This is a genomic window from Streptomyces sp. NPDC051452 (assembly GCF_044454765.1).
Taxonomy (GTDB): Bacteria; Actinomycetota; Actinomycetes; order Streptomycetales; family Streptomycetaceae; genus Streptomyces.
The window spans coordinates 57,672-114,350 of sequence record NZ_JBITEB010000009.1 but is presented as its reverse complement, the minus strand read 5'-3'; the positions used below and the strand labels follow the sequence as shown (position 1 = coordinate 114,350).

50 protein-coding genes are annotated in these 56,679 nt (G+C 70.2%); 19 read left to right on the top strand and 31 right to left on the bottom strand.

Translation table 11 applies throughout. From position 1 onward, the window contains the following. Positions 1-192 precede the first annotated feature (192 nt). Positions 193-513, top strand: coding sequence for an SMR family transporter (locus ACIBA9_RS21740; RefSeq protein WP_362156410.1), 321 nt, complete (start codon positions 193-195; stop codon positions 511-513). Positions 514-559: 46 nt separating this feature from the next. Next, entirely contained in the window at positions 560-988 is a 429-nt protein-coding gene (locus tag ACIBA9_RS21735) for a DMT family transporter (RefSeq protein ID WP_399365245.1), read from the top strand. 165 nt (positions 989-1,153) lie between these two features. On the opposite strand, the gene ACIBA9_RS21730 is transcribed toward ACIBA9_RS21735, so the two are convergent. The 5 genes from ACIBA9_RS21730 to ACIBA9_RS21710 form a co-directional block, all read right to left on the bottom strand. Beyond that, positions 1,154-2,740 (bottom strand): hypothetical protein, encoded by a 1,587-nt coding sequence (locus ACIBA9_RS21730; protein ID WP_399365243.1) that lies wholly within the window; start codon positions 2,738-2,740, stop codon positions 1,154-1,156. 83 nt (positions 2,741-2,823) lie between these two features. After that, positions 2,824-3,363, bottom strand: a complete 540-nt coding sequence (locus ACIBA9_RS21725; RefSeq protein WP_399365241.1) for a hypothetical protein — start codon at positions 3,361-3,363, stop codon at positions 2,824-2,826. A gap of 188 nt (positions 3,364-3,551) precedes the next feature. Then, entirely contained in the window at positions 3,552-3,845 is a 294-nt protein-coding gene (locus ACIBA9_RS21720; protein WP_399365239.1) for a hypothetical protein, read from the bottom strand. A 277-nt stretch (positions 3,846-4,122) separates the two neighbouring features. Next, positions 4,123-4,497, bottom strand: a complete 375-nt coding sequence (locus ACIBA9_RS21715; RefSeq protein WP_362156397.1) for a VOC family protein — start codon at positions 4,495-4,497, stop codon at positions 4,123-4,125. A gap of 663 nt (positions 4,498-5,160) precedes the next feature. Further along, positions 5,161-6,318, bottom strand: a complete 1,158-nt coding sequence (locus ACIBA9_RS21710; protein WP_399365237.1) for a nuclear transport factor 2 family protein — start codon at positions 6,316-6,318, stop codon at positions 5,161-5,163. 95 nt (positions 6,319-6,413) lie between these two features. Between ACIBA9_RS21710 and ACIBA9_RS21705 the strand changes: the two genes are divergently transcribed. Continuing rightward, positions 6,414-7,394 (top strand): LysR family transcriptional regulator, encoded by a 981-nt coding sequence (locus tag ACIBA9_RS21705; protein WP_399365235.1) that lies wholly within the window; start codon positions 6,414-6,416, stop codon positions 7,392-7,394. 386 nt (positions 7,395-7,780) lie between these two features. Here the strand turns inward: ACIBA9_RS21705 and ACIBA9_RS21700 are convergent, their stop codons facing one another. Further along, positions 7,781-8,371 carry a DsbA family protein gene (locus ACIBA9_RS21700; RefSeq protein WP_399365233.1) on the bottom strand — a complete coding sequence of 197 codons (591 nt, stop codon included), beginning with the start codon at positions 8,369-8,371 and terminating at the stop codon, positions 7,781-7,783. Positions 8,372-8,613: 242 nt separating this feature from the next. Further along, a complete protein-coding gene (locus ACIBA9_RS21695) occupies positions 8,614-8,976 on the bottom strand; it encodes a DUF2267 domain-containing protein (RefSeq protein WP_399365231.1) in 363 nt (120 codons plus the stop codon). Positions 8,977-9,236: 260 nt separating this feature from the next. Between ACIBA9_RS21695 and ACIBA9_RS21690 the strand changes: the two genes are divergently transcribed. From ACIBA9_RS21690 to ACIBA9_RS21675, 4 genes are all read left to right on the top strand, one after another. Beyond that, positions 9,237-9,398 (top strand): DUF2795 domain-containing protein, encoded by a 162-nt coding sequence (locus ACIBA9_RS21690; protein ID WP_399365229.1) that lies wholly within the window; start codon positions 9,237-9,239, stop codon positions 9,396-9,398. A gap of 311 nt (positions 9,399-9,709) precedes the next feature. Beyond that, positions 9,710-10,276 (top strand): hypothetical protein, encoded by a 567-nt coding sequence (locus ACIBA9_RS21685; RefSeq protein ID WP_399365227.1) that lies wholly within the window; start codon positions 9,710-9,712, stop codon positions 10,274-10,276. 111 nt (positions 10,277-10,387) lie between these two features. Further along, positions 10,388-11,047, top strand: coding sequence for a hypothetical protein (locus ACIBA9_RS21680; protein WP_399365225.1), 660 nt, complete (start codon positions 10,388-10,390; stop codon positions 11,045-11,047). 30 nt (positions 11,048-11,077) lie between these two features. Beyond that, the gene (locus ACIBA9_RS21675) at positions 11,078-11,425 is read left to right on the top strand and encodes a hypothetical protein (RefSeq protein WP_399365223.1); all 348 of its coding nucleotides are present in this window, start codon (positions 11,078-11,080) and stop codon (positions 11,423-11,425) included. A gap of 56 nt (positions 11,426-11,481) precedes the next feature. Here the strand turns inward: ACIBA9_RS21675 and ACIBA9_RS21670 are convergent, their stop codons facing one another. Together ACIBA9_RS21670 and ACIBA9_RS21665 are read right to left on the bottom strand one after the other, a co-directional pair. Beyond that, positions 11,482-11,646 (bottom strand): hypothetical protein, encoded by a 165-nt coding sequence (locus ACIBA9_RS21670; RefSeq protein WP_399365221.1) that lies wholly within the window; start codon positions 11,644-11,646, stop codon positions 11,482-11,484. A 96-nt stretch (positions 11,647-11,742) separates the two neighbouring features. After that, the gene (locus ACIBA9_RS21665) at positions 11,743-12,813 is read right to left on the bottom strand and encodes an NADH:flavin oxidoreductase/NADH oxidase (RefSeq protein WP_399365219.1); all 1,071 of its coding nucleotides are present in this window, start codon (positions 12,811-12,813) and stop codon (positions 11,743-11,745) included. 612 nt (positions 12,814-13,425) lie between these two features. On the opposite strand from ACIBA9_RS21665, the gene ACIBA9_RS21660 reads away from it, so the two are divergent. Next, positions 13,426-14,199, top strand: a complete 774-nt coding sequence (locus ACIBA9_RS21660) for a maleylpyruvate isomerase N-terminal domain-containing protein (RefSeq protein WP_399365581.1) — start codon at positions 13,426-13,428, stop codon at positions 14,197-14,199. Positions 14,200-14,380: 181 nt separating this feature from the next. Beyond that, complete coding sequence (locus ACIBA9_RS21655; RefSeq protein WP_399365217.1) at positions 14,381-15,649, top strand: MFS transporter; 1,269 nt, start codon at positions 14,381-14,383, stop codon at positions 15,647-15,649. A 95-nt stretch (positions 15,650-15,744) separates the two neighbouring features. On the opposite strand, the gene ACIBA9_RS21650 is transcribed toward ACIBA9_RS21655, so the two are convergent. The 3 genes from ACIBA9_RS21650 to ACIBA9_RS21640 all read right to left on the bottom strand — a co-directional run bounded on the left by ACIBA9_RS21650 (position 15,745) and on the right by ACIBA9_RS21640 (position 20,664). Next, positions 15,745-17,976, bottom strand: coding sequence for a GAF domain-containing SpoIIE family protein phosphatase (locus ACIBA9_RS21650; RefSeq protein ID WP_399365215.1), 2,232 nt, complete (start codon positions 17,974-17,976; stop codon positions 15,745-15,747). A 7-nt stretch (positions 17,977-17,983) separates the two neighbouring features. Continuing rightward, a complete protein-coding gene (locus tag ACIBA9_RS21645; RefSeq protein ID WP_399365213.1) occupies positions 17,984-20,095 on the bottom strand; it encodes an MFS transporter in 2,112 nt (703 codons plus the stop codon). A 398-nt stretch (positions 20,096-20,493) separates the two neighbouring features. Next, a complete protein-coding gene (locus ACIBA9_RS21640; RefSeq protein WP_362156372.1) occupies positions 20,494-20,664 on the bottom strand; it encodes a hydrophobic protein in 171 nt (56 codons plus the stop codon). Positions 20,665-20,802: 138 nt separating this feature from the next. Here ACIBA9_RS21640 and ACIBA9_RS21635 point away from each other — a divergent pair, with 138 nt between their 5' ends. Then, a complete protein-coding gene (locus ACIBA9_RS21635) occupies positions 20,803-20,976 on the top strand; it encodes a CsbD family protein (RefSeq protein WP_399365211.1) in 174 nt (57 codons plus the stop codon). A 116-nt stretch (positions 20,977-21,092) separates the two neighbouring features. Here ACIBA9_RS21635 and ACIBA9_RS21630 read toward each other — a convergent pair whose 3' ends face one another. After that, complete coding sequence (locus tag ACIBA9_RS21630; protein ID WP_399365209.1) at positions 21,093-22,979, bottom strand: arabinofuranosidase catalytic domain-containing protein; 1,887 nt, start codon at positions 22,977-22,979, stop codon at positions 21,093-21,095. Between the two features lie 230 nt (positions 22,980-23,209). Continuing rightward, on the bottom strand, positions 23,210-25,357 hold the full coding sequence (locus ACIBA9_RS21625) for a glycoside hydrolase family 6 protein (RefSeq protein WP_399365206.1): 2,148 nt from the start codon (positions 25,355-25,357) through the stop codon (positions 23,210-23,212). A gap of 740 nt (positions 25,358-26,097) precedes the next feature. Between ACIBA9_RS21625 and ACIBA9_RS21620 the strand changes: the two genes are divergently transcribed. Together ACIBA9_RS21620 and ACIBA9_RS21615 are read left to right on the top strand one after the other, a co-directional pair. Beyond that, a complete protein-coding gene (locus ACIBA9_RS21620) occupies positions 26,098-27,915 on the top strand; it encodes a cellulase family glycosylhydrolase (protein WP_399365204.1) in 1,818 nt (605 codons plus the stop codon). Between the two features lie 219 nt (positions 27,916-28,134). Then, the gene (locus tag ACIBA9_RS21615) at positions 28,135-28,443 is read left to right on the top strand and encodes a hypothetical protein (protein WP_399365202.1); all 309 of its coding nucleotides are present in this window, start codon (positions 28,135-28,137) and stop codon (positions 28,441-28,443) included. A gap of 178 nt (positions 28,444-28,621) precedes the next feature. Here the strand turns inward: ACIBA9_RS21615 and ACIBA9_RS21610 are convergent, their stop codons facing one another. The 4 genes from ACIBA9_RS21610 to ACIBA9_RS21595 form a co-directional block, all read right to left on the bottom strand. Next, positions 28,622-29,854, bottom strand: coding sequence for an MFS transporter (locus ACIBA9_RS21610; protein WP_399365200.1), 1,233 nt, complete (start codon positions 29,852-29,854; stop codon positions 28,622-28,624). Positions 29,855-30,188: 334 nt separating this feature from the next. Further along, positions 30,189-31,160 carry an SDR family NAD(P)-dependent oxidoreductase gene (locus ACIBA9_RS21605; protein ID WP_399365198.1) on the bottom strand — a complete coding sequence of 324 codons (972 nt, stop codon included), beginning with the start codon at positions 31,158-31,160 and terminating at the stop codon, positions 30,189-30,191. 151 nt (positions 31,161-31,311) lie between these two features. Next, positions 31,312-32,262, bottom strand: coding sequence for an NADP-dependent oxidoreductase (locus ACIBA9_RS21600; protein ID WP_399365196.1), 951 nt, complete (start codon positions 32,260-32,262; stop codon positions 31,312-31,314). Between the two features lie 245 nt (positions 32,263-32,507). After that, positions 32,508-32,843: an STAS domain-containing protein gene (locus tag ACIBA9_RS21595; RefSeq protein WP_399365194.1), complete on the bottom strand. Its 336-nt coding sequence runs from the start codon at positions 32,841-32,843 to the stop codon at positions 32,508-32,510. A gap of 262 nt (positions 32,844-33,105) precedes the next feature. On the opposite strand from ACIBA9_RS21595, the gene ACIBA9_RS21590 reads away from it, so the two are divergent. From ACIBA9_RS21590 to ACIBA9_RS21580, 3 genes are read left to right on the top strand one after another with little or no spacing between them, the layout of a single operon-like run. Then, positions 33,106-34,767 (top strand): PP2C family protein-serine/threonine phosphatase, encoded by a 1,662-nt coding sequence (locus tag ACIBA9_RS21590; protein ID WP_399365192.1) that lies wholly within the window; start codon positions 33,106-33,108, stop codon positions 34,765-34,767. Beyond that, entirely contained in the window at positions 34,764-35,852 is a 1,089-nt protein-coding gene (locus tag ACIBA9_RS21585) for a B12-binding domain-containing protein (RefSeq protein WP_399365190.1), read from the top strand. Before ACIBA9_RS21590 ends, ACIBA9_RS21585 begins: the two co-directional genes overlap by 4 nt. Next, positions 35,849-36,208, top strand: coding sequence for an STAS domain-containing protein (locus ACIBA9_RS21580; RefSeq protein ID WP_399365188.1), 360 nt, complete (start codon positions 35,849-35,851; stop codon positions 36,206-36,208). The genes ACIBA9_RS21585 and ACIBA9_RS21580 overlap by 4 nt, the downstream gene beginning before the upstream one ends. Here ACIBA9_RS21580 and ACIBA9_RS21575 read toward each other — a convergent pair. From ACIBA9_RS21575 to ACIBA9_RS21550, 6 genes are all read right to left on the bottom strand, one after another. Continuing rightward, the gene (locus ACIBA9_RS21575) at positions 36,205-37,017 is read right to left on the bottom strand and encodes an SDR family NAD(P)-dependent oxidoreductase (RefSeq protein ID WP_399365186.1); all 813 of its coding nucleotides are present in this window, start codon (positions 37,015-37,017) and stop codon (positions 36,205-36,207) included. The two genes, ACIBA9_RS21580 and ACIBA9_RS21575, sit on opposite strands and share 4 nt — an antisense overlap. Positions 37,018-37,125: 108 nt before the next feature. Further along, the gene (locus ACIBA9_RS21570; protein ID WP_399365184.1) at positions 37,126-37,500 is read right to left on the bottom strand and encodes a hypothetical protein; all 375 of its coding nucleotides are present in this window, start codon (positions 37,498-37,500) and stop codon (positions 37,126-37,128) included. After that, positions 37,497-39,227 (bottom strand): cytochrome c oxidase subunit I, encoded by a 1,731-nt coding sequence (gene ctaD, locus ACIBA9_RS21565; protein ID WP_399365182.1) that lies wholly within the window; start codon positions 39,225-39,227, stop codon positions 37,497-37,499. The genes ACIBA9_RS21570 and ctaD overlap by 4 nt, the downstream gene beginning before the upstream one ends. Before the next feature lie 183 nt (positions 39,228-39,410). Beyond that, on the bottom strand, positions 39,411-39,950 hold the full coding sequence (locus tag ACIBA9_RS21560) for a DinB family protein (RefSeq protein ID WP_399365180.1): 540 nt from the start codon (positions 39,948-39,950) through the stop codon (positions 39,411-39,413). 417 nt (positions 39,951-40,367) lie between these two features. Then, positions 40,368-41,606 (bottom strand): cytochrome P450, encoded by a 1,239-nt coding sequence (locus tag ACIBA9_RS21555; protein WP_399365178.1) that lies wholly within the window; start codon positions 41,604-41,606, stop codon positions 40,368-40,370. Between the two features lie 346 nt (positions 41,607-41,952). Continuing rightward, positions 41,953-42,672, bottom strand: a complete 720-nt coding sequence (locus tag ACIBA9_RS21550; RefSeq protein ID WP_362156330.1) for a ScbR family autoregulator-binding transcription factor — start codon at positions 42,670-42,672, stop codon at positions 41,953-41,955. Positions 42,673-43,065: 393 nt separating this feature from the next. Here ACIBA9_RS21550 and ACIBA9_RS21545 point away from each other — a divergent pair, with 393 nt between their 5' ends. After that, positions 43,066-45,027: an acyl-CoA dehydrogenase gene (locus ACIBA9_RS21545; protein ID WP_399365176.1), complete on the top strand. Its 1,962-nt coding sequence runs from the start codon at positions 43,066-43,068 to the stop codon at positions 45,025-45,027. Between the two features lie 226 nt (positions 45,028-45,253). Beyond that, the gene (locus ACIBA9_RS21540) at positions 45,254-45,622 is read left to right on the top strand and encodes a hypothetical protein (RefSeq protein WP_399365174.1); all 369 of its coding nucleotides are present in this window, start codon (positions 45,254-45,256) and stop codon (positions 45,620-45,622) included. A 138-nt stretch (positions 45,623-45,760) separates the two neighbouring features. Here ACIBA9_RS21540 and ACIBA9_RS21535 read toward each other — a convergent pair whose 3' ends face one another. The 7 genes from ACIBA9_RS21535 to ACIBA9_RS21505 all read right to left on the bottom strand — a co-directional run bounded on the left by ACIBA9_RS21535 (position 45,761) and on the right by ACIBA9_RS21505 (position 53,511). After that, positions 45,761-46,270, bottom strand: a complete 510-nt coding sequence (locus tag ACIBA9_RS21535) for an SRPBCC family protein (protein ID WP_399365172.1) — start codon at positions 46,268-46,270, stop codon at positions 45,761-45,763. An 86-nt stretch (positions 46,271-46,356) separates the two neighbouring features. Beyond that, complete coding sequence (locus tag ACIBA9_RS21530; RefSeq protein ID WP_399365170.1) at positions 46,357-47,451, bottom strand: fatty acid desaturase family protein; 1,095 nt, start codon at positions 47,449-47,451, stop codon at positions 46,357-46,359. 263 nt (positions 47,452-47,714) lie between these two features. Continuing rightward, positions 47,715-48,722: an ABC transporter permease gene (locus ACIBA9_RS21525; protein ID WP_399365579.1), complete on the bottom strand. Its 1,008-nt coding sequence runs from the start codon at positions 48,720-48,722 to the stop codon at positions 47,715-47,717. Positions 48,723-48,745: 23 nt separating this feature from the next. Then, complete coding sequence (locus ACIBA9_RS21520) at positions 48,746-49,708, bottom strand: ABC transporter permease (protein WP_399365168.1); 963 nt, start codon at positions 49,706-49,708, stop codon at positions 48,746-48,748. Then, positions 49,701-51,218, bottom strand: coding sequence for a sugar ABC transporter ATP-binding protein (locus ACIBA9_RS21515; RefSeq protein WP_399365166.1), 1,518 nt, complete (start codon positions 51,216-51,218; stop codon positions 49,701-49,703). Before ACIBA9_RS21515 ends, ACIBA9_RS21520 begins: the two co-directional genes overlap by 8 nt. A gap of 1 nt (position 51,219) precedes the next feature. Beyond that, positions 51,220-52,314, bottom strand: coding sequence for an ABC transporter substrate-binding protein (locus tag ACIBA9_RS21510; RefSeq protein ID WP_399365577.1), 1,095 nt, complete (start codon positions 52,312-52,314; stop codon positions 51,220-51,222). Between the two features lie 183 nt (positions 52,315-52,497). Beyond that, on the bottom strand, positions 52,498-53,511 hold the full coding sequence (locus ACIBA9_RS21505) for a LacI family DNA-binding transcriptional regulator (RefSeq protein WP_399365164.1): 1,014 nt from the start codon (positions 53,509-53,511) through the stop codon (positions 52,498-52,500). A 158-nt stretch (positions 53,512-53,669) separates the two neighbouring features. Here ACIBA9_RS21505 and ACIBA9_RS21500 point away from each other — a divergent pair, with 158 nt between their 5' ends. Together ACIBA9_RS21500 and ACIBA9_RS21495 are read left to right on the top strand one after the other, a co-directional pair. After that, complete coding sequence (locus ACIBA9_RS21500) at positions 53,670-56,306, top strand: PA14 domain-containing protein (RefSeq protein ID WP_399365162.1); 2,637 nt, start codon at positions 53,670-53,672, stop codon at positions 56,304-56,306. A gap of 142 nt (positions 56,307-56,448) precedes the next feature. Further along, complete coding sequence (locus ACIBA9_RS21495; protein ID WP_399365160.1) at positions 56,449-56,628, top strand: hypothetical protein; 180 nt, start codon at positions 56,449-56,451, stop codon at positions 56,626-56,628. Positions 56,629-56,679: the final 51 nt, after the last annotated feature.

The window sequence follows — 56,679 nt, the reverse complement described above, 5'->3', positions numbered from 1 at the left end:
GTGCACCGGCCGCACCCGGGCCGGGCGGTCGGGGCCCCACTCCCCCACCCGCGGATCCGGCACATGATCGCTTGCCGCGGTTACGGCGCGACGCCCCCTCACCCTGCCCACCACCGCTGACGCGGCACGAGGCACTTCCGAAACAGGCCGACACCACGACGCCGGCCCCAATCGACAACAAAGGGACCTACCATGCAGTGGCTCTACCTCGCCATCGCCGACATCTTCGAGATCGCCGTCGCCATCGCGGCCGGCAAGGCCGAAGGCTTCAAGAACCGCAAGTGGACCATCGCCACCCTGGTCAGCGGTGCCATCGGCACCTACTTCCTCAGCAAGGCGCTTTTGACCTTCAACGTCGGCGTCGGCTACGCGATCTGGACCTCCGTCGCCGGCATCGGCATCACGGTTCTCGGAGCGCTGCTCTTCGGCCAGCGTCTGACCTGGCGCAAGGCGCTGGGTATCGCCGCCATCATCGTCGGCGTCGTCGGCCTGCAGCTCAGCGGCGCCGCGTAGCCATCCCCCGACGTCTCCCACCACCCTCACCGAAGGACACATACACATGTCCAGCACCCAGCACTCCTCGGCCAACTCCTGGCTCACGCTTCTCCTCGCCGGAGGGTTCGAGGTCGGCTACGCCCTCTGCGTCGGCGGGAGCCACGGCTTCACCCGCCTGACCTGGTCGCTGATCGCCGTGGTCTTCTTCCTTCTGACGCTCTGGGCGCTGAGCGTCGCCCTGCGCACCATCGACGTCGGCATCGGCTACGCCGTCTGGGCAGGAATCGGTTCGGCCGGCGCGGCACTGCTCAGCCCCGTCTTCTTCGACGAGAGTCTCACCCCGGTCCAGGCCCTGTGGCTGGCCGTCATCATCGCCGGTGTGGTCTGGCTCAAGCTCGCCGACAGGCCGGAGCCCACCCCGGATTCGGCCGAGGCGCCGAACGCCGAGCACATCACCGCCACACCGCGGGAGACACCGAGCGCTCAGCACTGAACGGGATCCAGCCGGCCTGTGCCCGATCACCGGGTACGACGAACGCCCTGCCTTCGGTCACCCCGGTTCCGGCACCTGTCCACGGCTGACGTCGTGGCAGGGTTCGGAGCCCATGGGGGACCGGCCGGCAGGGCGCCGGTGTCGACACGACGGGGCGGAACCGGCTCAGCCCCCGAAGAAGGCGGTCAGCGACGCGAGGATCGCGAGTGCGGGCTGGGCGATGTCGGCGCCGGTGACGAGCAGCGAACGCAGCCGCTCCAGCCGCGTGCCGGCCGCTGCCGGGTCCGGCTGCGTGGTGGAGCCGATGCGTGCGAGGTCGTGGATCGTGGCGGCGGCCTCCTCCCGGTCGGCGGCGGCCATGTCACCGCTCGACAGGACCAGGCGCAGCAGCCGGGTCAGATCGTCGGCGCCGACGGCCGCCCCGTGCGTGTTCTGGAAGTCCTGAACGACGGTGTCCTGGGGCCGGTTGATGAACGTGGTGTTCTGACCCTGGAAATAGAAGTTCTCCGACAACGCGGCTCCCGCGGTTTCAAGGATGATGTGACTGTTGCTGACCGTGATCCCGTTCGGCGGTGGCACGACAGCCCGCATGGCCGTGGCGATGGTGCTCCGTGCCGAGCGGAGAGCTTCGAACGCGGCTGTGTCGGCAGCGCGGGCGGACGACAGCAAGGTGTGCATGGCCGTGTCCGCGGGGGCGTAGCGCCTGCTGTCCCGGCCCCCGGCCCGGTACTCGAAGTACTCGCCCGTACGGGCCTCCCGCCGGGACGGCCGGCCCTGGACGCCGTCCGTCGAAGCGGCCTCGGGAACCGTGCGCAGGGCTGTGGCGATGCCGCCGAAGAGCGCACGGAAGTACGCCGTGGAGGTGTGCTCGATCGGGAAGACGATCTTGTCGTCATCCGGGCGAGCCTCCTGCGAACCGTGGAAGAAGACCAGGCAGGGCAGTTGCTCGGGCCCGAGTCCGAGGAGCGAGGCGATCTCGTAGGCGCCCTGCGGGTCGTACGGTGTCCAGCGCAGCCAGCGCATGGCCGAAAGTACGCGGTACAGCTCGGGTTCCAGGTGGCGGCGCCAGTACTTCTTCGCGGTGCCCCAGTCCTGGCGCCGCTCCACGACGAAGACCCGGGTGGCGGGTCCCGACAGGACGTTGAGGTCGTCGAAGTGCGTGCGCACGTACGTCGCCAATTCGACGTCGGCCTCGGTGTAGAGCAACACGCCCCACAGGCGTGGACCCGCCACCGGTGCGGTGGAGTTCTCCGCCAGCTGCAGCCAGCGCAGCAGCTCCGCGGGGTTGGGAGGCGGAAGCAGCTGATAGCAGGCGTCGGGCGGGTGCTCGATGTACAGCACCAGCAGGTCGCCGTCGGCCAGGGCAAGGTCCGCCACCATGCGCCGCTCGTCCAGCCGCTCGTCCAGCACCGAGTCGGCGAGCCAGACAGCGAGCACTCGGTCCTCGAACGGGGACGATCCCTGTCCGGCGACGGGTTCCGGGCGGGCCGCTCCGACCCGACGGGCCTCGGCGAGGCAAAGCGCCGTCAGCTCGGCCACCGACATGCCTGTTAACTCCGCCTCGGCAAGCTCCACTTCGAAGAAGCGCGCAGTCACCTGCCGGTGCAGTTCATCCCACCGTCCGATGCCGTCGGACGGGGCGAACCCGCCCTCCTCGATCATCCGGTCCAACTCCCAGGAGAAGTTGGCTCCGTAGGCGCTGTGCGTGAGGATCGCCTGATCCCCCTCACACACATCAATGGCCAGTCGCATGTCCCCGCCCCTTCGTGAGGCAACCGAGCCTCTTGTGCTGACGGCCCGAGAACCTACCGTGCGACGGCGGCCGGCACCGGGCGTCAGTCGGGCTCCGTTTTGGACAAAGCCTCGGTGATCAAGCGGGTGGCGAACTCGTGGTCGTCGTCGGCCATTCTGTTGATGCGTTCCGCGAGGAGCACGGCCGTGGCTTCCAGGGGGTTCAACTCGGCCTCCGTCCACTCCCCGTACTGTGCGCGCCACAGATTGGGGCTCAGTCCGGTGCCCGCGGCGATGAGCAGCCCGGCCATGGTCGGGATGACCTCGGGACGGAAGGTCTTGGGCATCATGCGCATCGTGGCCACGAAGGTGGGCACCACGTACTCGATGACGTCCTCGTCATGGCTCTCGCAGGCCATGCGCAGCCACCGCATGAACATGTAGATGAGCGTGCAGGTCCCGTCCAACACCTCGTCGACCCCCTCGGGCCCCAGGGACGCGGCGAACTGCTCGACCATCTGTTTCTGTGCGGGGTCGGCCTCCGGCTTGCTGTCGTAGACGGCCTTGAGGCGGGAGTCGATCATCAGGAGCGCTGCGCCTACGTCGCCGACGGGAGCGTACTGGGGGTCGCAGGGCGATGACACAGCAGGCCTCCTCGTTTCACCGCAGCGGGCGGCGCGGCATGCCCATACGGTAGACCGTGGGTCAATCGGGAGTCCGGCGATTCCTGATGAAAGCGCCTTCGGTGGGGCCGGCCTGGCGTCGCCGGTCTTGGCCGAGCCGGCTCGTCTCACTGTAGGAACCGGACCCCCGTCCCGACGGCCTCGGGCGGCTACCGCTCGTTCGGGTTGAGCTCCGCGTACAGCATCTCGACCAACTTGTCGGCCTCGGGTGTCCGCCGGTCGCTGGAGACCTCGTAGTAGCCACCCAGGGTGGTGATCACGTCCCTGTGGGAGTCGTCGTATTCGTGCAGACGGTCCTCCTTCTCCTTGTGGGTCTCGGGATCCGGGATCTGCCACCACCACAACCTGTTGCGGATGTCGTCCTTCGACAGGGGGCCGTTCAGGACGATGTCCCTGCCTTGGATCCTTGCCGTGATCCGGACGGAACTCGCGTCGGCAGCCATGGGCTGTGTCTCCTCTCGCCGAAGGGAGCGACCATCGGCTCCTCATCTGGTCATGGATGCTGATACCCACCAAAGCGCCTTCTCCACGGACCGACACGACCGACCGCCCGCACCGGGGCACGCATGCCCCTTGGGGTGTGCATCGCATGAGGTGGCGCGTCGTCTTCCCGCGCATCCGGAGCGATTCTCGCGACTGAGCCGGCCGGCACTCCCCGAACATGCCTCGTCGCCGGACCTGACGATCCGTGACGGAGCCGGCATGTGCTCCGAGGCCGACTCAGTGGACGCAGAGGCAGAACGGGTGGCCGGCCGGGTCGGCGTAGACCCGCCAGTTGGCGTCCGGGCGCAGCTGGTCCGTCCTCTCGAGTACGGTCGCTCCCAGGCTGAGCGCCCGCTTCTCCTCAGCGTCGAGGTCGTCCACGTCGAAGTCCAGGTGGAGCTGCTGCGGGCGCCGTTGGTCAGGCCACTCGGGCGGCGTGTACCCGTCCACCCGCTGGCAGGCCAGCGGCGTTCCCTCGAACCCGTGCACCTCGACCCAGTCGGGATCCTGCGGGTCGGCGACCACCCGACCGCCGAGCAGATCCGCATAAAACTCCGCGAGCCGTACCGGATCCGCGCAGTCCAGCGCGACGGCCTGCAGCTTTCTGATCACTTCCGACACCCCATGGTCTTCCTGTTCTTGGGCCGCTTCCGCGGAGCCCTCGTACCCACCGCGGCTGGCGGCATGCGCAAACCGGTATGCCGGAGCCCGCGTGGACGGGCGCACCGACCCTCCAGGCAGTGACCGCTGGGGCATCGAGGCCCTGGCAATGGCGCAGTCCGGAGGCGCCGGTTACCGCGCGGCCGCGTACATCTCTCCTTGGAAGACCGGCAACATCGCGGAAGGCACTCCGCGGGCTCGCCGGCGCGGCCAAGGAAGCGGCTGCGCCACGGCTCCCGCATCTGGCGAAAGGACACACACGTGCGCTCCACCAAGACCGTCTCACCAGGCGCCGCACCCGGCTGTTCGCGCTGCCGCTCGCCGCCCCCGTGGGCGTTCTGGCCTGTGCGGTAGCGCCGTCGGCCCAGGCGTCCGGGTCTACCGCGCGCCTGGCGGCCTGCGGATGGATGGGATTCGAAGGCTCCGCAGCGAACGGCCATTGCCCTGTTGACTGAAGCGAGCTACTGCCGGCACTGAAGTGTTCACGAGTGGGGACGACCTGCGCCTTCTCGACTAGTCGAAGATCGTTCCCCGTGCGCATACTGATCGTTCACCCGCCGGAACACCCGATCCCGACGCGACGCTGAAACAGGCGATGGATCGGTTCTCGCTCTCTCATGAGTGCCGGTGATAAGCCTTGTTGGCGATGCGCCAACTGTCGCCGACGCGGACCAGCAGGAAGATGTCGGTGAAGGTGTCCGCGCCGTGCTGGAGCGTCATGGTCGCGGTCGCAATGGTGCCGTGGACGTCGACGCTGTCGATCCGGCGAGAGCGGCTCGGTTCGTCCGGGGCCGAGTGGCCGTGAAAGAGAGCGCAGTATTCATCCAGAGGCCACGAGACGAAAGCGCCGCCCCGGATTCCCTCGATGTGGGCGGTGGGCAGGAAAGCGTCGCGGAAGTGGGTGGGCTCGCCGGTGGCATGTCCGCGAATGTAGGCGCGGAGCGGTTCGAGAACCGCGTCCGACACAGCGGGGACCGTGGCGGCACTGGAGATGTCGGCCTCGGGGGCGGCAGAGGTGTCAGCCAGACCGACGGCGCTGCGCAGAGGTGTGTTTGACGCATCGGCCAGGAGAGCCATGTCCTTGACCAGCGCACCAATCGTGAAGTCGGCGGTACCGGCGGGCGACTCACCGTCAAGGAAGGGGCGTTTGCGGGCCACGAGCCCACCGAGCTGGCCGAGTTCGAGGACGTCCAGCGCCTGGGCGCGCTGCAAGCCGAGTGCGTCGGCTTGCCGCAGTGAGTCCCGCAGCGCGAGGACAGCGCCGGCGAGGCTGCTGTTGGCGATCAGCTTGAGCGCGGCCGCGGTGCAGGCGTCGTCGACGCGCCGCACGGTGCCGAGCGTTTCCAGAACCGGTCGGGCTCGATCGAGCGCGTCCTGGTCGGCGGCGGCGAGAATCTGCAGGGCGCCCGCGGCGGCAGCCGGCACAGAGCCGAGCACGGGCGCGTGGACATAGGACGGGCCGAGCTGCCGGGCCAGCTTCGACGCCTCGGCAGGAGCGATGGTGCTGGTGTTCAACACCATCGTGTCCGGGCGCAGCGAGTCACGGACGTCGTCGAGGACCTGCTGGCAGGCCGGCCCGTCGAACAACGCCAGGAGCACGAGATCTGCCCTTGCCACTGCCTCATTCGGATCGCCAGCCGTCTTGACGGCGCCTGATGTGCGCCCCGAGCGTGTCCAGCCCACGACGTCCCAGTCCTGGGCAGTGAGTCGAGTCGCGATCGCGCCACCCATGCGCCCCAAGCCGAGGACGGCGATCGTGTGCGGTGTGGTCATGCACGCCACGGTGGCGCACCAGGAAGGCTGCGACAAGCGCATATTGTGCAGGCCACCCATGCGGGAGGCGCATGTCGGCTGCGCATACTGATGCCATGGAACTAACGGTGTGGCGGACCTTCGTGACCGTGTGTCGACTCGGGTCACTGTCGGCGGCGGCCATCGAGCTCAATCACACGCAGTCGGCCGTCTCCCGGCAGATCGCCGGGCTGGAGCGGCAACTCGGCGTGCCTCTGGTGGAACGCCATGCGCGCGGTGTCCGTCCGACGCCTGCCGGCGAGGTGTTCCGGCACCACGCCGTGGCCACGCTCAACGAGGCGGACCGCGCCGTTCGAGCCGTACGAGACGTTCGTGACGGGACGTTCAATCGGCCGCTGGCTGTTGGCGCGACACCGTCCCTGGCCGCAGGGATCGTTCCCGAGGCCATCCGGGGGCTGCTCGAGCGAGCCGGATCCATCCGGTGGAACCTGCTACCGGGCCTGAGCGCGCAACTGCACAACCGCGTGATCGCCGGCGATCTCGACATCGCTGTTGTCACCGATGCACCGCCAGGGCTGCCCCATGACCCCCGGGTCATACGACGATTCCTCGGGCTGGACGACATGGTCGTCGCACTGCCCGTCGGCCATCCGCAGGCCGCGCGCGGCCCGGTACACATCCGGACGCTGGCCGACCAGACCTGGGTCGAGGACAACGACGGCTCGGCGGCGCTTCTGCGCCAACACGCCGCCCGAGCCGGGGTAAGCGCCCGCATCGACCTCACCGCAGCCGATCTGGTCGGCAAATTGGCCCTGGTCGCAACCGGTCATGCCATCGCGCTGGTACCCGGCGTGCTGACGGGCGCGCTCCGGACCGGCGTCACCACCATGCCCCTCGTCGATCCTCCGACCCGTGGCATCTACGCGATCACACCACGCCGTGACCCCCACCCCTCCGCAGCGCCCCTGCTCGACCAGCTCGCCACAGCCTTCGCCTCGGTCCGTCCTACCCACGCCCCTCATCAGCCGACCGAGAAGGATGCCCATGCCGCCGCGCCGACATTTGACGACAGCGGAACGGAAACGCCCCGAGTATGAGGCCGTTGCGCCAGGGGCACCTCGGCGCCGCACACTCATCACCGCGCTCAGGGCACGGACGATGATGAAACACTGCTGAGCTATCCATAAACCACGGCCCCGGCAAGACGGTCCTGGACTCCAACGCGACCGGCGCCTGGCACGACAGCGGGTACCGGGGCGGCCTCTGCGCCCACCCCGGCGACACCGGTCCCTGATCCCGGGCGGCCGTCCGACTCGGCCATATGCGCCGACCACGGTTTCGGCGGTCACCCGTCCCAGGGTGCCTCGACGGCCCACAGCGAATCCCGGCGCCCGGATGGGTCTTTCACCGAGCGTGTCTAGAGGGAGAAGCACGGTCACGGACCTGGGTTCGTCATGACCGCGCCCGTCCGCGACCAGGCACCTCATCCGCCGACACGGGCGAGGGCGGCACGGACCGCGGTCAGGATGGTCCGGGGGTTGGCCGGCACCGGGACCCCCTGGATTGCCACGGTGGGCGTTCCGCCCACGCCCCGCTGGGCGGCCACCGCCGTCACGTAGAAGCTCCAGTCCAGGTAGACGCCCTGCCGGACGCACTCGGCGAACGAGCCGTCCCCCAGTCCCACCCCGCGACCGAGCTCGACCAGTTCGTCATCGGACAGGCCCGGCCCGCCCTCGGGGGGCTGGTTGGCGAACAGCGCGTGCAGGTACTCCATGAACTGGCCGCCATCGGACGCGCAGCCCGAGGCCGCCGAGGCACGGGAGGAGTACCGGGTGGTGGACAGCCCGTCGAGGAAACCCATCGGGTGGTAGACGAGACTGATCGCCTTGTCGGCCACCAGCTCGTCGAGGAGCTGCCCGCTCTTCTCTTCGAACTGCTTGCAGAACGGGCACAGGAAGTCGATGAAGGCATCCACCTGGACCGGGCCGGCTCCGACGACGATGCCGTCCCCGGTCGGCGAGGCACTGGCCGGAACCCGGGAGGGCGAGCTGATCTGGGGCGTCTCAGTACTCATGCCGGGTCCCCTGTCGTGAAGTCGATGGAATTCGCGTCATCACGGGCGACCGGCATGGCAAGCCGGCCACGGGTCAACAGCCGGCACGTACGCCGGCCCTCGAACGCGGCACCGGAAAGGCGCACATGCCGCGCCACCACTTCTTCCAGCCTGCCACCGGTCCGTTGGATTTCAAAACAAGCGCTTGCGAGCGATGCTCATGGTGTGCGCGTAGCCGTGTTCCGGGCACCGGGAGATCAGCGCTAGATGTTCTGGAACTCGTTCGGCAGTTGCGACATCAGATCCTGGAATTCCATGGCGGGGACGGCCTCTGCCAGCGTCATGAAAACCGCCGCGGTGCCCCTGCGCGCAACGGTCTCGTCGACGCCCGCACGCTCACTCACTCGCCGGACGAACTCGGCAACGCCGAATTTCTGGGCGACATCCTCCGGTGGGACCAGGGGCGGGGCGATCTCGGCGGGCAGGACGCCGGCCAAGTGCCTGGCCTCACCGCCGGTGATCCGCTCGGCCAGTGTCAGCATCGCGGTCCGGGTCAGCTCCCTGGCCTGCTCCTCGGGCACGTGGGCCCGCTGGCTGACGAGCCGGATGAACTCGTCGCTGTCCATGGCGCCTCCAATCCGGCAGCCCACCACGGATACCGCGCATGAACTGCCCCGAACAATGATCGATATGCCGGCGCGACTGGCGACCGGTGCCGAACGGCAAAGGAGCGCACCGCGTCCAGCAGGGCCCTCAACGCACCGGTGGGGGTTCCGGGCTCGGCGACGCACTGAAGTGCTTCGACATCGTCGGCACCCGGTTTTGCCGGGAATGCCACGGGTAGGGCACGAGTACGAATTGCCTCGGGACAAAGCCGAGGAGGATTATGTCTTCCACAAGCGTACGGGACGTACTGGAAGCGCTGCAGGATGTCGACTTCCCTGCGAGCAAAGACGAACTGGTCAAGGCGCTTCGCGCCATTCCCCTGGACGAATACGGCAACCGGGATGAGGTGGCCAGATCTGTACGGCATCCGATCTGGACCTGAGCACGGCGCAGCGCGCGGAGCAGACCGACGCGGCGCGGCGGCCGCCCCGGCCGGTCGCAGCACCTACGTGACGTCCCGAAGCCGCCGGTTCGGCGAGGACATCGCCGTAGAGATCGACGCTGTCCGGCGGCATGCTCTGGGTGACCGTGCCCAGGGCCGTGCCGGCGAAGGCTCGGCATCTGGAGATCGAGAAGGGAGGCCGGCCGCCGGCTCCCAGGCGGGGCGGGGCGCCGAGCGTTCGACCGCTGCCGCCGCGCAGCCACCCGGGCAAGCCCTCCGCCTGCCTTTGTTTCGTCCTGTGAGGAGTTCTCATGGCAGTCACCACTGAAGCGGTCATCCCGCTGCTGCGCGACGTGCGCGATGCAGAAGAGGCGGTCGCCGGCAAGTTGCGGGCGGATCTGGCCGCCGAACCCGCGAGGGACCACCGGCAGACCCTGGAGGATCACATCCAGGAGGTCGATGACCATATCCACGAGCTCAATCGCCGCCTGGAGCAGTTGACCCCCAGAGGACAGTTGCCCGGGGCCTTCACCACCCTGGGCGATCAGGCCGTGAGTACCGGCCGCTTGCTGTGGCGGCTGATGTCGGGGCTGCCGTCGACCGTGCGGGCCGGGCACGACGGTCACACTCCGCAACGCCTCCTCAAGGACATCGAGGAAGAGTTCGGCGTCGCGGCCAAGGCGGCGGCGGCCGCCCGCGCGGCGGAACGTTGCGCAGATGAGATCGGCGACAGCCTCGACGTCGACATGGTCCGAGGCATCCGCACCGACGACGAGCGGTTCCTCAACAACCTGGACCACAGCCTGGAAGAGGCGGCAGACGTGGTGGTTCGCGTCAAGACCAGCGAGGTCGGCGGCGGAACCGCACCGGCCTCTTGAACAGGGGCGCCATCCTCATCCGTCCCCGGGTGCCGAACCGCCCGGAGGCGGATGCGTTGGCCGTTCGTGCGCTCCGGACGATGAAGAACACATCGCGAGCCGGGAGGAACGATGCGGGACCGGACACTGAGCAAGATCGGCACACGGCTGTTGCGTCTGCGCCACGACTCGTCGCAGAGCTCAAAGGACCGGGCGGCGCCGGCCGGCTACGGACTGGACCGCGGGCAGGTCACCGCGTTCGTCGCCGGCACCCTGGACGCGGAGGGCGAGGCGGCGCTCGCCCATCAGGTGGCGCGGCTGCTGCCCTTCCACTGGACCTGGCCCAACCGGGTCGCGGAGGCGATGTCGCAGATCATGGACCACTTCGGTGATCAGCGTGAGCTGATGGACTGGCTGGATCGGCACCCCGGCCTGCCCCGGCTGGTGGCACGCCTGTACGTCTTCATAGGCCTCCTCGACTGTTACAGCGCGGTGCCCGCGGTCGTGACCGCGATGCGTGAGTACCGGGAGCGGACACCGTATCCGCCAGGCCTGAAACCGTACTTGGTGCCTGCCACGGATGACGACACACTCGCGAGCATTGCTTTCAAGGTCGAGAAACTGCTCAGCGAGGAGCGGACCCAGGAGGCCGTCGAACTGGCTCTGGCCACTGCGGCATGGCTGCAGCAGATCGCGCCTCGGGCGCGGGAACTGAGCCCTGAGGTCGGCGACTTGGACGAGCTGATGGGTCAGGCTCAGCAGGATATCCGGGCGGCAGCGGCCGACACCTGAACACGACAGTCGATGCGGTGGTGAACAGGCGTGACGGTGAAACTGAACGCGATGGCGTTCGACCACGCGAAGAAACTGACCGAAGAGGGCCGGATCGTCCTGGACGAGCGGGACGAGTGGAGCGAGCACCGGCCTTCGGCAGCGGACGAGAACACCTACCTCGAGCAGCACGGATTCAACGAGTACGCCAGGTGGTACCTGGGCATCGACGACGAGATGGGAGAGGAGACAAAGGGCCGGTACAAATTCCCCTACGGCGATTTCGAGCGAGTCCACCGCTGCGGTGTGCTCTCCGCCGAGGTCCGTGCCGCACAGCAGAAATACGCCGACATCGAGAACGCCGCCGCGCACCTGCTCAAGCGGGCCGGGAACCGGTGACAGCGCCGAAAAAGCGCACCCTCACCCGGCCCCCGGCGACGGGTCCTCCAGTGGCGCTAGGCGTCGTCGCCGCGCTCGCCCTCCGCCTGGGACGGCTCGCTCCGGGAGACGTCCGGGTGCTGTTCTGTCGCGGTACGCTCGCCCGTCTCGTCCCGCTCGCCCTCGGCCTGCGAAGGTGTGCGCGAGTACCAAGCGTCGTAATCAGGGGCTCCGGATTTCATGATGGGCCCTCCTTCGTCGCTTATGTCCATTCTTCCCTCTCGGGCCGCGGTGGAACGTCTGCGGCCTCACCGTGTGCCATCCGGCATCTGGCAGCCTCAGCGATGACGTGGGCGGCCACGCTGGTACTGCTTCGGCCATGGGACGTCGTCACCGAGCACGCGGGCCGCGCGGAGCGGCCAGGTCGGGTTGCGCAGCAGTTCGCGCGCGAGCATGATCGCGTCGGCCGAGCGGTCCACGAGGATCTGGTCGGCCTGCTCCGGCGCGGTGATCAGGCCGACCGCGGAGACGGGCAGTGCCGCGCCCTCCCGGACGGCTCGGGCGAAGGGCACCTGGTAGCCGGGCTCCACTTCGATACGGGCGTTGTGGACGAGCCCGCCGCTGGTGACGTCCACCAGATCGACGCCGTGGGCCACCAGGTGCCGCGACAGCTCGACCGTCTCCTCCGGGGTCCAGCCGCCGTCGGCCCAGTCCGTGGCCGAGAAGCGGACGAACAGCGGGCGATCCTCGGGCCACTGTGCCCGTACGGCGTCGGTGACCTGGACGAGGAAACGGCTGCGCCCGTCGAGATCGCCTCCGTACTCGTCGCGGCGGTGGTTGGACAGCGGTGACAGGAACTGGTGCAGCAGATAGCCGTGCGCGGCGTGGATCTCCAGGACCTGGAAGCCGGCGGACAGCGCCCGCGCGGCGGCCTCGCCGAAGGCCCGGACCAGAGCGCGGATGTCGCCCGCGCCGAGCTCCCGTGGGGCCGGCCAGTCGCCGAACGGCAGCGGTGACGGTGCCACCGTCTGCCATCCTCCGGCCTCCGGTTCCACGTACCCGTCACCCTCCCAGGGCGGTGCCGTCGAAGCCTTGCGGCCGGCGTGGGAGATCTGGATGCCGGCGATGGCTCCCTGCCCGTGGACGAAGTCGGTGATCCGCTTGTACGCGGCGGCCTGCCCGTCATCCCAGATGCCGGCGTCGGAAGGGGTGATCCGGCCTTCGGGTTCCACGGCCGTGGCCTCCTGCATGACCAGGCCGGATCCGCCGCGTGCCAGGGAGCCGAGATGGACCAGATGCCAGTCCTGCGGATAGCCGTCGACCGAGCTGTACTGACACATGGGGGCCACCCAGGCCCGGTTCGGGAAGGTCGTGCCGCGGAGGGTGAACGGCGAGAAGAGACGGCTCATCGAAGGCCTCGCAGGGGGATGTGGGACGACTGGTACCAGCCGTCGAGCCGTGACGGCCCGGGCTCCGGGGCTCCCCTCACGGTGGGCACACCCGAGTACCCGGCCGCCCGTGGCACACACCATTGGCCAGACGCGCTCACGCGCGCGGATGATGTGCGCCGAGGCCGGGCTGTGGGCCGGCCTGGTCGCCGGCCTCACTCAGCCAAGACGTGGAAGAAGCCGGCTACAGCCCGGAACGAAGTTCGTCGCGCCGTCGAGGCCCTGCAAACGCCTCCGACCGCGGCCGATGTCGCAGCGGCCGAGGCGCCCGCCCCGGAGCAGGAGCCGCGGAACATGACCATTGCCGGGCAGCTCCCCGGCCTGGTCGGCGAACGCTCCGCCGCCGGGGACCACCGCAGCCCGCTCGGGCTGGTGACACGGATGCGCGAGGGCTTCCAGCGCATGGACGCGGCAGACTACGAACTGCCGCGGATCGGCGAGATCATCGCCTACATCGACAAACCTCGACCGCTGCCCGTCCACCCACCCGCGACATCGACCGTCCCCAACATCGACGCGTTCGTCCGACAATTTCGCTATCCGGCGGCCGGAGCGCCGCGATACACAACCGCCGTGCAAAGAATCTTGGAGTTCCCCGAGGTCCTGCGGCTGATCGAAGACCGCTCGGCCGCGTTCCGCGCCGCGATCGCGTCCGCCCCCGACCTTGACGTCCAGATCCCGACCTGCCCGGACTGGACGCTGCGCGAACTGGCGCAGCACCTCGGTGACGGCCGCCGCCGCCAGGCCGCCATCGTCGCGGCGGGTCCGGGCGCCGAGCCCCCGGCGAGGACGGACCCGAAGGGCGCCCCGACCGCGCCCCGCGACCACGAAGCCCTGGACGCCCGGCTCGCCGAGTCGACCGAGCTCATGCTCGCCGCGATGCGCGAGGCCGGCCCGGACCGCGGCTGCTGGACCTGGTGGGGCCGCTCGCAGGCCCCGGAGACCAGCGGAGCCGTGGCCCGGCACCAGATGCAGGAGATCGCCCTCCACACCTACGACGCCCAGCTCGCCCAGGGCGCCGCCCAGCCGTTGCCGACGGACGTCGCGGTCGAGGGCGTCGATGAGTTCCTGACGACCATCTCGGCGACGACCGTCCCCTGGCCGTTCAAGCCGGCAACCATCGACCTGCACACGACCGAGGGCCGCTCCTGGCGCCTGACCCTGAACGCCGCCGGCGTCCGCTGTGACGACCTCGCCGCCGACGCGGAGCCGGGCGACATGGCGCTGCGAGGCGCAGCGAGCGACCTGGTCCTCTCCTTCTACGAGCGCGTTCCGCTCGACGTCCTGGAGACCACCGGCGACACCGAGCCGCTGGAGCAGCTCGCAGGCTGGGATCCGGACGCGTAAGGGGGCGCCACTGGGCCCGGGGTCGCGGACATCGCGCGGCCGCGGGCCGGCTGCGGGCCTACTGGCTGGACAGTGCCGGGAGTTGGCGCCGCCGTCATGGCGCCTGTCGGTTCGAACTGAGTGCTATAATCCCTGCGTTGGCCTTCGGAGCACCCAACTGGTGCGCGCGAAGGCTTTTTTCATGTCTTCCCACACATCCGAACCCAGCGCTCCTCCCCCGACCGGCTATCGCACCCTGCTCCGCAACCGTGAGTTCGCCGGCCTGTACGCCGCTTTCGCGCTGACGGCCGGCGCGAGCACCCTGTCGGGCTTCGCACTCGGCTCACTGGTCGAGCAGCAGACCAAGTCCCCTTTCCTCACGGCCGTGAGCATGTACGGCGCCACGTTCACGACGGTGCTCGGCGCATCGACGCTCATGTCGGTCGCGGACGGACGGCGCCCTCGCCGGACCCTCCTGGCGCTCCAATGCCTCTCGCTGGCCGGTGCCGCCGCGCAGGCGATTCCGGGACTGCCACTGGCCGCCCGCTTCGGTCTCCTGCTGGTGTCGGGGTTCTTCCAGTCCCTCGGCACCGGTACGCGGATGGGCCTGCTCGCCGAAGTCGTGCCGACCTCCGGGTACGCGTTGGCGCGGTCGCTCATGAACATCACCTCGGGTGGCATGGCGATTTGCGGCTACGCCGTCGGCGCGGTGCTGCTGCGATATCTGAGCCCGTATGAAGTCTTCGTCGTCGCCGTCGCCCTGACCGGTGCCGGGGTGGGCGTCGTGGCGATGACGGTCCGGGAACATTCCATCCGCCTGACCCGTCGCCCCGGTCTCCGTCGGACCTGGACGACCAACGTCGCGCTCTTCTCTCACTCCGGACGGCGGGCGCTGCTGCTGAACCTGTGGGTTCCCAACGGACTGATCGTCGGCTGTGAGGCCCTGTTCATCCCTTACTCCCCCGATCGGGCGGGCCTCCTCCTGGCCGCCGGGTCGGCCGGCATGCTCCTCGGAGACCTGGTCGTCGGTCGACTGCTCACCGCCGCCCGGCGACGGCGCTACGCGTTCGCCCTCCGGCTGGTGCTCGCCGCGCCGTACCTGCTGTTCGCCGCCGATCCGCCCACCGCGGTGATCGCGGTCGCGGTGTTCGTCGCCGGCGCCGGGTTCGCGGCGACCCTGCCGCTCCAGGAGCGGCTGCTGGCGCTGACCCCGGATCCGGTACGCGGCCAGGTCCAGGGTGTCGAGTCCGCCGGCCGGATGACGTGGCAGGGCATCGGGGCCGCGATCGCCGGCGGTGTCGCCCAGTACCTCTCCCCCGGCGTCACGATGACCGCCATGGCCGCCCTCTCCCTCGCCGTCACCGTCTTCTCCCGGCCCTTCGTGCTCCGCGCCCGCCCGGATCGAGTGGGGACCGAGGCGGGAGAAGGGATCCCGCGCGCACGGGCCGCGGAAGTCCGGCCGGAACCGTGAGCCGGCCTCGCCGAGGCTCTCCGGAACGTGGGGTCCGGCACCACCGTGGGTGCGCCGCCGGGCACGCGCTGACGCGGTGACCGGACGGCTGGCGGTCAGGTTCCCGGGGTCGCGGTCAGGACGAGGGCGGCCTGGTCGTCGTCGATGCCCATGGTGCCGGTGAAGTCGCGCACCGCGCGGGTGAGCAGGTCGACGATGTCCGATGCCGTGTGGTGCGAGGTCACGGCCAGTGCGCGGGCGAGGCGGTCTTCGCCGAACTGCTCTCCGGTGTCGTTGCGGGCCTCGATGATGCCGTCGGTGTAGAGGAGCAGGCTCTCGGCCGGACGGAGATGGAGGCGCAGGACTTCCAGCTGCGGAGCGGGGGTGATGCCCAGGAGTGAACCCTCACTGTGCAGGGGGCGTGCCCGACGGGCGTCGATGCGCAGGGGGAGGGTGTGGCCGGCGCGGACGAGCTCGATGTCGAGGCCTCCGCCGGCGGAGGGGGTGAGGTGCCCGTAGACGAGCGTGACGAATCCGGTTCCGTGACTGTGGGGCCGGTCGAGCAAGGCCTTGTTGACCGCGCGGGCGACCGCGTCGGGCCCGGGCAGGAGCGGGGCGACGGCACGGGCCGTGTGGCGGACGAGGGCGGTGGTGGTGGCGGCGGTCGCGCCACGGCCGCAGACGTCGCCGAGCATGAACGCCCAGGTGTCACCCGCCAGGCGGAAGACGTCGTAGAAGTCGCCGCCGATGTCGAGTCCCTCTCCGGCGGGGTGGTAGTAGGTGGCGATCTGGGAGGCGGGCAGCGTCGGCACCTCGGGAAGCAGGAGCCCGGCCTGGAGGTCCCTGGCGAGGGTGACGCGATGGGTGTACTGGCGGGCGTTCAGGGCCGCCGAGGCCGCCCGGCGCGCGAGCTCCTCGGTGAGGGTGACGGTGTGCCCGTCGAAGGTGTCCTCGTCGGTGGTCAGCAGGGTCAAGGTCGCGAAGGTGCGGCCGCGGTCGAGCAGGGGCACGCACAGGTACCCGGTGACCTTGAGGTCGTACCAGGGTCCGGGGCCGGTGGGCGTACGGCGGGCGACCTCGCTGACGCCGGAGGCCAGGACGCGGGCGACGGCGTCGTCGGCGGCGTCGTAGACGGGAATGTGGGAGGCCAGCAGCCTCTCGTCCGCCGGGGTCGGGCCGCTGGTGGCGATGCGGCGTACGCGGCCGGCCTCGACGATGTCCACGGCGCACAGCGGCGCCAGTCTGGGGGCGCACAGCGTGGCCAGGCGCTGCAGGGTCTGGGTGTAGTCCAGGTCGGAGGTCAGGGCGGTGCTGGCCTCCAGCAGGAAGGCCAGGTCGTCGCGGGCGGCCTTCTCCTTCGCCTCGGCGGCCGCGCGGGCCCGCTCGGCGTGGTGGCCCTCGATGGCCAGGGCGGCGGTGCCGGCGAACACCCTCGCGAGGGCGAGGTCCGCGTCCTGCGGGGTGCGCGGGACGCGGTGGTACATCGCGAACGTGCCCAGCAGCGAGCCGTCGCGGGCCAGGATCGGGGTCGACCAGCACGCCGCGACCTTCGCCCGCTCGGCCAGATCGCGGAAGTCGTCCCAGAAGGGATCGGTGGCGATGTCCGTGACGATCACCGGCTGACGCCGGTGGGCCGCCGTGCCGCAGGACCCGACGCCGTCGCCGGTGGCGATGCCGTCGATGGCCTGGTTGTAGAAGTCCGGCAGGCTGGGCGCGGCGCCGTGGCGCAGGTGCCGGCCGTCGGCATCGGCCAGCAGCACCGAGACGAGGACCTCCTCGGGCGCGAGTTCCTCGATGACGCGGGCCATACCGTCCAGCACCTGCTCGAGCGGCGCCTGGCGGGCGATCTGCTCCAGCAGCGCCTGGTGCTCGGCCGTGAGCCGCTGCGCCTGCATGACCTGAGTGGTCTCCACGCCGATGACCCGCACGCCGACGACATTGCCGCCCGAGTCCAGCCGGGGTTCGTAGGTGAAGTCGAAGAAGGCCTCGCGCGCGCTGGAGCCCGTCCCGAGAAGCACGCGGGCGCCGCGGCCGGTGTGCCGTTCGCCGGTGCGGTAGACGCGGTCGAGCAGCCCGATGAATCCCTGTTCGGCGAGCTCGGGCATCAGTTGAGCGATCGGTACCCCGGTCCGTGCGCGGTCGGGGCCGCCGATCGCGGCGAAGAACGCGGCGTTGGCCGCCTCGATCATGTGTGCGGGACCGGCCAGCGAGGCGAAGAGGGCCGTCGACTGACCGAACAGGGTGCGCAGGTCGTGTTCGGTCGTCCGGAGTTGTCCCGATCCGATGCCTGGTTCGTCCGTTTCTGCCGCGACGGCCAGTGAGGGGTGCTGCTGCGGAACGCGGGTCATGCCTGTGTTACCTCTCAGTCGCCGAACACGGTGCGGCCGACAGGCCCTCGCCGCTGGATCCGGCGCCTCGGCCGGCGGCCACGGCATCCGGTGCTGTGCTGTGTGCCGGGATGGCCTGGTCCAGCCCTGTCAGTGAGAACACGCGCGCCACGGAGACGGGCACCGCCGCCAGGCGAAGCTCACCCCCGTGTCCGACCAGCCGCAGGTGTACGCGGATCAGGCAGCTGATGCCCGAGGAGTCACAGAACTCCAGCGCCGTGCAGTCGACGACGATCAGTGCGGGCCGAGGCGCTTCGGCGAACACCTTCTCGGCCGCTTCCTCCAGCTGGACAGCGCTTGCGTAGTCCAGCTCACCGCGCAGGAGGAACAGCCACGCCCCTCCCGTCGGTCTGACCTCGACCGAGAACACCCTCAGACGCCTCCATCTCGCTTCATCACGGATATCCCGATAATAGGGCTGTACACGCGCGAGACCTGAGGCCGCCCGCGCCCCCGGCGCATCGCGCGCACCGCCGGTCCGGTACGGCGGCATGCCGGCAGCCGGCCGGGTACGGTGTCGGCCAGGGGTGGATGTCGAGCCCCGCCAGGGGATCGTCCCGCGTGCCTGCTCGGCATTCTCCGTACGCTCGACGGCGGCCGACGATAGAGTGGCCTGGTCGGCGACGCGGGCACGGACCATACCCCATCCGACGAGTGCCGCGGCCACGACGCTCAGCACGAGGCCGGCGGATGTGACCGCCGCACGAAACTGCGCGGTCTGGTCGGTGCTCCACTGCGAGGTGGCGATGTCGCCGGTGAAGAGCGTCGCGAGGAGGGTGCCGCCGACGGCGACACCGATCGCGGTGGTGACCTCGCCGGCCGTGTCGACCAGCGCCGCTCCGATCGTCGTACGGTTCCGCGGGAGGCCACGCATCACGTTGGTCCCTGCGACGACGCCGACCACGCGCATACCGGCGGCGTTGAGCGCGAGCGCGATGGCCACCCATGGATACCCGAAGCGGCCCAGCGCACCGTAGACGACCAGTCCACACACGACTGCCGCTGCGCCGAGCCGGGCGGCCTTGTCCAGCCCGACGCGTTCGACCAGCGGGCCGATGACAGCGCCGCCCGCGATGAGGACGACGACCTGCGGCAGCATCCCGAGGGCCGCCCGCGCGGGCGTCCAGCCCCAGTCGAGCTGTAGTTGCAGCGTCACCAGGTAGCCGAGGCCGGCGGTCGCCAGTCCGGCCGCCCCCTTGAACGCCAGGCCGCTCGAGACCAGTGGGCGGGAGAGGAGGTCGATGTCGAGAAGCGGGCAGCGGGTCGAACGCTCGCGGACCACGAAGAGGACCCCCGTCACGATGGCTGCCGCCGCGGTCAGCCACGGGAGATACGACTCGGTGCCCACCTGGACGAACAGCGTCGGTGCGATCAGTGCGAACACGATCGTGGCCGTGCCGAGCAGGGCGCCGACGGCATCGATCGGGTCGCGGTGCAGTTCGGCCGCCCGGTCGGCGGGGATACCGCGTCGAATGCCGACGAACGCGAGCGCGGCGATCGGCACGTTCACCAGCAGCAGGGCCTGCCACGGCGCGAAGGCGAGTACGAAACCACCCGCCGTGGGTCCGATGCCGAGCCCGACCAGGCCCACCGTCGATATGAGCGTCGTCGCGCGGACGCGGAGCCCGTCGTCGTCGAACAGCCGGAACGCCAGGGCGAGAGAGCCCGGCGTCGTCATCGCGGCCGCGACGCCCATCACGGACCGAACGGCGATGAGTTGCCCCGCCGTCGTGACGAACGCGGTGGACAGACTCGTCACGCCCAGCAGCACCAGCCCGACCAGCATGACCTTGCGTCGGCCGACCCGGTCGGCCAGCGCACCGAGGGCCAGCATGAACCCGCCGAACACGACGGCGTACGCGCTGGTGACCCACTGCAGCGCCGTCGCCGACGCGGACAGCTCGCGTCCGATGGTGGGCAAAGCGACGTTGAGGATCGAGTTGTCGAGCATCTCGAACAGGAACACGGCCGAGAGCCCGGCGAGGGCTGTCCACGCGTCCCGGAGGGATCGTGGCGAGCGTGAAGGTCCGGCCGGTTTTTCGAGGTTCTCGGCGACATCCCGGTGATGGCCACTGTTCACTGCGCACTCCTTCGAGGTGAAGAAGTGGCGGGTCGTCAGACGCCGCGTACGCGCGTGAGGGGCTCACGTTTTTACTCCCGGTGAGCCCACCGTAACACGAGGCCCGAGACCGACCTCGCCTGCCCGACCAGGAGGGTCAGCCCGTGCCGTTCCTCCATCAGCCACACGCCGACGGGGAGGGCCGGGGGCGGGGTGCGGCAGGAGGTCGCGCGGGTTCCGTCGCGCGTGGCCGCCCCGCCCCCGACTGCGATGCGCCTACCCCCGTTTCCGTTTGTAACGCCTTTGCATACTCCGTCCGGTTCGTGACCGGTTCCGTGTGCGCGGGGCGGCATGCGTCAGGGCCCGGCCGTCGTGACGGCCGGGCCCTGCGATGCGGTGTGTCGGCGAGTGCGTTCAGGTCACCATCGATACCAGCGACCTCGACCACCGCCGGCGCTCGTGGAGCGCATGACGAACCCGAGGAGCCAGAGCACCAGGACGGCGATGGCGACCCACCAAAGGATCTTGATGGCGAAGCCGGCACCGAAGAGGATCAGCGCGAGAAGCAGAACGAGAAGCAGGGGAACCATGGTTATCGACCTCCTGGCGGCCGTGTGCCCCGCGATTCCTGCTCCACTCCACGATCACGCCTTGTTTGTGGAGGGAAAGGCGGGGCACCAGGGCGTTACCGCGAAAGCGGAACAGTAGCTATGAGGAGGCGCATTTCCATGACTGCCGGCGAGAAGGCGAAGGCGAAGACCGAGCAGGCCAAGGGCCAGGCCAAGGAGGCCACGGGACGCGCCGTCGGGAATGACCGCATGGCTGCCGAGGGGCAGGCCGAAAAGCGCACGGGTGATGCCCGTGAGGCCAAGGAAAAGACCAAGGACACTTTCAAGCACTGAGTCCTCTCCGAATCCTCTCACCGAAGAGGATCCGAAACGGGTCTTCCCTCGATCACCTCGGGGGAAGGCCCGTTTCACCTGTGCCCCGGTCACCCGGACAGCCAGGCGGCGGCTGGTCAGTTCAGCGTGAACTTCTGCGCTGTGGCGCCGTTGCAGTCCCAGATCTGCAGGCGCGTACCGTTGGCCGTCGCGCCGTTCGGTGAGTCGAGGCAGCGGCCCGACTGCGGATTACGCAGCGAACCGTCCGCCTGCTGCACCCACTTCTGACCGCCCACGCCATTGCAGTCCCACAACTCGACCCTGGCACCGTTCGCCGTACCGTTGCCCTCGATGTCCAGGCACCGGCCCAGCGTCGTCAGCGAACCGTCGGAGCGGTGGTACCAGTGCTGGTCCAGTGCCCAGGACTGGCAGTCCCACAGCTGCACCGCCGTACCGTTCACGCCGGTGTCGTCCGCGTCGACGTCCACGCATTTGCCGCCGGGGGCCGCCGTCGTGCCGCCGCCGTTCACGGAGAACTTCTGCGCTGTGGCGCCGTTGCAGTCCCAGATCTGCAGGCGCGTACCGTTCGCCGTCGCGCCGTTCGGTGAGTCGAGGCAGCGGCCCGACTGCGGATTACGCAGCGAACCGTCCGCCTGCTGCACCCACTTCTGACCGCCCACGCCATTGCAGTCCCACAACTCGACCCTGGCACCGTTCGCCGTACCGTTGCCCTCGATGTCCAGGCACCGGCCCAGCGTCGTCAGCGAACCGTCGGGGTTGTGGGTCCAGTGCTGGTCCTCGGCGTAGGTCTGGCAGTCCCAGAGTTGGACTGCCGCGCCGTTCACGCCGGTGTCGTCGGCGCTGACGTCCACGCACTTGCCGCCGGGACCGGTGATGGTGCCTTGCGGCCCGTTGGGGACGTCCGTCTCGCCGGAGTACCCGACGGAGACGATGTTCGCCTGTACGGCGTTCTCGGCGGCGTCGGTCGGATATCCGGCGACCATCACGCCCTCGAAGAACGTTCCCCGGTTCCAGTTGCTGTTGTCGCCGCCGGTGCCGAGGATGATGCCGCCTTCCTGGTGCATGGGCCGGTAGCCGGCGCGCGTCGGCAGTCCGCCGTCCCACCACGTCGTCAGCCCGCCGGAGCGGGAGTCACCGCCCTTGAGGGCGTAACGGGTCTGGCCGTCGTTCTTCAACACGGCTGTGACGAAGGGGGTGTTGTTGCCACGGTTGGCCGTGTTGGATCCGTTGTCGCCCTGGAACATGCCGTTCTCCAGGTCGGCCTCGACCCATGGCCCGGAGCCGGTGCAGGGTGCGAAGTAGCACGTGGTCGCGATGCTCATGGCGTCCATGTGTCCGTTGCCGGTGTCGGCCGGGGTGCTCTCCGCGTTCCCGTAGTCGAAGCAGCAGTCGGAGCCGACGTGGGTGCCGCTGGCCACCATGTAGGCGCCCTCGGGCCGGCCGTCGACCGCGACGCCGGACGCCACTCCGGTGTACCGGTAGCCGACACCGGGCGAGATCCACACGCCGTACACCTTGTGCCCGCCCGCGGTCACCGCGATCTCTCCGGCATCGGCACCGCGGTCGGCGCCCATGCCGGAGGTACCGGCGGGCCCCGGGGTGAGGTCGTTGTGCCGCGGAGTCTGGTCGTAGATCCTGGTGATGCGGCAGGACGTGTTCGCGCAGAACGTGTCCTGCCGTGCCGCGTTCGCGTAACCGCCCGGGGTCAGCGGCCCGATGTCCGCCGTCGCCCCGTCCGAGACACGGGTGACCTGGTAAAGAGGCCCGTTGTAGGAGGAGTACAGGGCTCGTACCGTGCTGTGCGCGGCGACGCAGGGGGTGCCGGCACCGCCGTAGATGTCACACGGCAGGGAGCCCGCGGCCAGCGACACGGCGGGAGAGCCGATCAGGAAGCCGAGGGCGAGGGCGAGGGTCGACAGTGCGACCGCCACGGTCCTCACCACCCGGCGTACTGGCGCGGGAGCGCTCCGCGGACCCACTCCGGGAGATCTCGGTTCGTCCATGACGCGTCCCCTCCGATGGTCGAATTTGTTGTCGACCACGTCACGAGCAGTCAACGTGGCGTCTCGATCAGGCGGGAACGTACGCATCACGTTCGAGAGCGTCAATATTTGTGTCTTTTATTTTGAAACCGCTTTGCAGCCCTGTCCGTTGATGTTCGTTTCTTGCGAGAGTGCACGTTGACGCGACGGGGAGCCAGGCCCGGAACCCGGCTTCCCGTCGCGCACGCCGGTTACGGCTCGGTGCCCCAGACGAGGGTGCCGTCCACGTAGACCGTCACCTTGGGAGCGTCGGCGTAGGAGGTCCCGCCGCCGCGGCTGTAGTCGTCGGCCTCGTTGAAGTTGGACCAGTCCGATTTGGCCAGGCGCAGCTGGATGTCACCGGTGCTCGCGCCGGCGGCCAGCGAACCGGAGCCGAAAGCGACGTCCAGCGTGTGGTCCGCGCCGGTTCGGGCGCTCGGCAGGGTGGTGACGGCCGTCCGCAGCGCGGAGCAGCCGATCTGCGCGTAGTCGCACCAGGTCTGGTACCCGGCCGCGGACTCACCGGTGAACCAGTAGCGGACGGTCACCTTGGACAGATCGACGGTGCCGGAACCGGAGTTCACGAGCTGGATGCCGGGCCTGATCTGGTTGTCGGTGAGCGAGGAGTCGTTGTTCTTGTACTGCGCTTTCAGCCCGCTCCCGCCGCCACCGCCTCCGCCGGTGGCCTTGGTGGTCGCCGACACGGCCGCCGAAGCCGCCGACACGTTGCCCGCCGCGTCCTTGGCCTTGACGGTGTACTGGTACGTCGTGGCGGCGGACAGCGCCTTGTCCGTGTACGAAGTGCCGGTGACGCTGCCTGCCTTGGAGCCGTTCCGGTAGATGTCGTAGCCGGTCACGGCCGTGTTGTCGGTCGCCGCTCCCCAGGTCAGGGAGACGCTGTCGCTCGTCGTGGAGGTGACGGTCAGCCCGGTGGGCGCGGTCGGCGCCTGGGTGTCACCGCCGGTGCCGCCGCCTCCGCCGACCGGCGGGTAGGCGTTGGCGAGCAACTGGCGGAACTGGGCCGAGAACCAGTGACCGGCGAGCGGCGCGTCGGACAGGGCTCCGGTCGGGTTGTTGCCGTTGCGGGCGTTGCCGGTGTACGTGGGGTCGCACATCCGGTCGAAGCCCTTGCCCTCGTCGTTGTCGACGGGCCGGCTGGCGCCGTCCGACTCGCCCGGCGGCTTGGCCCACACATAGGCGTCGATGCCCGTGTCGGGTGCGGCGGTGGGACGTTCGCCGAGCCCGGCGCCGCTCTGGTTGCACCAGTTGCCGGCGTGGAGGCGCCGGTCGACGCGGCCGCCGTCGACGTAGGCGTCGACACTCGTCGTCGGGCCGGGGCCGGTCGGCCGGCCCGGACCGCCCCAGCCGTTGCGGGACGTGTCGATAAGCATCCCGATCCCGCTGTCGAAGCCCTGGGCGACGAGGGCGGACCGCAGTCCCTGCGCGTACGTCGTCTCGTCGTCGTACTGGTTCCAGTCGATCCACTTCGACTGGCGTACGGTGGTGCCGTTCACCGTGTCGGTGATCTTGACGTGGGGCTCCCGAGTGGGCGAGTAGTTGGCCGTGTTGACGATGAACCCGGTCACGTCGGCGACCGTGGCACCGTTGGTCGTGGCGGCCTTCTTGAACTCCTGGGCGGAGGGCACGAGGTTGCTGTCCCAGCCGAGCCAGCCGTGGTGCCCGGCGTCGATGTAGTTGTACGTGTTGGGCAACGCCCCCAGTTTGTGCAGGGCGTAGCCGACACCCTTCTCGTAGTTGCCGTTGGACTTCATGGTCGCGCACTGCGGGGTGGAGCCGGCGGTGCCGCCGGCGTTGGTGACCAGGTTCGGCAGGGAGTCGGGCTCGATCAGGTTGACGATGCGCAGGTTCGCGTAGGCCGGATCGGCGAGGACCGCGGCGATCGGATCTATGTAGTCGGTCTGGTAGCGCCCGATCTCGTCGGGTCCGAGTTCACCGTTGGACGCGAGGGCCGCGCAGTCGCGGCCGGGCAGGTCGTAGATGACCAGTTGGACGAGGTCGGCACCCTGCGCCTTGGCCGCGTCGAGGTGTGCCTTCAGGCCGCGGGCCCCCGCGGTGCCGTTGATGGCGGCGATGCGGTCGAGCCACACGAAGGTCGGCTCGTCGGACACCGCCGAACCACCCGGCTCCGCCGCGGCCTTGGCCGACCAGTCGGGGTTCACATAGGGCTTGGCGCCCACGTAGGGGTTGTCGAGTTTGCCGGCGGCCGACGCGACGGGGGCGGCCGAAGCCGTCTGCGGCGGGGCGGCCAGGCACAGCCCGCCCACGAGGGCGGCGGCCAGCAGGGCGATCCTCTTCGCCGGGAGGTGGCTTGGGGGGAGTTCGGGTCTACGGGAAGGCATGGGGCATCTCCTGAGACGGGCGGACGGGCGGGATGGTCGGATGGCCGGACGGAGGGCGGGTGGGCGTGACGCAGTGCGGTTCGTGGGCGGAGAGCGCGGCCGGTGCCTGTGGGTCCCCCTCGAACCACCACCCGGGAGCGGCGCCGTGAGGCGAGGCCGGGCACGGGGCGCGGCAAGGCACATGGCAGGTGTGACCTGGTCACGGATGCGGTGCGGGTGAGCCGTTGGGGCGGTCGGACGCGAGCGATGCCCGACGCCCTGGTGCGGCCCGCGGACCGTCGTCACATCGCGGTATCGGTGCCCGGCCGCGAACGGAGCGGAGGACAGGGCACCGTGACTTGGGAGCGCTCCCACGGTGGCGCCGCCTCCCCCGGCGTGTCAACACCCCTGCCGCGAAGGGCTTTTGGGGAGCGAGGCAGGCTTGCCCAGCGACCGCCCGACCAGCTGCCTGCCGGGCCGCCGAGCCTTTTACGCCAACTTCACCACCGACTCCGCCCACCGAACCCGAGGTATTGACGTGTGCACGCTTAGTGGCTTCCATGGGCGCAGTCCGGCCGACGAGTCGGACCGGCCCGGGGCGGGACACCTCGGACCGGTTCGCGGGAGCCGCCCGGCCGGGCACCCTCCCCCGACAGCACCCACTTCGACCCAGGGGTCGGCACGTCCGAATATGGGAGCGCTCCCACAGCGCCGAAGGCACTGCCCACCCCGGTCGGTACCGGACCCGAGAGGACTCCGCGATGCGTCATCCACCCCCACGCCGATTCGGTCGCGTCCTGATCGCGTTGTTGTGCACGGCCGCCGCCGCACTGATACCGCTCACGCCCCTCCCCGCGCGGGCGGCCGGTGCCAGGACGGCCGGCCCCACGGCGGTTTCCGCGGCGGGCGCCGGCTACTGGCACACCAGCGGGCGACAGCTGCTCGACGCCCGGAACCAGCCGGTACGGATGGCCGGCGTCAACTGGTTCGGGTTCGAGACCTCCAACTACGTGGCCCACGGGCTCTGGTCACGCGACTACAGGTCGATGATGGACCAGATGAAGTCGCTCGGTTACAACACGATCCGACTCCCCTACAGCGACGACATCTTCAAGAACACGACGCCGAACGGCATCACCTACGCGGGAGGTCTCAACGCCGATCTCCAGGGACTCACCTCGCTCCAGGTCATGGACAAGATCGTCGGCTATGCGGGTGCCATCGGTCTGAAGGTGGTGCTCGACCGCCACCGTCCCGACTCCTCCGCCCAGTCGGCACTCTGGTACACCTCAGCGGTCCCGGAGACGACATGGATCACCGATCTCAAGGTGCTCGCGGCCCGCTATCGAGGTGATGCGACCGTGATCGGCATCGATCTGCACAACGAGCCACATGACCCGGCCTGTTGGGGCTGCGGCGATCAGGCCACCGACTGGCGGCTGGCCGCGGAGCGGGGCGGCAACGCCGTGCTGTCCGTCAACCCCGACCTCCTGGTCATCGTGGAGGGCGTGCAGACGGTGGGCGGCCAGAGCTACTGGTGGGGCGGCAATCTCGCGGGTGTCGACACCGCCCCCGTACGCCTGAGCGTGGCCGACCGCGTGGTGTACTCCGCGCACGACTACGCCACCAGTGTCGCCCGGCAACCCTGGTTCGACGATCCGTCGTTCCCCGCCAACATGCCCGCCATCTGGGACAGGAACTGGGGCTACCTCTTCCAGCGGAACACCGCTCCGGTCCTGCTCGGCGAGTTCGGCACCACCTTGCAATCGGGCGTCGACCACAAGTGGCTCTCCGCCCTCGTCGACTATCTGCGCCCCACCGGCACCTACGGGGCTGACAGCATCAGTTGGACGTTCTGGTCATGGAATCCGGACTCCGGTGACACCGGCGGCCTCCTCAAGGACGACTGGCAGACCGTGGACACCGTCAAGGACGGCTATCTCACCCGCGTCAAGGCACCGGCCTTCACCGGCGGAGGTGGCGAAGGCGGCGACACCACCGCGCCCTCGACACCGGCCGCGCTGAAGGTGACCGCTACGACGGCGTCGTCCGTCTCGTTGTCGTGGTCGGCGTCCACGGATGACACCGGGGTGGTCGGCTACGACGTGTACCGAGGTGCCGGCAAGGCGGGTTCGGTCACGGGCACCTCGTTCACGGACACCGGGCTCACCGCCGACACCCGCTACGACTACACGGTGCGGGCACGTGACGCGGCCGGGAACGTCTCCCCCGCCTCCGCGCCGGTCAACGCGATGACCACGGGCTCCGGTGGTGGCGACTCGGGATGCTCGGCCGCCTATCGGGTGAGCAGCGACTGGGGAAGCGGCTTCAACGCCGACGTCACGGTCACCGGCACCGGCGGCTCGACGACGACGACGTGGCAGGTCACGTGGACCTGGCCGGGCGCGCAGAGCGTGAGCGGGATGTGGAACGCCTCGTACACCCAGGCCGGCAAGACGGTGACCGCGACCAACGCCGCCCACAACGGGACACTCGCTCCCGGTGCGTCCACCTCGTTCGGGTTCAGCGCGGCTCCGGGTGGCGCCGGCGTACCGGCCCTGACCTGCCACGCCCGGTAGGACCTGTGACCGGGCCGCCCTTCGCCGACCCGTTCGCCGTACGCGGTCGCATGGTGACGGTCGGTGCGGAGTGAGTCGTATACGTGCTTTTTTGTGTGGGAGGAGTACGAGTGGGTAGGTAAGCGGATCGAATGCTTCCGTTTGTCGCTGCGCGGGGCTCGCGTCTCCCGCGGTCCCGTCAGCAGCCAGAACGGCCGGTCACGCAAGGAGGAATGGATCATGAGGCTGACGCGACGTATGGCCATGGCAGGCGTTTCCGCGACGATGGCCGCGGGGGCCGTTCTGGCCGGTGGCAGCTCGGCGATGGCGGCTACGACCACTCCGCCGACCGCAGCTCGCCTCCCCGTACCGAGCGCGGCAGCCGACACCGGTCGTCACCTCGACCATCACCGCGATGCCCGGCAGCCCACGGACCGGTGGATAGAAGACCAGCTGGCGACCTTCTACCCCTCGTCCATCCACCGGCTGGCGATCTTCGACCCCTGGGTCAAGGACCAGCTGGCCACGTTCTGCCCGGACGGTCGGTGAACGGTTGGCCGGATCCCTCACAGGGCGTGAGGTGTGGCGTGTTCGATCACCGGCCGACATCCCCCTTTTCACACCGTGAGGCCCCGCCCCAACACCGGCGCCCATGCGGCCTCCGGGACGGGCGGCGGGCCGGTAGCCGGTCCGCCGCTCTCCTGTGACTCCCGACGCCACGGGGGCCTCATGTCGTCGTCGGCTCCGCTGCCGTCGGCTCTGCCCCGGGTGCCCCCAGCAGGCGTAGGCCGGCCAGGCTCTGGAGTGTCATCGCGGCGGCGGCCGTGGCGGTGACGGCGAAGCCACCCCGTGGCCCGAGGGAGTCGATCGCCCAGCCGGAGACCGTCGCAGCGGCGGCCGAGCCCGCCGCGCCGGCGGAGCCGAGCCAGGAGAACGCCTGGGTCAGGACGCTCTGGTGGACGGTCGACTCGGTGAGAACGGGGAAGAGCACGAGCAGGAGTGGGATCGTGGCACCGGTGAGGACCATGACCAGTCCGAGCCCGAGCGGTGAACCCACCATGAGCAGCAGCACCGTGCCGAGCGTCAACGCACCGGTCGCCGCGAGCAGTTGAACCGGGGGTGTGACACGCCACCGGCGCAGCCCGTACAGCCATCCGGCCAGCAGGCCGCTGCCGCTGGAGACGGCGAAGAGCGGGGCGGCGGCGCCCGGGGCGCCGTGTTCCACCACGAAGGCGGTCACCGACACCTGCATGGCCCCGAAGAAGACTCCGACGGCGAGATTGAGACCCATCAACAGGAAGACCGCGCCGTGCAGCGCCGACCGGTCCTGTCGCGCGTGGTCGTCACCGTCGACCGCCGGCGAGGGCGCGCTGTCCCGCTGTGCCGCGAAGACCAGACCGCCGCCCACCGACAGGGAAGCGGCGAGCACCGTGCCGGCGACGGGATGTCCGGCGGCAGCGAGGGTGCTGACCAGCGTCGGGCCGACGAGGTAGCCCACCGCGTTGCCGATGGACTCCAGCGCGAACGCGGTGGGCAGTTCCGCGGCCCGGTCGGTGCGCAGCAGTGCCGCCCAGCGCGCCGCGGACATCGCGCCGAGCTGGGGAACGGTGGCCCCGACCAGCGCGCCACCCAGGGCCAGGAGGGCGTTGCTGGCATCCAGGGCGACCAGGGAGACGAGGGCGGCGACCGCGAGGGCGTGGGCGTGCAGTGCGGGCGGCAGGACGCGGGTCTGCCCGAACCGGTCCACGAGCCGCGCCACTTGGGGCGCCCCGAGCGCTTCGGTCACCGCGAACGCGCCGCCGACCAGGCCTGCCGCGGCGAAGGTGCCGGTGTGGCTGTGCACGAGCCAGACGATGCCGAGGCTGGTCATCGCGATGCCGACGCGTCCGAGTGATGCGGGCAGGAAGAAGGCCGCGGCGCCTGGGGTACGCAGCAGGGAACGGTAGTTCGCCGATGGCACGGCGAGTCCTTTTCGCTGCCCGGCGGGACGGCCCACCCGGTCGTGGGTGCCCGAATGTACCGACCGGTGGTCGCCGCCTGGAGCCGTCCGATACTGGCGCGGAGAGGGGCACACGCCCCGCACCGACTCCCTCACCGGGCAGAATGCTTGTCGTGTTGTCGATCGCTGTGAAGCGCGGAGTCTCTGGTGGCCGGGCCGGCGACTGGGGAACCGATCGACATCGGGACGCGCCGGGCGGGCACGGTCACCTTATGACGGCGATCGAGAAACCGCTACCGCGCCGCAGGTCGGTGACGCGGTCCTGTCCGGACCGCGTCCGGTCCGCCCTGTGCCGCTATCCGTTCCGGGCGGCGAACGCGTCGACCCCCGTCAGCTCCGCCGACAGCTTCCACAACCGGGACGCCTGCTCGGGGTCGATCGCCCAGTCCCTGACGCCGAAGCGGTCCTCGCCCTCGGGCGCGGGCTCCGCGACGTCGCAGTCCTCCAGGTAGACACCGCCGAGGCCGTCCAGTTGCGGTGATGTCGCCGCCCACACCTGAGTGGCCGCGCCCTGGGGCGGCGTCTTGAAGCCCGCGGGGTTGAGGACGTTGCCGTCCTCGTCGATCCAGCCGCGCTCGACCATCTCCTGCTTGGGCAGGTGCCGTTGCAGCGGAGTGATGATCCCGCCGGGATGCAGGGCGAACGCCCGGACGCCGAAGTCGCGCCCCAGTTTGTCGAGTTCCACGGCGAACAGGACGTTCGCGGTCTTGGCCTGCCCGTACGCCTCCCACTTGTCGTACCGCTGCCGCCAGTCGATGTCGTCCCAGCGGATGCCGGAGAAGTGATGACCTCGGGAGGAGACGGAGACGACTCGCGCACCACCCGGCGCGATCGCGGGCCACAGTCGGTTGACGAGGGCGAAGTGGCCGAGGTGGTTGGTGGCGAACTGGGCCTCCCAGCCGGGGCCCACCCGGGTTTCCGGGCAGGCCATGATCCCCGCGCTGTCGATCACGATGTCGATCGTCCGTCCGGAGGCGAGGAACCGCTCGGCGAAGGCACGCACGCTCTCCAGATCGCCGAGGTCCAGCTCGTCCAGCTCGACGCCGGGGATGTCGGCGAGGGCCTGTTCGGCGGTGCCCGGGCGGCGCGCGGGCACGACCACGTGGGCGCCGGCCTTGGCGAGCGAGCGGGTGGTCTCCAGGCCGATGCCCGAGTAGCCGCCGGTGACCAGGGCCAGCTTCCCGGAGAGGTCGATGCCCCGCAGGACGTCGTCGGCGGTGCTGGTGGCGCCGAAGCCGGAACCGATCTTGTGCTGTGCAGTGCTCATGCCCGGAACGCTACGTATTGGAGTGCGCTCGAAGTCAAGGGAGTCATGGGCCGTTCGGGTCCCCGGCGGGGCGAGTTGCCGACCGGCCGGCCTGCCGACCAGTCGGAGGGAGGGACTGGCTGCCGCCGTGGGACGGCGAGGATGCGTGGAGTCAGTCGGAGACGTGAAGGACGATCTTGCCGCGGTGGTGCTCGTTCTCGAGCGCCTCGTAGGCGCCCCGGCCCCTGGACAGGGGCAGCACACGGTCCACCGAGGGGACCAGGCGGCCGTCCTCGATCAGCTGGGTGATCGAGTCGAGTCCGGCGCGGTCCGGTTCCACGACGAAGAAGACCCCGCGGGCGTTGTGGTGTTCGGCCGCCCGGGGATCCGGAGGCTCGGCGACGCCGACCAGGGTGCCACCGGGTCTCAGGACGCTCCAGGATCTGGTCGTGGTGCGGCCGCCCACCAGGTCGACGATGACGTCGACGTCGTGGACGTGGTCCTCGAACCGGTCGTGTGCGTAGTCGATGGCCGTATCGGCGCCCAGTGAGCGCACGAAGTCCAGGTCGGCCGCGCCGGCGGTGGCGGCGACCTCCGCGCCGAGGGCCGAGGCGATCTGCACGGCGTAGGAGCCCACTCCCCCGGCGCCCCCGTGGACCAGGACGCGTTGTCCGGTTTGGAGGTGAGCGTGGTGGGTCAGGGCCTGCCAGGCGGTCAGCGCGGCGAGCGGTACGGCTGCCGCCTGGTGGTGGGTCAGTGCCGTGGGCTTGGCCGCCACGAGGGCGGCGGGGATCGTGAGGTATTCGGCCGCGGCTCCGTCGCGGGTGAAGGGAACGAGGCCGTAGACCTCGTCGCCGTCGTGCCAGTCGGTCACGTCGGCGGTGCGGGCGGCGACCACGCCCGAGAACTCGTGCGAGGGGATGACGGGGGTGCGGTCGCGGCCCGTTCCGTCGAAGCTGTCGGTCCAGGTGGCGTCCCAGGAGAGTTCGCCGGCGGTGACGGAGGCGGCCCGGACCTCGATCAGGATCTCTCCCGGTCCCGGCTCGGGGCGCGGGGCCCTTTCATAGGCGAGCCGCTCCGGGCCGCCTCGCTGATGAGCCCTGACGGCGTTCATCGTCGGCATGGTCCTTGCCTCCTTCTCGTCTGCGGGGCGGCTGGGGCCCGGTCGCCCCAGGGGAGGGAGTTGCCGCCGGGCCACGGGCCTGAAGACGGACGCACCGCCGGTGACCGATCCGCTTGCCGGTGCCGCCGTGCTCGTGGTCGCCCGCACGGGACAGGATCACATCCAGGACTTCTCCGGGCCGGGAGAAACGGCCACCGGTGATCGTGTCGGCGGCGCGCGCCACGACCCGGGCGACCGGCGCCACGTCAGGAGCTGGGCGCGTCCGTGGTGGTGGCGTGGGGAGTGATGGTCATCACGCTGTCCAGGCCGAGCCGGAGCAGAAGGTCGTAGAGGTGGTGGTGGACGTCGGTCACGCTCATCGTGCCGCCGAGGCGTTCCAGCCGCTGGTACCAGGTGATGAGCATGGTGATGCCGGTGGAGTCCATCTGGGCGGTGTGGGAGGCGTCCAGGGTGAGGTGCAGGCAGCCCTCGTCGAGGATGCGGTCCCCCACGGCTCGCAGGCCAGGGGTCGTGTAGAGGTCGACGGTCTCGGGCAGTCCGGCGGTGACGCGGTCGTCTGTGCGGTCGCTGACGTGCAGCACAGTGGGGCCTCCGCTTCACCGGCCGGCGAACGTGTCCGCGAACGTTCGCTGGGCTGGGTGACCACCCTACTGGCGCCAGGGCCGCGGAGCCGCCGTTGCGTCCCCGTTCCCGGCCCGGCCGCCTGTGTGTCAAATGTAATGCTTCCATGTGCTTCCCCGGGGCGGGTTGCATAGCCGGGGTGGATGCGGGACGGTTGCCGGACGACAATTTATCTTCCAGAGTAGGAAGGTGGTGAGGTGCGCACGATGCGTACCTCCACTTGTGTGTGCTTCCCGCGGTCCCTCCGCCCGCCCGCGCAGCGCCGACGTCAGCGTCGGTGCCACGTGGGGTAACGCCCCCTATCCCGTACTGGTCGTGGACCGGCACGGCAGCCTCGTGCACTTCAACGCGGCGGCCCGGTCGCTCCTGCCGAAGGCGACGAGCGGTGACTGGCTGCACGAGGCGGCACCCTCGTGGTTGTCCGACGCGCACCGGCGCGTCACCGACGGACCGTGCGACGAGGACGCCGGCCCGTCGGTCGGTCCCGTCAACGACCGGATTTTCGAGGCGCATCCCACGGCAGCGCCCGACGGCGACGTGGTGTGGTGGCTGATCGACGACACCGATCGCCGTCAGGCCGAAACAGCCCTGCACAGCGCGAAGGCACGATCCGAGGTCCTCTCCGGCGCCTCTTCCACGCTGTTGTCGACGCTGAACGTCCCACGCTGCATGGAGGTCGCTGCCGGCTTGGCTGCTGAACACCTTTCGGAGGCGGCCGTCCTCGTCGCGCCCGCGCAAGGCCGACGCCATCCCCTCACGTACGCGCGGCGGGGCGGGCCCGTCAGCCAGGTCACGCTCCCGATCGACACCCGTAGCGTGCCCGGCCTGTCCGAGGCGCTCCAGGGCTTCCCCCCGGTGCCGGCCCGCTGGATAAACCCCGAGGACATTCCGGACTGGGTGGTCCCCGCGGGCTTCGCCGGGCCGGTCGGCTCGGTGATCGTCACTCCGCTGCCGGGCCACGGCGTGCCCGCCGGAGCCCTGATCCTGCTGCGCTCCAGCACCGAACAGGCGTTCACGCAGGGCGAGGAGGTCTTCGCGCGGCTGTTCGCCGCCCGGGCGGGGGCCGCGTTGTCGGCGGCCCGTCTGTACACGGAACAGGCCACCGTCACCGCCACCCTGATGCAGGAGCTGCTGCCCCCCGTCCTGCACCGTGTGCACGGAGTGGACTACGCCGGCGGCTACCGCGCCTCCAAGGACCACGAACGCGTCGGCGGCGACTTCTACGACGTCCACCCCGGTTCGGATCCCACCCAGGAGACCCTCGTCGTCCTGGGCGACGTCTCGGGCAAGGGCCTGGACGCGGCGGTGCTGACCGGGAAGATCCGCAACACCCTGCACGCCCTGCTGCCCCTGGCCGGGAACCACCAGCGGGTGCTCGAGCTGCTCAACGGAGCCCTGCTCTCCTCCCACCACGCACGGTTCGCCACCCTGGTGCTCGCCTCGGTGCGCCGTCGCGCCGGCCGGGCCCAGCTGCGGATGACCAGCGCCGGGCACCTGCCGCCGCTGGTCATCCGCGCCGACGGCACGGTGGAGGAGATGCCCACCCGCGGCACTCTGGTCGGTGCGCTGCCGACCGTGTCCGCGGACACCGTGGAGACGGTGCTCGAACCGGGTGAGACGTGTCTGCTCTACACAGACGGCATCACCGAGGCCCGTGGCGGCCCACTCGGGGACGAGCTCTTCGGCGAGCCACGCCTGAAGCGGGCCTTGACCGAATGCGCGGCCATGCCGGCGGAGGCCATCGTCGAGCGGGTGCAGATGCTCGCCGCCCAGTGGCTGGGCTCCGGCCGCCACGACGACATGGCCGTCGTCGCCATCAGCGCCCCCTTGAACGGGCCGCTGTCGGTGGTCAACGGGCGGACCAAGGGCAGGAGGATCGCGTGAACGACCCCACCGGGCCCCTGGGACCGCTGGAGCTGCTGTGGCGGGCCGTGTCCGAGGGCGACGAGTACGCCGCCGTCGAGGTCCTCGACGACGCGCTGGCCGACGGGTGGGGTGAGGAGGCGCTGCTGCTGGACGTGATCGCACCAGTGCAGGAGAGAGTCGGCGCCGAGTGGGCGGCGGATCGCATGACCGTGGCCCAGGAGCACGCGGCCACCGCCGTCAACGAACGCGCCATGGCGGCCCTCGCCCACCACCGCCAGCAAGGCCCCCCGGGGCCTTCCCGGCGCGGCCGGGTGACGGTGACCTGTGTCGACGGCGAGTGGCACGCCTTTCCCGCCCGCCTCGTCGCGGAGACGCTGCGCCTGCGCGGCTGGCAGGTGGACTTCCTCGGCGCCCAGACGCCGACGCAGCACCTGATCGCGCATCTGCACCACACCGAAGCCGACGCGGTCCTGCTGTCCGGTTCCATCCCCACCCATCTGCCCACCGCGCACGCGGCCATCACCGCGTGTCAGGCGATAGGCGTCCCCGTCATGGCCGGCGGTCGCGCCTTCGGTCCGGACGGCCGCCACGCCCGCGCTCTGGGCGCCGACCACTGGGCGGCCGATGCCCGGGGCGCGGCCGCGGCGCTCGAAGCGGGTCTTCCCCTGCCCTCGACGGCGGGGGTCCGCCAGGCCGTCGACGACTTGCCGCATCTGACGGATCAGGAGTACACCCTGGTCCGTCAGACGCGCTCGCAGCTGATCAAACAGACCCTGGTGGATCTCGAGACACGCTTTCCCGCCGTTCGCGCCTACACCGACACCCAGCGCGAGCGGACCGCGGAGGACCTCGCCCACATCGTCGACTTCCTCGCCACCGCCCTCTATCTCGACGACACCGGGCTCTTCACCGATTTCATGACCTGGACCGCCGACATCCTGGAGGTCAGGAAGGTCCCCGCTCGCTCCCTCGTCGCCGGCCTGGCGCTCCTCGCGGACCAGTTGCACGACTTTCCGCGCGCCCTGGCCATGATCCGTCAGGGCACGGCCGCTCTCAACGACCGCACCGCCCGCACTGTCCCCGACCTCGGTACCCACGCATGACCGACCTGCCTCCCTCCGTCCGCACCGACTCCCCCGGTCTGACGGTCACCGCGCACCGGCAGCGCCGTACGCTGACCGTCCGGGTGCGGGGGGAACTCGACTACGACACGGTCGACGAGCTCCTCGACACCGTCACGCACCAGCTGTCCTCCGACGCTCCCCTGCGCGACGTGCGACTGGACTTCAGCGACCTGACCTGGATCGACTCCTCAGGGCTGTCGGCGCTGCTGATGATCCACCGTCAGGCCGACGCCGTCGGCGCGACCCTGCGCCTGGACAACCGGCCCGCGCTCCTCGACCGCGTGCTGCGCATCACCAACGTCCAGGACCACCTCGCCAGACATGACGGGACCTAGCCGATCAGGTCGCGTGTCAGTGCCATGAGGCGTTCTTGGGCCTCGGTGTCGTACGCCTGCTCGTGCGCGCGTGCCTCGGTGAACCGGTCGAAGTAGCGGCCGGTGGTGGTGGCGAGTTCCGGGTCGAGGAGCAGCCGCACGGTCGGGCGGACGCCCTCCCGTGTGCTGACGGCGGGGGTGAGGCCGTACGCGCGGACGCCGTCCGTGTCCATCAGATGGGCCGGGTGCAGTGCGTTGACCGTGACTCCGGTGCCCCGCAGTTCGGCGGCCAGGTCGAAGGTGGCCATGATCATGGCAACCTTGCTGCGGCAGTACGCGTGCAGGCCCTCGTAGTCCCGTTCGAACATGACGTCGTCGAAGTCGATGGCCTCCTGCCCCATCGAGGCGACGTTGACGACCCGGGCCGGAGCCGAGGCCGTGAGCAGGGGCAGCAGGTCGCAGGTCAGGGCGTAGGGGGCGAGGTGGTTCACCGCGAAGCGGAGTTCATGTCCCTGGTGGCTGAGTTCGCGCGTGCGGGGTTCGGCTCCGCCACCGGCCACCGCGTTGTTGATCAGACCGTCGAGGTACGGTTCCGCCGTGCGAATCCGGTCCGCCATGGCGTGCACCTGGTCCAGGTCGGACAGATCGGCGAGATAGGTGCGGATGGCGGTGCCCGGTGCGGCGGTCCGCGCCGCGTCGGCCACGTCCTCCAGACGGCCTCGGTCCCGGCCGTGCAACAGGAGGGTCCCTCCGCGTGGGGCCAGGTCGAGTGCCAGTGCGCGGCCCATGCCCTGGGTGGCGCCGGTGATCAAAGTCGTGCGTCGGGTCATGTCCACGATCCTGGCCGTGTCGGGCGACGGGATGGGAGAGTGCGCCGAACCTGGTGTGGCCACCACCAGGCTCGGCGCATCCATCCCGTCCATCGCGTCGACGTCGGCTCAGCGGGTTGTCAGAGTCAGGCAGGTCGCGCCGAGGGCGCAGGCGAGCAGGACCGTCACGCCGGCGGCGTACCGCTTGAGGAGGGTCCGGCGCAGCCTGGCGTAGCGGGTCTCGTATTCGCCGCGCAGGCGCTTGGCCCGGTCCGCGATGGTCTGGAGCGCCTGCCGTGTCAGACCGAGGCGCTGGTCGACGTAGTGGCGGGTGAGGTCTTCCGCCTGCCCTGTCGTGAGCCAGGGCAGGCGGGCGCAGAGGGTTTCGGCCTCGTACCGGGCCTGCTCGCGTTCGGCGTTGACGAGGAGGAAGCCCTCGGCCTCGTCGGCGATCGAGCGGCCCTGCCCCGCCAGCGGAGAGCCGGGGCGCTCCGGCGATGTCACCGCTGGCCGCCCTCTGCTTCGACCACGTCACGCCTGCCGAGGTTCGCCTCGTGTTCGAGTTGTGCCACCTCGGGGTGGTGCAGGTCGAACGCCGGGGATTCGCTGCGGATCCGCGGCAGGGTGAGGAAGTTGTGCCGCGGCGGCGGGCAGGAGGTCGCCCACTCCAGCGAACGGCCGTAGCCCCACGGGTCGTCCATGCCGACCGGCTTGCCGTACCGGGCCGTCTTCCACACGTTGTACAGGAACGGCAGCATCGAAAGGCCGAGCAGGAACGAGCTGATGGTCGAGACGGTGTTCAGGGCCGTGAAGCCGTCGGCCGCCAGGTAGTCCGCGTACCGGCGCGGCATGCCCTCGGCGCCCAGCCAGTGCTGGACCAGGAAGGTGCCGTGGAAGCCGACGAACAGCGTCCAGAAGGTGATCTTGCCCAGACGCTCGTCGAGCATCTTGCCCGTGAACTTGGGCCACCAGAAGTGGAAGCCGGCGAACATCGCGAAGACGACCGTGCCGAAGACCACGTAGTGGAAGTGCGCCACCACGAAGTACGAGTCGGAGACGTGGAAGTCCATCGGCGGCGAGGCCAGGATCACGCCCGTGAGACCGCCGAAGAGGAAGGTGACCAGGAAGCCGGTGGCCCAGAGCATCGGTGTCTCGAAGGACACGCTTCCCCTCCACATCGTGCCGATCCAGTTGAAGAACTTCACACCGGTCGGGACCGCGATCAGGAAGGTCATGAAGGAGAAGAACGGCAGCAGCACGCCGCCGGTGACGTACATGTGGTGCGCCCACACCGTCGCGGACAGCCCGGCGATCGCGATGGTGGCCGCGACCAGGCCCATGTAGCCGAAGATCGGCTTACGGGAGAAGACCGGGATGACCTCGGTGACGATGCCGAAGAACGGCAGGGCGATGATGTACACCTCCGGATGGCCGAAGAACCAGAAGAGGTGCTGCCACAGCAGCGAGCCGCCGTTGGCCGCGTCGAACACATGGGCGCCGAACTTGCGGTCCGCCTCCAGCGCGAACAACGCGGCCGCCAGGACCGGGAAGGCCAGCAGGACCAGGACGGCGGTCAGCAGCACGTTCCACACGAAGATCGGCATGCGGAACATCGTCATGCCCGGTGCGCGCATGCAGATGATCGTGGTGATGAAGTTGACCGCGCCCAGGATGGTACCGAAGCCGGAGAAGGCCAGGCCCATGATCCACAGGTCGGGACCGAGGCCCGCTGAGCGGACCGCGTCCGACAGCGGGCTGTAGGCGAACCAGCCGAAGTCCGCCGCGCCGTCCGGGGTGAGGAAGCCACCGACCGCGATGGTCGAGCCGAACAGGTACAGCCAGTAGGCGAACATGTTCAGCCGCGGGAACGCCACGTCCGGCGCGCCGATCTGCAGCGGCATGATCCAGTTGGTGAAACCGGCGAACAGCGGCGTCGCGAACATCAGCAGCATGACCGTGCCGTGCATCGTGAACGCCTGGTTGTACTGCTCCTTGGAGATGATCTGCAGGCCGGGACGGGCCAGCTCGGCGCGCATCAGCAGCGCCATCACGCCACCGATCAGGAAGAACGCGAACGACGTCGACAAGTACAGGGTGCCGATCGTCTTGTGGTCGGTGGTCGTCAGCCACCGCACCACGACATTGCCGGGCTGCTTGCGCCTGACCGGCAGCTCGTTCTCGTACGAGTCCTCGGCCGGCACCGCGCCCGGGGGTTCATTAAGGATGCTCACAGATCGCGTCTCCTGACGCTCACTCATTGGCTTGCCGTAGTCCCCCCATCCTTGTGGCAGAGCGGCGGAGAACCTCTGCCCGAGAGCCCGCCACACCGCCAATCGCGTGATCATCACGCACGAACGGAGTAAGCGGACGTTCCTCGCTCGACCGGGTTTCCTTTCGTGCGACCGCGTCGAAAGCTAGGTCAGCACCAGCCAGCGGTGGCCGTCGATCAGTTCTCGGGCGGCGTCGAGGTGTCCGGCGTGGCAGGCGGTCTCGGTGATGACGTGCAGGATGACGTCGCGCAGGGTGTGCAGGTGCGGTTCGCCGAAGAGGTCGCGGGGCCACCAGGCCGGGGCGGCGCCGGCGGCGGTGGCCGAGATGACGGCGTCGGCCAGCTCCGCTTCCTTGCGGTACCCGTCCAGCACATCGCCGGCGCGGGTCTCCGGGCCGACCTGCCAGGCCTCGTCGCCGCTCGTGAGGCCACGGATGACCTCCTCGTCCCCGGTGACGACCGCACGGAACCAGAATCGCTCCACGTCCAGCGCGAGGTGCTGGACCAGGCCCAGGCAGTGCCATCCGGAGGGGAGTACGGGCCGCCGCAAGGCCTCCTCGTCGAGCCCGTCGAGAATGCCGAGGACGTGTCGGCGTTGCGCGTTCAGGGCAGTGAGCAGCGCCCGGATCTCGCTGTCCGTGATCGGGTGGCCGCCCGGTGTCGTCTCGCTCGGCTTTTCGGTCATGAGCACACAGGGTTTCAAAAAGGCGGCAACCGCGCGGGGGATCCGCCCGATTGGGCGCACGCGGTTCCGCCGTGGATATCAGGGGTTGTCGGCGGTCGGGGGTGGCCCGCGCCAGCCGCTCGGCGTTCGTGCCGAGCGCTTCGACATCACCCTTCCCGCCGACCGGGTCAGGCTCGACGCCGTCGAGCGGCTCGCCGAAGTCGCCGACGGGGCCGGCCTGACGATGATCCGGAGCACGGTGTCGGCGGCGGCAACTGTGCGTGCGGATGGTCGTCCTCGCCGAGGCCTGCACGCCGATCGGCGATCGTGGGCCGAGGGCCGAGGGCCGACGGTTCGGCTTCCGCGACGGACAGCACCGGGCGGGCCGGCCCGGCATGACACGGCACGCTCCGGCCCGGCACGGTCCGCTGCGACGGGTCAGGGGGCGGGGGTCAAGACGACCGGCAGTTCGCGGTAGGAGTTCATCAAAAAGCTCTCCATGGGCCGCAGTTCGTCCGGCGAGCAGGCCAGGCGTATCCGGGGGAAGCGCTCGAAGAGCGCGGCGAAGGCGCCGGTGGCCTCCATCTCGGCGAGCGGGGCGCCCATGCAACGGTGCGCGCCGTACCCGAACCCGATGCTGCTCTTCTCCCGGTCGGCGCGCAGTACGTCGAAGCGGCCGGCGTCCTCGCCGTAGCGACGGGGATCCAGGCCGGCGGCGGCGAAGTTCACCACGATGGCATCGCCCTTGCGGATCACCACACCGTCCAGGGCGATGTCCTCCACCGCGAACCGCATCGGCGCCCAGGCGCCCGGGGTGTGCGTCCGCATCGTCTCGGCCGCGACGTCCTGCCAGGTCGCCCGGCCCGCCCGGACGTGCTCCAGCTGATCGGGGCGGCTGAGCAGCGCACCGACGGCGTTGGTGATCAGAGCCGCCGTGGTGTCCTGGCCGCCCGCGACCATGAGGAAGAGCGTGCCGAACAGCTCCTCCTCGCTGAGCCGGTCACCCTTGTCCCGCGCCTCGATCAGTGAGGAGGTCAGATCGTCCCCCGGCTCGGCCCGCTTGGCCGCCACATGCCCGGCCAGCAGCGTGAACGCCTCCAGCCGCGCCGCCTCCATCTCCTGTCCCGAGACGGTGGTGCTGAACACCTTGTGCAGCGCCGCGCACAGCGCGTCGGTGGCCTGGCCCTGGGGGATGCCGAACAGCTCGCAGATCACTCGCATGGGCAGCAACTCGGCGAACGCGCTTCGCAGATCCACTGCCGTACCAGGCGGGACGGCGGCCAGCGCGTCCACGAGTTCGGCCGTGATCCGGTCAACACGCGGACGCATCGCCTCGGTTCGCCGTGCGGTGAAGGCGCCCGCGACGAGCCTGCGCAGCCGTGCGTGACTTTCCCCGTAGGTGAAGAGCATGTTCTCGTTCGCCACCCACGGATACAGCGGCCATTCCTCGGTGATCCGTCCCTCGATGAAGTCCGGCCAGTGCCGTCGGGCGTCCCGGGACACTCGGGGATCGGCCAGCAGTCGCTCCACACAGCTCTGCTCCACCACCGCCCAGGCGACCACGCCGCCTGGCAACCGCACCTTCGTCGCCGGGCCTTGGGCCCGCAACCGGGCCGCCTCACCCGCCAGGTCACGCCCCGTCACATCCAGGGCGTAGGGGCAGGACATCGTTTCCATCGTCGTATCTCCCTGGGTCTCGTTCGCGCAGACGGTCACGCGTTGCGCCTTGTGGAGGAGAGAGGGGTTCTCCGGTTCATCCCCTTCGAGGGCGCGCGAACCACGCCCCGAGGACTTCGAGTCGCCGCACCACGCGGTTCCGCGCCACGCACCGCATCGCGTGTGGCAGCGCGGAGCCGTTCCCCCCAGCCGTGCGCCGGCGCGCCGTACGCACCTTCGCCGGCCGTGGTGCCACGGCCCAGCACCATGGTGCCGTGCGGGCCTCGGGCAGAGGGGCCCGGGGCTGGGGTCGGGTGCGAGGGGGCAGGTGCGGGGGCCCGGGTCCGGCGGATCTGCGCTACGGCAGTCAGCCGGTGACGCGGCTCTCCTCGGACGGCGCACCGCTCGTACCGGGCTCGCTCCCCTCGCCCGCGTCGCGCAGCCTGACCGCGGCCTCGTACACGCGCGCTCCTCGGTCGGCGGCGGTGTCCAACTGTGTGAGTACCGCCGGGACCGCGATGCTCGCCAGCAGATGCCGGTACAGGTCCGACACCCGCTCCGTCAGGTCGGCGTGATCGGTCATGATCTTGGACAGTACCTGTACGCCGGTGAACGCACCGACCAGCATCCGGGCCGCCTCCGCCACCTCGACATGCGGCAGCAGCTCCCCGTTCTCCTTGGCCTTGCCGAGCAGTTCGACGTTGAACTGCAGCCACGCGTCCATCGGCACGCGTCGGTCCAGGCCGTCGTTGGGCGACCCCTGATCCACCGTCAGCCGGATGCTGCCCCGCACGACCGGGTCGCCCGAGGCCAGGAGGTGAGCGATGAGGAACGCCTCGTCCAGCCCCCGCTGGAGCGACAGCTTCTGCTGGGGCGCGCTGGGTACCGCCGCCAACTGGCCGGACAGCACCGCCTGCGCCAGCTCCTCCTTGGAAGCGAAGTGAAAGTACAGCGCCCCCTTGGTGACATCTGCCCGGCTGAGGATCTCGGAGATGGTGGCCGCCTCGTACCCCACCTCGGCGAAAACCGCGGCGGCCGCGACGAGGATGGCCCTCCTCGTCCTGATGGCTCTCTCCTGCAGTGCCACGGCCCACGCCCTCCTCGCTGACTCCGGCCGTCCCGGAGAAATAAACCGCCGAGTATGTATGGTGTCACCGCCGCGGCGGACGATCAACCGCCATCGCCTCCGGGCTCCTCGTCGTCCCTGCCATTCCTCCCTCACCAGACTGCCCTGCCGCCTCCGATTCCCCCTGACACCAAGGGAAACAGGATTATCGGGGTCGCCTGCGGGCGAATGCGGGTGGTGAACGGCAAAGGGGCTCACGAGAGGCGCATGGCCGGCTTTGAGAAACGCGTCACAACGCATCGGATAAATGCCGCACTTGGCACCGTACCGACTTGATAAGAAAACCGGTGAGTCCGTATCTTCTGCACTGCACGTCCACACATCTTCGGATCTGCGACCACGGGGGAGACGGTCATGGGCCTACCGGCCAGGCAGCACGCCACACATCCCGCGTCCGACCCCGCGCCCACCAAGTCGGCGGCGGCCGTGCCGCACGCCCGAGCCGCGGTCGAGAACCTGACGTCCCGGGACCCGGCGACGACCAAGGCCGCGACCGCCCGGGAAAACACTCGGGAAACCGCTCGGGAACTGGCCCGCGGCCTGTTCGGCCGGGGCCGCGACCGCGAAGCCAACCACGGCAGGTGGCGGCGACTGATCGCGGAGGACACGTTCCGGCACGACCCGGACCGCTCCCCCGCCCTTCAGGCGGAGCAGTCCTACCGATGGCTGCGACTGCTCAACGACCGCCTGGAAGACCCCCGCGCCCTGGCCGCGAACGCCGACCAGCTGACAGGTCTGCACGAGTGGGCGGCGATCGTGGAGGGCGGCGGCGGTCTGTGCACGGTGGCCAGCATCCACTACAACCTCTTTCTCGGCAGCCTCCTCGATCACGACGCCGACTCCCGGCGGGATTTGTCGGAGTTCACCGAGATGCGTCGCATCGGGACGTTCCTGTCCACCGAACTCGACCACGGCAACGACGGCTGGGCGCTGGAGACCACCGCCGAACTCGATCGTGGGACCGGCGAGTTCGTGCTCCACACGCCTCATCCCGGTGCCCGGAAGTTCATGCCCAACACCAGCACCACCGGTGGTCCCAAGTCCGGTCTGGTCGCCGCGCGCCTCCTCGTCGACGGCCAGGACCACGGCGTCTATCTCTTCCTGACCCCCCTCACCGACGAGCACGGCCCCCGGCCCGGCGTCCATCTGGAGCGCCTCCCCCTACGGCCCGGCGCTCCCGTCGACCACTGCCTCACCGGCTTCGAAAACGTCCGGCTGCCGCCCGAGGCCCTCCTCCAAGGCGAACACGGTCGACTCGACGAGGACTCGACCCTCACGAGCAGTCTCGGCAACCGCCGCAAACGCTTCCTGCGGTCCATAGGCCGGGTCACCGTCGGCAAACTCTGTATGAGCGCGGCCGCCGTGGGCGCCTCGCGCGCCGCCCTCGCCATCGCGGTGGCCCACGGCCAGCGCCGCCGGATCACCGGTCCAAGGCCGGACGAACTCGTCCCCCTCAACGCCCACCGCAGCCACCACGGCCGCCTCCTCAGCTGCCTGGCCACCGCCTACGCGATGACCTACCTCCACCGCCAGGTCCTCGCCCGCTACACCACGCACACCGACGCCACCCGCGAGGACGCCGAACGCCTCGTCGCCATCGCCAAGGGCTGGATCACCTGGCAGTCCCGCGCCATCGCCACCGAGTGCCGCGAACGGTGCGGCGCCCAGGGCCTGTTCCCCGCGAACCACCTCGTCGGCTTCGCCCCCTACATCGAGGGCACCATCACCGCGGAAGGCGACAACCTCGTCATCTGGGTCAAGGCGGCGGCCGAGCTCCTCTTTGACCACGAGCCCGCCGGCCCCGCCTCCACCACCGCCAGGGCAGCGCCCGGCACGCCCGAGGATCTCGGCGACCTGTACGCCCTGCGCCGCCTTCTCGCACACGCCGAAGGCATCTGGCGGGCACGCGCCCGCACCGCCCTGCGCCAGGGCCCGGCCAAGAATCCCCTCGGCCGCTGGAACAGGGCCTCCCCCGCCGCCCTCAAGATGGTCTCGCTCCATGCGGCGCTCCAGGCGGCGGACGCCTTCATCCACGCCGTCGAGACCACGGACGACCCCGCGGCACAACAGCTCCTCAGCCGCCTGTGCGCGCTCTTCCTCCTCGATCAACTGAGCCCGCACACCGGCGATCTCCTCGCCAACGGCCACTGCACCCCCGACCACGTGCACCACCTGCCCACCACACAGGACGCGCTCCTCGACGCCCTCGAGCCCCACATCACCACGCTCACCGACGCGTTCGACCTCCCGCACCACTACCTGGCCGGCATCCCCCTCACGGCTCCGGCCCTCACCCCGCACCAGCACGACGACTAGGACTTCTCCGGACGCTCACGTTCGGAGCCAGGGGGTGAGGGCGGCTGCGGCCAGGAGCGGCTGAAGCCATTCCCACCGCACGCCACTCGGGCGGTGAAGACGGGCGACTACGCTCTCACCCATGGGAAATTCCATGGTGCGCCCAGAGTCCTTGACCGTCCTTCCGGCATGCGTGTGGAGTGACGACGAGCGGGACGCGATTCGGCTTGGCCATGCCAGTCGCGAGATGGAGGGCAAGTGGAATCTGGTCTCCGAGGGCGACACCGTCCGGCTGCTGAGGAGTTGGACGGGGCACGAGATCTACCGGGCCGAGTTGGGCCCGGTAGACGTGTCCGAGGGCGGCGGGTGGCGCATCGTCCGGGCCGAGGCGGAACGAGATCCGGACCGGTACCGCAATTACGGAGCGGAGTTCGACGCGGTGATGCTGGAACTCGTCCTGCGTACGTACGCCCTGTCCGAGCCCGCAACGGAACTGCGCGCCCTCATGGTCTCCCTGGTCGCCGATGCCACGGGCCGTACCGACGTCCGCTCCGCTCTGGTGGAGATGAGTCTTCTCGGCGTGCGTACGGGTCCGCCGTCGGCCGCTCGGCCGTGACCCGCGGCGCTTGGGCCGGCGGGAGTGACGCGGTGTCGCTTCAGGCGTCAGCCGACCGAGCAAGTCGCGTTCGGGAAGGGCCGGTTGGGAGGCAGTCGGGCGCACGCGGTTGTCCGCGGCGGGGGCACCGCTCGGCCCTCATGCCGCTTGGTTCGTCTCCAGTTCTCGTTTGAGGTTGCGCAGAGTCCTGTCGATGTTGCCCACCTGGAATTCGGCGAACGTCCTTCCTCCGGTGACCACCCGGTCGAAGACGCCTGCCACGAACGCGGGCCAGGCGCGGCGGTCGTCCGTCCAGGTCTCCGTCACGCGGGTGCCGGCGCCCTCGGGTGTGAAGGAGTACTCCCAGGTGGCGATCGGGCCCCGCAGTCGGGGACGCCTGACCCCGATGGCGTGGACCCGGAAGGCGAAGTGCCGGCCCGGGGTGGCCGCCGTCACCGTGCAGCGGGTCACCCACCGGAAGGCTCCGCGCTTGTTTCGTCCCTCGAAAGTCGTCCCCAAGGTGGCCTGCCCACCCGGCACACCCTCTGCCGTGCCCTGGTTCTCGGGGCTCCACCGGCCCATGTCACCGGGACGGGACACCGCTTCGTAGACCGTCTCGGGCGAGGCGTCGATGACGATACCGCGGGTGACGGTGAAGACACGGGTCACGATGACGCCCTCCGGGGACAGCCGATGGCTACTTGCGGGTAGCAATCATGGCACGGTCGCCGCGGGGCCGGCGGCGCTCGCGTCGGTCACCTGGTCCTGCGTTGTTGCCTGATCGGCTCCCCCACGCGGTGCAGGTGTGCCAGCGCCTCGCGGTACGACTGGATGAGCCCGGTCTCGTGGTAGGGCACCCCGATCTCCGCGCAGTACGCGCGCACGATCACCTGGGCCCGGCGCAGATGCACCGTGGGCATGCTCGGGAACAGGTGGTGCTCGATCTGGTAGTTGAGGCCGCCCAGCAGCACGTCGGTGAGCGGGCCGCCGCGCACGTTGCGGGACGTCAGCACCTGGCGGCGCAGGAAGTCGGGGCGCTCGGCTCCGGTGAAGGTGGGCATGCCCTTGTGGTTGGGGGCGAAGGTGCAGCCGAGGTAGATACCGAACAGGCACTGGTTGACGGCGAGGAACGCCAGTGCCTTGCCGGGCGACAGCACCAGGAAGAGCGCGGTCAGCAGGCCCGCGATGTGCAGGAGAAGCAGGGCGCCCTCCAGTGCCCGGCTCTTCATGGACGGTGAGCGCAGCGCCCGCAGGCTGGAGACGTGCAGGTTGAAGCCCTCCAGGGCGAGCAGTGGGAAGAACAGCGGCGCCTGGTGGCCGCCGATGAGGCGGGCCACACCGCTGCTGGCGCGGGCCTGGTCGGTGGACCACACCAGGATGTCCGGGGCCACGTCGGGGTCGAGTTCCTCGTGGTTGGGGTTGGCGTGGTGGCGGGTGTGCTTGTTCATCCACCAGCCGTAGCTCATGCCGACACCCAGGTTGCCGAACAGCCTGCCCGCTATCTCGCTGGGCCGGCGGCGTCGGAACACCTGGCGGTGGGCCAGGTCGTGCGCCATCAGCGCGATCTGCCCGAACACGAAGGCCAGGAAGGCGGCCACAGCCAGCTGCCACCATGTGTCACCGAGCGCGAAGAAGGCACCCCAGCCCCCGGCGAACAGGGCGACCACCAGGCCGATCCGCACCACGTAGTAGCCCGGGCGCCGCTTCAGCAGGCCCGCGTCGGTGATGCGCCGGGAGAGCGCAGCGAAGTCGCTGCCGGAGCCGGAGCCGGGCTTCCGCGCGGCGGACACGGCGCTCCGCCTCGCTCCCAGGAGGTCGGTGGACCCGGAGACATCGGGGAAAGTCGTCATGCCGCACAGTCTGGGCGGCGGCCTGCGGCTCGTAGAAGCCTGCCACCTACCCTCCGTGCACGGAGACAACCTCCCGTACGGCCGGGGGGTTATCCCCCCTCACCCGAGCCGGACGTCAGACGCCTCCGCCGGGCACATAGGGGTTGCGGTGACCGTTGCGCGTGGCGTCCGGCAGCGCCGCCTCGGCTGGATCAGCGGGCGCGGGACCGACCTGCCCGAGGTGGCGGACTGGTCCTGGAAGGCGGACCGTCCGGGACGCCCCGTCACAGCACGCGCTGCCGGCGGCCCAGCCAGGTCTGGGCGACGACGACCACCGCGAGGAACGCACCGCTGACCACCTGCTGGTAGGCCGAGTCGAGGGAGCCGATCTGGTTGATGACGTTCTGGATCACCTTCAGCAGCGCCACGCCCACCAGGGTCCCGCTGATGTAGCCGAAGCCGCCGGTCAGCAGGCTGCCGCCGATGACTACGGCCGAGATGGCCTCCAGTTCCATGCCGGAGCCGAGGATGGTGACACCGGAGGCGAGCCAGGCCGCGTTCAGGGCACCGGCGAGGCCGGCGCACAGTCCGGACAGGGTGTACACGGCGACCTTGGTCCGGGCGACGGGCGCGCCCATCAGCGCGGCCGCGTCCTCGTTGCCGCCGACGGCGTACACGTACTGGCCGAAGCGGGTGCGCCTGAGGACCAGGGCGCCGAGCGCGAACAGCAGGAGAGTGATCCACACCGGTACGCCGACGCCGAACAGCGAGCCCTGGCCGAGTTTCGCGAAGAACGAGCCCTTGTCGACGAGGTACGTCCGCGAGCCCTCGTCGGTGAGGGCCAGCAGGACACCGCGGGCGCCGAGCATGGCGGCCAGTGTCACGATGAACGGGGCCAGTCCCGAGCGCGCGACCAGCAGGCCGTTGACCAGGCCGACGAGTCCGCACACCGCGAGCGGGAGCAGCAGGGCGACGACGGTGCCGTACCGCGAGCCCCATGCGGCGAGGACACCGCCCAGGGCGAACAGCGAGCCGACGGACAGGTCGATGCCGCCCGTGATGATCACGAAGGTCATGCCGAGCGCCACGACGGCGAGGAACGCCGACGACAGCGCCATGTTCTCCAGGTTGTCGCCGGTCAGGAAGGTGTCGAAGCTCAGCGCGGCGGCGACCATGGCGACCAGCAGGGTGACCAGCGCGCCGTGCCGCTGGGCCAGCGCGCTCAGCCGTTCCGCGCGGCCCGCGTCCCTCGGGCGGCGCTCGCCGCCGGTGGCCGAGGTCTTGGTCCGCATGGCGGCTTCCCCGGTGCCGGTGGTCATCGCTTCCCCCGTTCGCGGGCCGCGTAGACGGCGCAGACGATCACCACGGCCTGCGCGATCTGCGTCCACGACGGGGGCAGGTCGTGCTTGATGAGCGTGGTGGTGAGCAGTTGGATCAGTACCGCGCCCGCGACCGTGCCGCCGATGCGGACCCGGCCGCCGCTGAGCGGGGTGCCGCCGACGACGACCGCGGTGATGGCGGACAGTTCCATCAGCGTGCCCAGCGAGGTGGGGTCGCTCGCGGTCAGCCGGGCGGTCGCCAGCACGCCCGCGACCGCGGCCAGCGCGCCGGAGATGACGTAGACCACGATGAGGACCCGGTGCACGGGCAGTCCGGCGAGGCGCGCCGCCGGCCGGCTGTCGCCGATGGCCAGCAGTTGCCGGCCGAACGTGGAGCGCCTGACGACGAAGGCCACGAGCAGGGCGAACGCCGCCGCGATCAGTACGAGGTAGGGGATGCCCACGACGTCACCGGAGCCCAGGGCGGCGAGCCCGGGGTCGCGCACGTCCTTCAGCTGTGGCAGGAGGACGAGGGCGAGCCCTCGGGCGGCGACCATCAGGGCGAGTGTGGCGACGATGGGCTGCACACCGACCAGCGCGATCAGGGCTCCGCCCACGGCGCCGACCGCGACGCCGCCGACGACCGCGATCAGTGTGGCGATCCAGGGACCGTAGCCCAGATACAGCGACAGCAGTGACGTGGACAGGGCCATCACCGAGCCGACCGACAGGTCGACGCCCTCCGTGCCGATGGCGAGCGCCATCCCGAGGGCCACGATCAGTACGGGGGCGACCTGGACGGCCTGGGTACGGAAGTTCCCCGCGGACGCGAAGTGCGGGGTGAGGGCGAAGTTGAACACCAGCAGGGCGACGACTCCCGCGTAGACGCCGTACTCCTGGAGCAGGCGCAGCAGGCGGTCGCGGTCCACGGCGGCGCGGGCGAGCGAGAGGTCAGTCATCGTCTCCTCCGGGCGGTACGGCCGCGATGGCGCGCATCAGCTCGTCCTCGGTGACGGCGTCGCCGGCCAGTTCGCGGACCACCGCTCCGTCCTTGAGGACGAGGACGCGGTCGCTGCCCTCGATCAGTTCCTCGGGGTCGGAGGAGATCAGCAGGACGGCGAGTCCGTCGTCGGCCAGTTCGTCCACGAGCGCCTGTACCTCCGCCTTGGCGCCGACGTCGATGCCGCGTGTCGGCTCGTCCAGGAGCAGCACCCTCGGGTGCAGGGCGAGCCACCGGGCCAGCAGTACCTTCTGCTGGTTGCCGCCGGACAGTTCGCCGACCTTCTGCTGCGGGCCCGCCGCCTTGATGCGCAGCCGCCTCATGAAGGTGTCCACGATCCGGTCGACGCGTGCGTCGTCGACCAGGCCGAAGCGGGAGAGTTCCGGCAGTGCGGCGAGCGCGATGTTCTCCCGGACCGACAGCCCCGGCACGATTCCCTCGCTCTTGCGGTCCTCCGGCAGCAGGCTGATGCCGGCGCGGATCGCCGCCGCGGTGGAGCCGGTGCGTACCGTCCTGCCGGCCACGACGACCTGGCCCGTGTCCACGGGCAGCGCGCCGGCGATGGCCTTCGCGGTCTCGCTGCGCCCCGAGCCCAGCAGCCCGCCGAGGCCGAGCACCTCGCCCGGGCGCAGCGTCAACGACACGTCGGCGAGCCGATGACGTACCGTCAGGTTCTGTGCGGCGAGGACCGGTTGTTCGGCGACCGCGTGGGAGCCCGAGAACTTGGTGAGGCCTTCGCGTCCCACTTCGCCGATCTCGCGGCCGAGCATCAATGCCACCAGGTGGAGCCGGTCGAGGTCGGCCAGCCGCCCGGTGTGCACCACGCGGCCGTCACGGAGCACGGTGACCGCGTCGCAGATCTCGTACAGCTCGTCCATGCGGTGGCTGACGTAGATCACGGCGATGCCGCGTTCGCGCAGCGCCCGGATGACACCGAACAGCGTGCGCACTTCGCGGGGTTCCAGCGACGAGGTGGGCTCGTCCATGACGACGACCCGGGCGTCGACGGCCACGGCCCGGGCGAGCGCGACCATCTGCTGGGTGCCGACGCCGAGTTCGCGCAGTGGGCGGCGGACGTCCACCCGGACGCCGAGTCCCGCCAGGGTCTCCTCGGCCTCGCGGTGCATGCGCCGCAGGTCGACGAGACCGAGGCGGCCGCGTGGTTCGCGTCCCAGGAAGAGGTTGCGGGCCACGCTCATCAGGGGGACGAGGTTGACCTCCTGGTAGATGGTGGAGATGCCGGTCTGCTGTGCCTGCAGCGGGGTGGCGAAGCGGACCGGCGTGCCGTCGTAGACCAACTCGCCGGCGTCGGGCCGGTACACGCCGGTGAGCACCTTGATCAGGGTGGACTTGCCCGCGCCGTTCTCGCCGACCAGGGCGTGCACCTCCCCGGCGCGGGCGGTGAAGTCCACGTCGGACAGCGCCCGTACGCCGGGGAAGGTCTTGCACAGTCCGGTGACCGTGAGCATCTCAGTAGGCCTTGCCCAGGTCGGACTTGGCGTTGGCCTCGGAGTACGCGCTGTCCTGGATGACGATGTCCTGCGCCACCTTCCGCCCCTGGGTGAAGGCGTCCAGGGTCTGGAAGGCGAGCGGGCCGAAGCGCGGGTTGGACTCGATGACGCCGTCGATCCAGCCGTCCACGATGCCCTGGACGGCGTTGCGCGTGCCGTCGACGGTCACGATCTTGACCTCGCCGGGCTTCTTGCCCGCTCCCTTGAGGGCGTTGACCGCGCCGAGGCCCATCTCGTCGTTCTCGGCGTAGATACCCTTGATGCCGGGCTTGGACTGGATCAGGTTCTCGGTGACCGACTGCCCCTTCTCCCGGGCGAAGTCGCCGGTCTGACGGAAGACGACCTTGAGTCCGGGAGCCTTGGCCTTGATGCGGTCCTCGAAGCCCTTGGTGCGCTCGGTGGTGACGTTGTTGCCGGCCGCGCCGAGCAGGATGGCGATCTCGCCGTTGCCCCCGGTGGCCGCGATCATCCGGTCGGCGGCGCGCCTGCCCTGCTCGACGAAGTCGGAGCCGATGAAACTCACGTAGTCCTTGCAGGCCGTGGCGTTGATCTTGCGATCGACGGTGATGATCGGGATGTGCCGGGCCGCCGCGGTGCGCAGCACGGGTTCCCAGCCGTCGGAGTTGAGCGGTGCGATGACCAGCAGGTCGGCACCCTTGGCGATGAGGTCCTGGACGTCGCTGATCTGTTTGGAGAACTGGGACTGGGCGTTGGCGGTGAGCAGTTTGACGCCGCGCCTGCCGGCCTCGGCCTTGATGGAGGCGGTCTCGGCGATACGGAACGGGTTGGCTTCCTTCTCGGACTGGGAGAATCCGACGGTGGCGGACTTCAGGTCGAGCTTCTTGCCGCCGTAGGCGTCGATGGCGCAGGTCGGTCCGGTACCGCTGCTCGGTGAGGCGACGACCTGCCCGGAGTCACTGCGCGGGGAGGCGGAATCGCCGCCCTTGGAGTCGCTTTCGGACTTGGCGCAGCCGGCCAGGAGCGCCAGGCTCGTGACGACTCCGGCGGCGAGGAGGGTCCGCCCGCAGGCGCGACGCTGTGGTGCGATGGGCATCATGGGAGTCCCCAAACGGCGTGGCCCCGCGCGCGGGGAGCGCTCTCGGGGTAGGACGGCTCTTGCGGTCAACTCGGTGTGCACGTCGTTCAGGGGAGGTTTTTACATCGTTGGAAGACGGCTGTAAACCCCTCCCGTCAAAGACGTCCGGTGGAGAACCGCGCGCCCCTTTCGGCGGTGAGGTCAGCGTCGCCCGAGTGTGCTCTCCCGTTCCACCAGCCGGAATTCGGCGGTGAGTTCGCGTCCTCCGGTCTCGCCGCGGCCCGACAGGCTGCGCAGCAGCGACGCGACGGCCATCCGTGCGATGGCCTGCTTGTCCGGCGCGATCGTGGTCAGTGACACGGCCCCGAAACGGCCCTCGGCGATGTCGTCGAAGCCGACCACGGCGACGTCCCAGGGCACCCGCAGACCTCTCTCGTGCAGTACCCGCATCGCCCCGATCGCGATGAGGTCGTTGAGCGCGAACACGGCGTCGGGTCGCACCCCCGAATCCAGCAGCTCGGCCATGGCGCGGGCGCCGTGGTGCCGGTCCCAGCCGCCGACCGGCACCACCATCTCGTCCGGTGCCGGCACACCGGCGACGGCCAGCTCCTCGCGCCAGCCGACCAGCCGCAGGTGCGCCGGACGGTTGGCGGAGTCGGTCCGGGCGCCCAGGTAGGCGATACGGGTGCGGCCGCGCCCGAGCAGATGGCGTACCGCGGCCCGGGCGGCGGCCACGTTGTCGATGGCGATGTGGTCGTGCGGTGTGTCGTACTCGCGCTCACCGAGCAGCACCAGCGGCACGTCGTCGGGTCGTCCCTGCAGGTCCTCGGCCTCCAGCTCCAGCGGGCTGAGGATGAGCCCGTCGATCACCCGGGCCCGGAAGCCCTGGCTGACCAGCACCTCCTGCTCGCGCCGGCCGCGGGTGTGGTCGAGGAGCACCGTGAACTCGTGCTCGGCGGCCGCGTCCACGACGGCGCTCGCGAGCTCGGCGAAGTAGGGGTTGCCCAGCTCCGGGACGGCCAGCGCGATGATGCCGGTACGGCCTTTGCGCAGGTGCCGGGCGGTGAGGTTCGGCCGGTAGCCGAGTTCGTCGATGGCCTCCTGCACCCGGGCCCGCATCCCGGGTGTGACGTGCGGATAGTTGTTCACGACGTTGGACACGGTCTTGATCGATACGCCGGCCCGTTCGGCCACGTCCTTCAGGCTGACCCGCAATGGGAACTCCTCGAATCGACGGGGGCTCCGGAAGGCGGAGCCCTGTCATGACCCTGGACAGCGGCCTGGAGCCGTGCTCTCATGCCAACTGCCGTTGCTTCCAACGTTGTACAGACTGAAGCAGTGAGCCGCCACCCTTCCTCAGCCAAGGGAGACTCGTGCGCATCAGAACACTCGGACACCGATGGTCCCTCCTTCTCGCGGCCGTTCTGGGCTTCTCCGGGCTCGCCGCGACACCACCCACCCCGGCCACGGCCGCCACCCCCCTCACCCCCGCCACGGCTGCCGGGGATCCCACCGACGTGCATGGCCTCAAGGGCGAGTACTACACCCAGTCCGCCCCGGGGGCCTTCGACTTCGCCCAGCTCAAGGCCACCGGGTTCGACCCGCAGCTCGACTTCGACTCCCTGGAGTCGCGGCTGGCCTCGGCCACCGGACAGTCGGACGACGTCAGCGTCCGCTGGACCGGCCGTATCGTGCCGGAGACCACCGGCGCCACCACCTTCTCGATCACCGGCGACAACGGCTTCCGGCTCTGGGTCGGCGGGGCACTCGTCATCGACCACTGGGTCGACGACTGGGACCACGAACAGACCAGCGAGCCGGTGGAGTTGACCGCCGGTCGGCCGTACGACATCAAGGTCGAGTACTTCGAGCACTACGGAGGCTCCAACCTGCACCTGCGCTGGACACCGCCCGGCGGCACCAAGACCGCCGTACCGCAGTCGGCGTATCTGCTGCCCGAGGGCTACGCCTACGACGGTGCCATCGCCACCACCGTCCTGCGCGACGGCCGTACCCTGCGGCTCGACTTCGCGCAGCGTCTCGCCAGGCCCGCCGCCCGGCTCGCCGACCACCTCCACGCCGTCATCGGCGGCGCGAACTGGCCGCTGGACAGCGCCCGTTCGGACCCGTCCGACCCGAGGTCGCTGCTCGTCTCGCTGAAGGAGCCCGTCGTCGGCAACAGCACCGGCACCGCGCCCGGGCTGGCGGACGTCCGCTACGACGGCCAGGGCGGCCTCGCCGACGAGGACGGCAACGTTGTCAGCGCGTTCTGGAGCAGCGGCGCCAACCACTCCACCTACGAGCTGCGCACCAAGTGGGCCGACGGCGTCACCCCGGCCAACGCCCACCGCGAGTACCCCCGGCCCCAGCTCACCCGTGACGCCTGGCAGAACCTCAACGGCAGCTGGCAGTTCGCCCCGGCGCGGGCGGGTGAGCGGCCGCCGGTCGGCCGGACCCTCGGCGAGCGGATCCTCGTCCCGTACCCGGTCGAGTCCCAGCTCTCAGGCGTCGAACGGCACGAGGACCGGATGTGGTACCGGCGTACCTTCACCGTTCCGGCCGGCTGGAAGGTCGGCGCCGGCAAGCGGCTCCAGCTGAACTTCGGCGCCGTCGACTGGCAGGCCGAGGTCTATGTCAACGGCACCAAGGTCGTCGAACACAAGGGTGGATACGACAAGTTCGGCGCCGACATCACCGACGCCCTCCGGCCGGGCCGCACCCAGGAACTGATCGTCGGCGTCTACGACCCGACGGACGCGGCGGGTGGCGAGAACCCGCCCCTGGGCAAGCAGCGGCTGGACCCCAGCGGCATCTGGTACACCCCCTCCTCCGGCATCTGGCAGACGGTGTGGATGGAGCCCGTCGCCCCCGACCACGTCGACCAGCTGAAGCTGACCCCGGACGTCGCCTCCGGCACGCTCGCCGTCGAACCGCGAGGCGTGCGCGACGGCGTGCGGGTCACCGCGACCGCCTATGCGGGCAAGCGCCGGATCGCCACGGCGACCGGACGCACCGGCGAGCCGCTCACGCTGGCGATCCCGCACACACGGCTGTGGTCACCGGACGACCCGTTCCTGTACGACCTGAAGGTGAGCGTCGGCGACGACCGCGTGGGCAGCTACTTCGGTATGCGCTCCATCGCGGTGCGGCAGCTGAACGGAGTCCCGCGCACGGTCCTCAACGGCAAGCCCGTCTTCATGATGGCCACGCTCGACCAGGGGTTCTGGCCCGACGGCCTGTACACCGCGCCGAGCGACGCGGCCCTGGCCCACGACCTGAGGATGCACAAGGCGATGGGTTTCAACGCCGTGCGCAAGCACATCAAGGTCGAGCCCGACCGCTGGTTCTACTGGGCCGACCGGCTCGGCCTGCTGGTGTGGCAGGACATGCCGGCCATGACGGCGGGCGTGAACCCGTCCACCGCGGCCCGCACCGAGTACGAGCACGAGATGAAGGAGATGATCGACGAGCACATCAGCAGCCCCGCCGTCGTCATGTGGGTCGTCTTCAACGAGGGCTGGGGCCAGTACGACGTGGGTCGCGTCGCCGGTCAAGCCAAGGCCTGGGACCCGACCCGGCTGGTGAACAACATGTCCGGCCTCAACCTCGGCGCGGACGGCGGAGCGGGCGACATCATGGACGAGCACGGCTATCCGAGCCCTGCCCTGCCCCCGCATCCGGACGGCCGGCGCGCGCTGGTGAGCGGTGAGTACGGTGGTCTCGGGCTCGCGGTGCCCGGCCACGCCTGGTCGGTCCAGCAGTCCTACGTCGATGTCGACCCCAGCACCTACACCGACGACTATCTGCGGAAACTGTCGGAGGTGCACGCGCTGGCGTGCCGTGGCGGCAACGGCGCGGTGTACACACAGATCACGGACGTCGAAGGCGAGCTCAACGGCCTCCTGACGTACGACCGCAGGGTCGTCAAGCCCGATGTGCGGCGACTGAAGGCGGCCCAGGAAGCGTTGATCGACGACGCGTCACGGGCGACCCCGGCCGGCTGCGCCTGACATCGGGAGCGGGCAGTCGTCCGGCGGGCGCCCTCCGGCCCCGCCGGACGACTGCGCGGGCGCCGGTCCGGACGGCTCGCCGGGCGGCGGCCTGGGGGCAGGACTGACGGCCGCGGCGGGCACGGCCTCGATGATGGACGGCGTGAGCGAGTCGTACGCCGGCGTCGTATCCGCCATCAACGCCAACCTCGACACCCTCGATCCGGGCATCGACCTCGACATCGTCACCAAGGCCGCCCGGCCCTGCCGGATCGATGCCGTCCTGAGTACCTCGCTGGGCTTCGGCGGGCAGAACGCCGTCCTGGTCCTCCAGGGCCCGTGACCCCGTCGTCGAGCGCACCGCCCCGGTGGGCCCCGCCGCGTCCGTGACTCG

What these genes read in the sequence shown, in the direction of transcription:
- ACIBA9_RS21545 (WP_399365176.1), top strand. Translation starts at nt 43,066, where the DNA reads ATGGGCCTACCGGCCAGGCAGCACGCCACACATCCCGCGTCCGACCCC.
- ACIBA9_RS21695 (WP_399365231.1), bottom strand. Translation starts at nt 8,976, where the DNA reads ATGGACAGCGACGAGTTCATCCGGCTCGTCAGCCAGCGGGCCCACGTG.
- ACIBA9_RS21530 (WP_399365170.1), bottom strand. Translation starts at nt 47,451, where the DNA reads ATGACGACTTTCCCCGATGTCTCCGGGTCCACCGACCTCCTGGGAGCG.
- ACIBA9_RS21720 (WP_399365239.1), bottom strand. Translation starts at nt 3,845, where the DNA reads ATGGCTGCCGACGCGAGTTCCGTCCGGATCACGGCAAGGATCCAAGGC.
- ACIBA9_RS21625 (WP_399365206.1), bottom strand. Translation starts at nt 25,357, where the DNA reads ATGCCTTCCCGTAGACCCGAACTCCCCCCAAGCCACCTCCCGGCGAAG.
- ACIBA9_RS21670 (WP_399365221.1), bottom strand. Translation starts at nt 11,646, where the DNA reads ATGAAATCCGGAGCCCCTGATTACGACGCTTGGTACTCGCGCACACCT.
- ACIBA9_RS21605 (WP_399365198.1), bottom strand. Translation starts at nt 31,160, where the DNA reads ATGAGCACTGCACAGCACAAGATCGGTTCCGGCTTCGGCGCCACCAGC.
- ACIBA9_RS21580 (WP_399365188.1), top strand. Translation starts at nt 35,849, where the DNA reads ATGACCGACCTGCCTCCCTCCGTCCGCACCGACTCCCCCGGTCTGACG.
- ACIBA9_RS21520 (WP_399365168.1), bottom strand. Translation starts at nt 49,708, where the DNA reads ATGACTGACCTCTCGCTCGCCCGCGCCGCCGTGGACCGCGACCGCCTG.
- ACIBA9_RS21650 (WP_399365215.1), bottom strand. Translation starts at nt 17,976, where the DNA reads ATGACCCGCGTTCCGCAGCAGCACCCCTCACTGGCCGTCGCGGCAGAA.
- ACIBA9_RS21710 (WP_399365237.1), bottom strand. Translation starts at nt 6,318, where the DNA reads ATGACCACACCGCACACGATCGCCGTCCTCGGCTTGGGGCGCATGGGT.
- ACIBA9_RS21540 (WP_399365174.1), top strand. Translation starts at nt 45,254, where the DNA reads ATGGAGGGCAAGTGGAATCTGGTCTCCGAGGGCGACACCGTCCGGCTG.
- ACIBA9_RS21600 (WP_399365196.1), bottom strand. Translation starts at nt 32,262, where the DNA reads ATGCCGACGATGAACGCCGTCAGGGCTCATCAGCGAGGCGGCCCGGAG.
- ACIBA9_RS21680 (WP_399365225.1), top strand. Translation starts at nt 10,388, where the DNA reads ATGCGGGACCGGACACTGAGCAAGATCGGCACACGGCTGTTGCGTCTG.
- ACIBA9_RS21705 (WP_399365235.1), top strand. Translation starts at nt 6,414, where the DNA reads ATGGAACTAACGGTGTGGCGGACCTTCGTGACCGTGTGTCGACTCGGG.
- ACIBA9_RS21630 (WP_399365209.1), bottom strand. Translation starts at nt 22,979, where the DNA reads ATGGACGAACCGAGATCTCCCGGAGTGGGTCCGCGGAGCGCTCCCGCG.
- ACIBA9_RS21615 (WP_399365202.1), top strand. Translation starts at nt 28,135, where the DNA reads ATGAGGCTGACGCGACGTATGGCCATGGCAGGCGTTTCCGCGACGATG.
- ACIBA9_RS21690 (WP_399365229.1), top strand. Translation starts at nt 9,237, where the DNA reads ATGTCTTCCACAAGCGTACGGGACGTACTGGAAGCGCTGCAGGATGTC.
- ACIBA9_RS21730 (WP_399365243.1), bottom strand. Translation starts at nt 2,740, where the DNA reads ATGCGACTGGCCATTGATGTGTGTGAGGGGGATCAGGCGATCCTCACG.
- ACIBA9_RS21510 (WP_399365577.1), bottom strand. Translation starts at nt 52,314, where the DNA reads ATGCCCATCGCACCACAGCGTCGCGCCTGCGGGCGGACCCTCCTCGCC.
- ACIBA9_RS21525 (WP_399365579.1), bottom strand. Translation starts at nt 48,722, where the DNA reads ATGCGGACCAAGACCTCGGCCACCGGCGGCGAGCGCCGCCCGAGGGAC.
- ACIBA9_RS21655 (WP_399365217.1), top strand. Translation starts at nt 14,381, where the DNA reads ATGTCTTCCCACACATCCGAACCCAGCGCTCCTCCCCCGACCGGCTAT.
- ACIBA9_RS21515 (WP_399365166.1), bottom strand. Translation starts at nt 51,218, where the DNA reads ATGCTCACGGTCACCGGACTGTGCAAGACCTTCCCCGGCGTACGGGCG.
- ACIBA9_RS21560 (WP_399365180.1), bottom strand. Translation starts at nt 39,950, where the DNA reads ATGACCGAAAAGCCGAGCGAGACGACACCGGGCGGCCACCCGATCACG.
- ACIBA9_RS21700 (WP_399365233.1), bottom strand. Translation starts at nt 8,371, where the DNA reads ATGAGTACTGAGACGCCCCAGATCAGCTCGCCCTCCCGGGTTCCGGCC.
- ACIBA9_RS21555 (WP_399365178.1), bottom strand. Translation starts at nt 41,606, where the DNA reads ATGGAAACGATGTCCTGCCCCTACGCCCTGGATGTGACGGGGCGTGAC.
- ACIBA9_RS21575 (WP_399365186.1), bottom strand. Translation starts at nt 37,017, where the DNA reads ATGACCCGACGCACGACTTTGATCACCGGCGCCACCCAGGGCATGGGC.
- ACIBA9_RS21620 (WP_399365204.1), top strand. Translation starts at nt 26,098, where the DNA reads ATGCGTCATCCACCCCCACGCCGATTCGGTCGCGTCCTGATCGCGTTG.
- ACIBA9_RS21665 (WP_399365219.1), bottom strand. Translation starts at nt 12,813, where the DNA reads ATGAGCCGTCTCTTCTCGCCGTTCACCCTCCGCGGCACGACCTTCCCG.
- ACIBA9_RS21685 (WP_399365227.1), top strand. Translation starts at nt 9,710, where the DNA reads ATGGCAGTCACCACTGAAGCGGTCATCCCGCTGCTGCGCGACGTGCGC.
- ACIBA9_RS21740 (WP_362156410.1), top strand. Translation starts at nt 193, where the DNA reads ATGCAGTGGCTCTACCTCGCCATCGCCGACATCTTCGAGATCGCCGTC.
- ACIBA9_RS21635 (WP_399365211.1), top strand. Translation starts at nt 20,803, where the DNA reads ATGACTGCCGGCGAGAAGGCGAAGGCGAAGACCGAGCAGGCCAAGGGC.
- ACIBA9_RS21735 (WP_399365245.1), top strand. Translation starts at nt 560, where the DNA reads ATGTCCAGCACCCAGCACTCCTCGGCCAACTCCTGGCTCACGCTTCTC.
- ACIBA9_RS21640 (WP_362156372.1), bottom strand. Translation starts at nt 20,664, where the DNA reads ATGGTTCCCCTGCTTCTCGTTCTGCTTCTCGCGCTGATCCTCTTCGGT.